Genomic DNA, 54,119 nt, shown 5'->3' with positions numbered 1-54,119 from the left:
GCGACGCGCTGGCCCATCATCACCATCACCGCCCAGTCGTCGAGTGCGTCGCCGCCGAACGGCTGCCCCGCCCCGCTCGCCTCGAGCGTGCGATAGGCGGCGAGCGCCGGCGCGGGCAGGCGCTTGTCCATCGCGAGCGGCGCCTCGCGCGGCGCGAGTCGCTGGAACTCGGCCCCCACCGCCGCCAGCTGGTCGGGCGACAGTTCGAGGATCAGTTCGTCTGCGGATGCGATCGCCTTGCCGACTTCGCCGCCGTCCCATTCGGTTCCGGCGGGCAGGGCGTGCATCGTGCCGAGCAGGAAGATGCGCGTGTCGTCATCCGCGACCAGCCACATCGCGGGTTTGGCCACCTCGGCTTCCGGCGCCGGGCTGCACGCTGCCAGCAGGCACGCGAACAGGGCGACCGCAAAGCGGCGACCCTGTTGGCGGAACAGACTATCCCGGCGGGTCAATATTTGACCCGCTTTGCCGACAGGCCGCGCTTCTTCAAATAATCCTGGACGCTGTTCTTCCCGGCAAGATGTCCTGCCCCGACCGCGACGAACACGGTTCCGGGCTGGGCCATACGTGCCTTGATCTGCTCGGCCCAGCGCGCGTTGCGGTCGTAGAGCAGGACCTTGGCCAGCTCAGGGGTTCCGGCCATGCTCTCGTTCATCAGCACGGCGAGCTTCTTGGGGTCGCCCTTGGCCCATAGCACGACCATCTTGTCGAGCATCGGGCCCAGCTTGTCGAGGTCACGGACGGTCGCGTTGAGGAAGGCGACTTGCTGCGTTTCGGGCAGCGCGTCGAAGAAGCCGAGCTGTTCCTCGAGCGTTTCGAAACCCGCGATCGGTTTGCCCGCAGCCTGCGCCGCCGCGGTGAGCTTCTTTTCGGCGCCCTGTTCGGGGTCATAGCCAAGCTTGGTCAGTGGCAGGACTGACAGCGTCATTGCAGGAAACCAGGGTTCGAAATTGTCGAAGGCATTGGCGGGCAGCCCGAGGCTTGTCATCGCCGCCTGATAGGCCTTGAGTTCCTCGGCGTTGAGGCGCGACGGGATGGTCTTGCCGGTCGTGTCCATCGCGAGCGGTTTCATCACCTTCGCCACCTCGCCCTGGTCCTCTGGCATCACCATTTCGAGGATCAGCTGGTCGGACTTGTCGAACGCGTCCTTCACCGCCTCGTCGAACCAGCCGAGGCCGGGCTTCAGCACATGCACCGACCCGAAGAGATAGATGGTGGTGTCATCGTCCTTGACCACCCACAGCGCGGGATCGGCATCGACCGTCGCGGCGGGAGAAGCGGGGGCGGGGGCGCTGACCGGCGCCGGTTCGGCGGCGCGGGCGACGCTGCCGCCCGGGATTATCGCGCATTGGGCGAAGGGAATGACCGCGCAGGTGGCGGCGAGCGTCTTGAACCATTTCTTCATGGGGAACGAACCTCTCATGGGGCCTTTTGGCCGTCGGATAGGAAAAAGGGGAGAGCGAAAAGCGTCAGCGGAACTTCAGCCACAGGTAAACGACCGCGTTGACGACCATCGACAGGAGGAAGAGCAGCATGGCGTCGGCGGGCGGTGCCAGCCCGGCGCGGTGCAGGACCCACCAGACCGGCGCGGGGAAGATGAAGGCGTACCAGCCCGCAAGCCCCGCCCACAGCCAGGCGCGCTCCTCATGATCGTCGATCGCGCGGTGATAGAGGATCATGCAGACCGCGAGGCCGAGCGTCCAGAACAGCGCGGCGCCGATCGCGAAGCTTTCGCTCAGCGAGCCGGTGCTCGCCATTTCGAGCGCGTTGCGCCCGGCCGGCTGGTCGGCGACGGTCCAGCCGCCGATAATGCCGCCGATCACGCCAGCGGCGCCGAGCGACAGCCAGTATTTCTTGCGCCGCGGCGACATCGGACGCCGGGTCTTGGTGGTCTTGCCGGTGTCAGTCATCGCCATTTCCTTCGGAACCATCGTCAAAAATTTCCTCGATCGGCAGGTCGAACAGCCGGGCGAGCTTGAAGGCGAGCGGCAGCGACGGGTCGTATTTTCCCGTTTCGATCGCATTCACCGCCTGCCGCGACACGTCGAGCCGGTCGGCCAGTTCGGCCTGGCTCCAGTTGCGCATCGCGCGCAGCACTTTGAGTTTGTTGTTCATAGGGGCCTCGCCAGCCTGTTCCTCGATCCGGTCGCGCCGCCATGAAGGACGGCAGGGTCCCGGCCAAGGACAATTTGCGAATTGCGGGCAATGGAGCGCGCGAGCGTTTCGGGCCAAGAGACTGGAGCGCCGGCGCCGTGGCGGGCGCTCCAGCTCAGGTCGCCGACCGACACCGGGGAGCATCGGTCGAAACGAAACCGCGAAACACCGGCCGCCGTCATCAGCGTGCGGCGCGAACCATCAGCAGCGCGAGCTGCGTGCCGCCTTCGGCGCGGGCGATGGCGCGGTCGGCCTGCGGCTTGGCGCTGGCCAAGACGTCAGCAATGCACTGCGACTGGCGGGTCATTTCGGCGACGCCGCGCGCGCCGTTGTTGCAAAGGCTACGTGCCGCGCTCTTCACGCGCGTTTCGAGGCGCTGCTGGCCCCGGCCGGTGGAAAGGTCGAGGTCGGCGATGCGGACTTCGGCGGTGGGCTGCTCGGCGGCGAGCGCGGGGGCGCCGGCGACGGTGAGCGAGAGGGCGAGGATCAGGGTGCGGGTCATCATGTCTATATCTCCTTGGCTTATTAGGTGTTGGTCATGGCCACCTGTCTTTGTGTCAGGTGTTATTGACTATATGTCGCGATTCGCTGACTATGTCAACAAGACCTGACAAAAAGTTTTGTGAGCCTGACAAGGGGCGCTGTTTCGCGAGGGTTCGAAGGGCGCGGAGCCTTGACCCTCGCGCCCCGCTGCGCCAAGGGCGGCGGCAATTGTTGCACCTGCGAAAGATGGCGAAAAATGGCCGACGCGGCGGAAAAGGCCCCCCTCAGCTTTCAGGACATGATCCTGACGCTGCATAATTATTGGGCGGCGCGCGGCTGCGCGATCCTGCAGCCCTATGATATGCGCGTGGGGGCGGGGACCTTTCACCCCGCGACGACGCTGCGCAGCCTTGGTCCAGAGCCGTGGAACGTCGCCTATGTCCAGCCGAGCCGCCGCCCGACCGACGGGCGCTATGGCGAGAACCCGAACCGGCTCCAGCATTATTATCAGTATCAGGTGATCCTGAAGCCGTCGCCCGCCGACCTGCAGGATCAATATCTGGGCAGCCTCGCCGCGATCGGCATCGACCCGCTGCTCCACGACATCCGCTTCGTCGAGGATGATTGGGAATCGCCGACGCTCGGCGCGTGGGGGCTGGGCTGGGAAGTCTGGTGCGACGGGATGGAAGTCACCCAGTTCACCTATTTCCAGCAGATGGGCGGCTTCGACTGCAAGCCCGTCGCGGGCGAGCTCACCTACGGGCTCGAACGCCTCGCCATGTATATCCAGAATGTCGACAATGTGTACGACCTGCGCTTTTCGGACGCGGTCGGCGACGTCGCGGCGGTCAGCTATGGCGACGTCTTCCTCGAGAACGAACGGCAATTCTCGAAATGGAATTTCGAGGTCGCCGATACCGACACGCTCTTCGCGGGATTCAAGGCCGCCGAGGAAGAGTGCAAACGCGCGATCGCGGCGAATGTCCCGCTCGCGGCCTATGACCAGGCGATCGAGGCGAGCCACCTCTTCAACCTCTTGCAGGCGCGCGGCGTGATCAGCGTCCAGGAACGCGCCAATTACATGGCGCGCGTCCGCGACCTTGCGAAGGGCAGCTGCAAGGCGTGGATCGACAGCCAGTCCGAAAACTGGACCGCAAAATATCCGGGGTGGACGCTGTGACCGACTTTCTTCTCGAACTGCGCAGCGAGGAAATCCCGGCGCGAATGCAGGCCGGCGCGCGCGCCGAACTCGAAAAACTGTTTCGCGCTCAGATGGCCGCCGCAGGTCTTGAAACGGGCGATCTCACCATCTGGTCGACCCCGCGCCGCCTCGCGCTGATCGCGCGCGACCTGCCGCAGGCAACTGCCGCCGTCAGCGAGGAACTCAAGGGGCCGCGCAGCAGCGCGCCGCCGCAGGCGCTCGAAGGCTTCCTGCGCAAGACCGGCCTGACGCAGGACCAGCTCGAAGACCGCGACGGCGTGTATTTCGCGGTGATCGACAAGCCCGGCCGCGCGACCGCCGACGTGCTCGCCGATGCGATCCCCGCCATCGTCCGTGCCTTCGCCTGGCCCAAGTCGATGCGCTGGGGCAAGGCGAGCGCGAGCAGCGAAAGCCTGCGCTGGGTGCGCCCGCTGTCGGGCATCGTCGCGATTTTCGGCGAAGCGCTGATTCCGTGTGAAGTTAGCGGGATTTCCGCGAGTTTCGCGACGCGCGGCCACCGTTTCCACTGCCCGGGCGAGATCACGATCGGTTCGGCGTCGGATTATGCCGAAAAGCTGCGCGCCTGCCATGTCATCGTCGACCATGAAGAGCGCCAGGCGATCGTCCGCACCGGTGCGGCGAAGGCTGCTGCCGACGCCGGGCTGACGCTGGTCGAGGACGAGGGGCTGGTGATCGAGAATGCCGGGCTCACCGAATGGCCGGTGCCCTTGCTCGGCCGCTTCGACGAAGCGTTCCTGGAGGTGCCGCCCGAAGTCATCCAGCTGACCGCGCGCGTGAACCAGAAATATTTCGTCGTGAACGATGCGGGCGGCAAGCTCGCGAACGGCTTCGTGTGCACCGCGAATATAGACGCGAAGGACGGTGGCGTGGAGATCGTCGCGGGCAATCGCAAGGTGCTCGCGGCGCGGCTTTCGGATGCGCGTTTCTTCTGGGAACAAGACCAGAAGAAGACGCTCGCGCAGCATGCCGAGAAGCTGGCGAACATCACTTTCCACGAAAAGCTGGGGACGGTCGCCGACAAGGTCGAGCGCGTCGCGAAGCTGGCCGAATGGCTGGCGAGCGAAGGCATTGTCCCGAACTGCGACCCCGCACTCGCGCGGCAGGCGGCCGAACTGGCGAAGGCCGACCTCGTCACCGAAATGGTCGGCGAGTTCCCCGAACTGCAAGGCCTGATGGGCGGCTATTACGCCCGCGCCGAGGGCTTGCCCGATGCCGTCGCCGACGCGATCCGCGACCATTACAAGCCGGTCGGGCAGGGCGATGACGTGCCGACCGCGCCGGTAACGGTGGCTGTGGCGCTGGCGGACAAGCTGGATACTCTGTTCGGGTTCTTTTGTGAGGATATGTTCCCGACCGGGTCGAAAGACCCGTTCGCTCTTAGGCGTGCGGGCATTTCTTCACTGCGTCTGATTTTGCAAAACGGATTGAAGCTGTCGACTGACGCCGCAGCGACGCAATGGCTTGGCCAAAGTGATCCGGTTGCTCCATTGAACGAAAAGCAAATTGCTGATCGCAAAATCCTGACAACGATTCCGGACTTTTTGACGGAGCGTCTGGCGGTTCAATTGCGCGAAACTGGTGTATCGGCAGATGTGGTGCAGGCGTCGCGTGAATGGAATAGTCGAGACGACACGCGGCTTGATCGGACGGAAGCACGTGCCCGGGACTTGCAAGCATTCTTGGCGACCGAGGACGGCACCAACCTGCTCGCGGGCTACAAGCGCGCGGCGAATATCCTGAAGCAGGCGAGCAAAGATACCGTCATCCCAGCGAAAGCTGGGATCGCTGGCGATGGCGAGCCGACGATGGCGGCCCCAGCTTTCGCTGGGGCGACGGAGATGGAAAAGGCGCTGCTCGCCGCGCTCGACGCCGCCGGGCCCACGGCCGCTGCCGCGGTCGCCGAGGAGCGCTTCACCGACGCGATGGCCGCGCTCGCATCACTCCGCGCGCCGATCGATGCCTTTTTCGAGGGCGTGATGGTCAACGACCCCGACGAAGCGGTCCGCGCCTATCGCCTCGGTCTGTTGTCGCGCTTTACCGGCGCGGTGCACGGCGTCGCCGATTTCTCGAAGATCGAGGGCTAGGGCCGGCATAGGAAATCCCGTTCGTGTCGAGCGAAGTCGAGACACCGCGAAGGCACGAACGACCGATGGGCATCTCGACTTCGCTCGATGCGAACGGATTTGAGAAGCCTTGAGAATGACAAAGCAAAACTGATTCGACCAACCGGGACTGCATAACTATCCAGCCGCAACCTCCTCCCCGGGGCAGCAGGAGCATATGATGACGAAGATGGTGCATTTGTTCGGCGGCGCGGCCACCACGGCCGAGCGCTCGAAGGAATTGCTGGGCGGCAAGGGGTCGAACCTCGCCGAAATGGCCTCGATCGGCCTGCCGGTCCCGCCGGGCTTTACGATCACCACCGACGTCTGCACCGCCTATTACGCCAATGGCGAACAATTTCCGGCCGGGCTGGTCGAGGATGTCGCCGCGGGCATCGCGCATATCGAGGGGATCACCGGCAAGAAATTCGGCGATCCAGCCGATCCTCTGCTCGTCTCGGTCCGCTCGGGCGCGCGTGTGTCGATGCCCGGGATGATGGACACGGTCCTCAACCTCGGTCTCAACGACCGCACCGTCGTCGGCCTGTCCGAAGCCTCGGGCGACCCGCGCTTCGCGTGGGACAGCTATCGCCGCTTCGTCCAGATGTACGCCGACGTCGTCATGGGCCTTGACCATGCCGAGTTCGAGGAGGCGCTGGAAATCGCTAAGGAAGACAAAGGCTTCTACCTCGACACCGAAATGTCGGCCGAGGATTGGCAGGCGCTGGTCAAGGAATATCAGGCGATCGTCGAACGCGAGACCGGCGCGCCGTTCCCGCAAGAACCGAACGACCAGCTGTGGGGCGCGGTCGGCGCCGTCTTCGCGAGCTGGGAAAGCGACCGCGCAAAAGTCTATCGCCGCCTGAACTCGATCCCCGCCGAATGGGGCACCGCGGTCAATGTGCAGGCGATGGTGTTCGGCAATATGGGCGACACCTCGGCAACGGGTGTGGCGTTCACGCGCGACCCCGCCACCGGCGAGCGCGCCTGGTACGGCGAATGGCTGATCAACGCGCAGGGCGAGGACGTTGTCGCGGGCATCCGCACGCCGCAATATCTGACGCTCGCCGCGCGCGAGCGGGCGGGCGCCAAGCCGCTGTCGATGGAAGAGGCGATGCCCGAGACCTTCGGCGAGCTCGGCCGCGTCTTCGACACGCTCGAAACCCATTACCGCGACATGCAGGACATCGAGTTCACCGTCGAACGCGGGACGCTTTGGATGCTCCAAACGCGCAGCGGCAAGCGCACCGCCAAGGCGGCGCTCAAAATCGCGGTCGACATGGCGGCCGAGGGGCTGATTTCTGAGGAAGAAGCCGTCGGTCGCGTCGATCCGGGCGCGCTCGACCAGCTCTTGCACCCGACGCTCGACCCGAAGGCCGTGCGCGACGTGCTGACCAAGGGGCTGCCCGCCAGCCCCGGCGCGGCATCGGGCAAGATCATGTTCGACGCCGACAGCGCGGAGAAAGCCGCGGGCATGGGTGAGGCGGTGATCCTCGTCCGCGTCGAAACCAGCCCCGAGGACATCCACGGCATGCACGCCGCCAAGGGCATCCTGACCGCGCGCGGCGGGATGACCAGCCACGCGGCGGTCGTCGCGCGCGGTATGGGCCGCCCCTGCGTCTCTGGCGCGGGCGGGCTGTCGATCGACGGCAACGCGCGGGTGCTGCGCGTCGGCGGGCGCGAACTGCGCGAGGGCGATATCCTGACCCTCGACGGCTCGACCGGCGAGGTGATGGCGGGCGAGGTTCCGACCCTGCTGCCCGAATTGGTCGGCGATTTCGGCACCCTGATGGTGTGGGCCGACAAGGTCCGCCGCATGAAGGTGCGCGCCAATGCCGAAACCCCGCAGGATGCCCAGGTCGCGCGCGATTTCGGCGCCGAGGGCATCGGGCTTTGCCGCACCGAGCATATGTTCTTCGACGCCGCGCGGATCACCGCGGTGCGCGAGATGATCCTTGCCGAGAACGAGGCGGGTCGCCGCACCGCACTCGCGAAACTGCTCCCCGAACAGCGCGCCGACTTCGCCGGGATTTTCCAGGTCATGGCGGGCCTGCCGGTGACCATCCGCCTGCTCGACCCGCCGCTGCACGAATTCCTGCCGACGCGCGAGGAGGATTTCGCCGATGTCGCCGCCGCCGCCGGCGTTGGGATCGAGGCGCTCAAGGCGCGCGCGAACGAGCTCCATGAATTCAACCCGATGCTCGGCCATCGCGGCTGCCGCCTCGGCGTCACCTATCCCGAAATCTACGAGATGCAGGCGCGCGCGATTTTCGAGGCGGCGTGCGACGTCGCCGCCGAAACCGGCGCGGCGCCGATTCCCGAGGTGATGATCCCCTTGGTGGCGACGCGCCGCGAATTCGACCTGATGAAGGCCGTCGTCGACGCGCAGGCGAAGGCTGTGTTCGCCGAAAAGGGGCGCGAGATCGCCTATCTGGTCGGCACGATGATCGAACTGCCGCGCGCCGCACTGATGGCAGGCGAGATCGCCGAGACGGCGGAGTTCTTCAGCTTCGGCACCAACGACCTCACCCAGACGACGATCGGCATCAGCCGCGACGATGCGGGCCGCTTCCTGACCCAATATGTCGACAAGGGCATCTTCCTGACCGACCCGTTCGTCAGCCTCGATGTCGAGGGGGTCGGCCAGCTGATCGAGATCGCGGCCGACCGCGGCCGCAAGACGCGCCCGAACGTCAAGCTCGGCATCTGCGGCGAGCATGGCGGCGACGCACCGAGCATCCATTTCTGCGAAGCGACCGGCCTCGACTATGTCAGCGCCTCGCCTTACCGTGTGCCCATTGCCCGTCTGGCGGCCGCGCAGGCGGCGTTGAAAAAGGGCAAATAGCCGGGAAGGGCGCGCATGAAGAGCTGGCACCGCTATGCGATCACTTTGGTGGGCGGATTGGCGGTGGGGCTTGGCGGCGCCTGGGCGCTCACTAATGGCGGGCTCGGCGACGGCGGGATCCGCAACGGCCCGTGGTCGACCTCGCTCGGTTACGGGACCAAGGCGACCGACCCGCTGACGCGCGCGATGGTCGCGCGCTCGGGGCTGCTCGCGCTGCCCGCGAAGGAAACCGTCTATTGGCTTGCCAAGACCGACGCGGCGGGCGCGCCGCTCGACGGCAATTGCCGCTACAGCCTGTCGGGCAAGCCGCTCGACGCGCGCTGGTGGAGCGTCACCGTCTATGATGCCGAGGGCTATCTGGTCGACAATCCGGGCCGGATCTGGTCGGTCAACGGCGCCAATGTCGCGCTCGATGCCAAGGGCGAATGGAGCGTCAGCATTTCGCCCGACAAGCCGCAGGACGTCGCCTGGCTGCCCGGTATCAAGGGGCAACCTTTCCAGCTGACCCTGCGCATGTACAACCCCGGCCCCGCCTTTCGCGCCGACCCCGTCAAGGCGATGCTTCCGCGCATCGTGAAGGAGGGCTGCTGAAATGCGGAACTGGCTCGGCCCCCTCCTTTTTGGCCTGCTCGTCGCGGCGGCGACGGCATGGGCCGCGATTCTCTACATCCCCTATGGCCTGATGAATGTCGCGATGGACCGGCTGGGGCAGGGCGGGGTGAACACCATGTCCTACAGCAATCTCGCGACGCCCGAACGCCAACCGGTCGTGCGGCCCAGTCCCGACCTTGCCTATTCGAGCTGTCCCTATGATCTGTCGGGCGGACCGGTGGCGATCGACGTCACTCCGGTGGCGGGCCGCTACAGTTCGCTCAGCCTGTTCGACGCGGCGACCGACGTCATCTTTGTCCGCAACGATCTGGAAGCCGGCGGCAAGCCCTATCGAATCATTGTCGCGCGCGAAGGGCAGGCGGTGCCTGTGGGCGCGGAGATCGTGCGCACCGCCCATGACCGGGGCATCGCACTGATCCGCCTGCTGCTCAGGGAGCCGGGCGAAATCGCCGGTCTCGACGCGGCGCGCCACCAGTCGTCCTGCTCCGTGGTCACAAAGCTGAAATAGGGGGTTGCGCCCCCGCACGCTCCCCCTTAAAGGCGCGTCTCCACGCACCCGTAGCTCAGCTGGATAGAGCATCAGACTACGAATCTGAGGGTCGGACGTTCGAATCGTTCCGGGTGCGCCATTTCGGTTCAAAAGACCGAACGCCTAGCACCGCCGCCTCTACGCCAGAGGCGGCGGTGAGGGTCCGCAGCAACTCGCTGCGCTTGCCGAGGATGCGAACCTCGGACTTGCTCACGACCTCGACCCGCTGCGCGACGGCTCTCAGATAGTCCCGAGCGAAAGAACCATCGTCCCGGCGCAGCTTGCGACGGGCGGCCATCGCGAACGCGCGCAGGCTTTCGACGGTGATGGCCGGGCCGATCTTCTCGATATGGGAGACAGCGCGCTCGGCATCGCCCCTGGCCTGGTCACGGATCGCGGTCAGCTCGGCGATGCGGACCTTGAGCGAGGAATCGCCCATATCGACCACGCCATTTTCGATCGCCTCGTAGAGCCGTTTGAGCTTGGCTTCGGCTTCAGTCGCCCGTCGCTCCAGATCGGCGACGTGCTGCCGGCGCTGCCCGACCCACTCGTCGCGCCGCTCAAGCAGCGCATCCATCATCTCCTCCAGCCGCGTCGCATCGAGCAGGCGCGATTCAAGATGTTCGGCGACGGCGGTGTCGAGCTTGTCCATCGGGACGGTGATGCCGGGGCAGCCGGTCTTGCCTTGCCGAGCCTTGGTCGAACAGGTGTAGTAACGATACTCGCGCCCCATGCTGCTCGTGCCCGAGCGCAGCGTCATCGCCCCGCCGCAGCAGGCGCAGAAGCAGATGCCGGTGAGGAGGATCGAACCGCCCACCGCGCGCGGCGGCATCATCTTTGGGCTGCGCGCCTTCAACGAGCGTTGGACCGCCTCCCATTCCGCCCTGGTGATGATCGGTGGCACCTCCATCACCGAATGCTCGGCCTCCGGCTTGGGGCTGCGCGTCTTGTGGTCGCGCGTGTTGAAGCGATGCTCACCGATATAGGTGGTGCGGGTCAGCAGCAGATGCACCGAGGCAATGCCCCAGCGACCGCCGTCGCGGGTGCGGACGCCGTTCTCGTTCAGCCAGGTGGCGATCGACTTGAGTCCCATCGGCCCGTTGTTGTCGATGCCGTTGAGCGCCATGCGGTAGATGCGCCGCACCGTTTCGGCATGGATCGGGTCGATCTCCAGCTTCTTCTTGATCTTCGCCCCCCGGCGCTCCGCTTCGACCACCCGGTAGCCGATCGGAGCGCGGGCGCCGTTCCAGAAGCCCTGCCGCGCGTTCTCGTTCATGGCACGCAGCGTATGCTTGCCGTTTTCCTTCGACTGATACTCGTCGAACAACGTCATGATCTGGCGCATCATCACGCTCATGGGATCGTCGCCCAAATCCTGCGTGATCGAAATCAGCCGCACGCCGTTCTTCGCCAGCTTGCGAATGTAGAACTCGAACTGGAACTGGTCGCGGAAGAAGCGCGAGAAGCTGTGGACGACGATCACGCTGAACGCCGGCGGCTTTTCCATCGCTGCATCTATCATCGCCTGAAAGGCAGGGCGGCGATCGTCGGTCGCGGTGTTGCCTGGCTCGACGAAAACCTCCGCGACATCCCAGCCGCGCGAGAGGCAATAGCTCTCGATCTGGCGGCGTTGGTCGGGAATCGACAGGTCGCTCTCAGCCTGCCGGCCGGTCGAGACGCGCAGATAGAGCGCGGCGCATTGCGCCGGCTGGATCGCGACGGCGTCAGAGAATGCGGCGGTGGCGTTCATCATGGTTCGACCAATCGTTGGATGACGTGCATCGGCAGCACGAGGCGTTGGGAATCGGGCAGGCGCACGAAGCCGTTGCCTTCGTAGAAGGCGGCTGCGCGTTCGTTGATCGCGTCCACGACAAGCATCGACGATCCGACCGAGGATGCGGTGAGCCACGCACGGCGAACGGCATCGGCGACCAGCACCGCGCCGAGCCTTTCACCTTGCCGCGTCTGGGAAACCGCAAGCTGGCCGATCAACGTCGCGGCGACGAGCGGGTAACGCGGAACGTGCCGCCGCGCCGCCGCCGGCACGTCGCCCTGCGCGAGCCCGGTCGAACTCAGCGTGTAATAGCCGAGGACCACCCCGGGATCTGTTCGTTCGGCGAGAACGAACACGCCGGCCGCCTTGCGACGAATATCCTGTCCGGCCTGCGTCCGGAGATAGCGATCGAGACTATCGACGCCGCACGAAAACCCTTTCCGGTCGTGGTGCGATCCCAACGGCTCGATCAGCAAGTCTCCCTGCGGCTGGGCCATATTACGATGCGACCCGGCGCTTGTGCTCGTCCAGCGCGCGGATCAGGCGCTCGCTCGGTTCGGGCGGATTGACGAGCGCATCGAAGAACGCCGTCCGATCGCGGTCCGACAGCACCAGCGTTTCATGGTCGGCGATCATCCGCCGGGCCGTATCCGCTAGCGCGGTCACGCAGAAATCGCTGACCTTGCGACGGCTGAGATGAGCGGCCCGTTCAATCAAATCCTTGGTTTCCTCATCAATGCGGAAACCGAGGCGCTCGACCCGGTTTCCTCGGGGGGATTCCGCTACGGGCAATTTGCGCGGCATGGGAGCAACTCCTGAACGATCCATCACCGCTTCAATGTGCGTCATTCTGACTAACAAATCAACCCCTGAGCAAACCACCACCGGATCAGGGGAGCGGCCCGAACAGCGCGTCCAATTCCTTGCGGAGATGGCCTTCGATCACACGCAGCTCCATGTCGCCGATGGGGACGCGCTCCGGCCAGTTGTCGGTAACGACGATCGGGCTGTCCTTCTCGGGCGGCCGGGAGCCCGATCGGCCGCCGGACGCGGGTTGATAATAGTCGTGCAGGTCATCGAGACCATCCGACCAGCGGCGGGGCGCGCGGAGGCGACGTTTGCGGGAGAGGGCCATGCACCCAAGCTGCCGCGCGTGCCGATGGAATCCAGAGAAATCGCCCTAGTGACAGCGCTCTTGGCAGCGTGGTGCCGGCGGTGCGCTTCGGCGTATGACGGCACAATGCGGAATTGGCGTAGCTGGGCGTAGTAGAGGCGGCGGCAGATAAGTGCAGACGGCGGGAGGCTCTCGTCCATTCTGATGTGGGGATGTCGCGAACCCATGCTGACCCATCGATAGGACAAGGATAGGTCACGTCCGTCAACGTGGTGTAATTTCGGGTGTGGTCCCGGGCCGCATCGATCAGGCGGCTTTGGGTGTAATCTGTAGCGGTGCGACCTCCTCGATCTGGGGTGTGGCGAGTGCGCTCATGCCTTCGAGCTGCATGTAGCGACACTGAAGCTGATATTCGTCGTTCTGCTCGAGAAGCACGGCGCCGATGAGGCGGGTGATACTGTCCTCGTTGGGGAAGATGCCGACGACGTCGGCGCGGCGCTTAACCTCTTTGTTGAGCCGTTCGAGTGGGTTGGTGCTGTGCAGCTTCACCCGGTGCTGCTCGGGGAAGGTCATGTATGCGAGCACGTCCTGCTCGGCGGCGTCCATGCAGGCACCGAGCTTGGGCCATCGGGCGCGGAGCTGGTCGGCGACGTGACGCCAGGTCTGAATAGCGGCGGCATGATCGGGCTGTAGGAAGACCTGCCGGATCGCGGCGGCAACGACAGTGTTCTGGCCTTTCGGCACGTGCGCCAGCGCGTTGCGCATGAAGTGGACGCGGCAGCGCTGCCAGGTGGCGCCGACTACGCGGGTAATGGCGGCCTTCAGGCCCTCGTGGGCGTCGGAGATCACCAGCTTCACGCCTTTGAGGCCGCGCCGGACGAGGTCGCGCAGGAAAGTCGACCAGAAAGGTTCGGCCTCGCTCGGGCCGATATGCAGGCCGATGATCTCTCGCTTGCCCTCAGTGTTGACGGCAACGGCTATTATGGCTGCGACGCTGACGATGCGACCGCCCTCGCGGACCTTGAGATAGGTGGCATCGAGCCAGAGATAGGGCCACTCGCCGATGAGCGGGCGCTTCAGGAAGGCGTTCACCCGCTCGTCGATGTCCTTGCACAGCTTCGACACGCTCGACTTGGAGATGCCCGACATCCCCATCGCCTGGACCAGTTCGTCGACGCGACGCGTGCTGACGCCGGCGATCCACGCCTCCTGGATCACCGACACCAGCGCCTTCTCGGCGGTCTTGCGCGGCTCGAGGAAGCCCGGGAAATAGGCCCCGGTCCGCAGCTTCGGGATCTTCAGGTTGAGCGTCCCGAGCCGGGTATCGAGGGCGCGGTCGCGATAGCCGTTTCGCCAGGTGCTGCGCTCGCCGGATCGTTCGTGCCGGCCGGCACCGATCAAGCCATCCACATCGGCCTCCATGATGATCTGCAACACGCTCTCGGCCACGGTGCGCAGAAAGTCGCCGTCTCCGCTCTTCGCCATCAGCTCGGCAAGGGGTAGTCTGTCATCGGTCATCGGGATCAACTCCTCGGTTGGGGGTGAAGTCGGACAACTCCACCTTACCGATGAGCCCGGTGACCACCACAACGCCGTCGCCGGGGTGGGGCCTCGGCCCCACCCCGGCAACACCGTCAGCTACACCGGGAAATTACACCACGAGCGCGGACGCTAGCACAAGGATAGGCTGTCGCCGAAACGGGCGTAAAGCAAAGAGGAGAACAGATCGAGCAGGTAGGTTGGCGCCTCCCTTCGGGACCGCTGCTCTATCTCCGCTTCGCTCCGACCGAACCCCTGACGGGTTTCGTCCGATGCCGGTGACGATCAGCATGGCGGGGCGGCGTTGCACGCCGATCCGTAAATCCGCCGAGGCGGATTTGCGCTTCCTCGTTTCAACGGAGATCAGGCCAGGGCGTGCGCCGGCCCGATCGCTTTGGCTGGCTGGTCGCTACGCTCCCCTCCCGCGGTGTGGGCGTCGCTTCCCTCTAGGCCCGCCGCGCCGGGCCGCAACGCGCGTGCCGCGCTTACCTCCTCTTCGTTCCGGCCCTGCGGGTGCTGCCCGGCTCCGCCGGCGGGCCTTCCGGTCGCTCTTTCGCCGCCCACCCCGCTCCGGGTGCGTGTGCTTTGAAGGAGTAAGGACAATGAACGCTGTTACCGAAACCGTTGCCGCCGAGCCCGTGTCCGGCGTCGAAATCTTCGTTCCGCTGAACAAGCTGAAGAAGTCCCCGCGCAACGCCCGCAAGGTGCCGCATGGGGAAGCCGCCATCGAGGCGCTGGCCGCGTCGATCCAACACAAGGGAATGATCCAGAACCTTGTCGTGGAACCCGAGGTGAAGGCGGACGGGATGCCGACCGGCTGCTATTTCGTCACCGCTGGCGAAGGCCGCAGGCTGGCGATGCTGCTGCGCGCCAAGCGCAAGCAGATCAAGAAGTCCGAGCCTGTGCGCTGCTGGCTCGATACGGCGAACGATCCGGCCGAGGTGTCGCTGGACGAAAATGTTACGCGCACGGCGATGCACCCCGCCGACCAGTTCGAGCGGTTCCATGAGCTTTCCCGCGACAAGGGATGGGGCGCGGAGGAAATCGGCGCGCGGTTCGGCGTGTCGCCAGAGATCGTCAAGCGGCGGCTCCGGCTGGGCTCGGTCAGCCCGAAACTGATGGACGTCTATCGGGAGGATGGGTTGACGCTCGACCAGTTGGCGGCGTTCGCCATCACCGACGACCATGCCCGGCAGGAGCAGGTTTTCGAGAACCTGTCTTGGAACAAGGAGCCGTGGATCATCCGGCGCGACCTCACGGCGAGCAACGTGCCCGCGAGCGATCGGCGGGCCGTGTTCATCGGCGCGGATGCCTATGTCGAGGCGGGCGGCAACGTCATCCGCGACCTGTTCACCGAGGATGACGGCGGGTTCTTCGAGGATGCGGGCTTGCTCGATACGCTTGTCGTGGAGCGGTTGCGCGAGATCGCCGGGGACGTTCTGGCCGAAGGCTGGAAGTGGGCCGAGGCGAGCATCGACTATCCGCATGGTCATGGGATGCGGCGCACCTATCCGCAGCATGTCGCCCTGTCCGACGAGGACGAGGCACGGCTGGCGCAAGCGGCGGAGGCGCATGACGCCCTGATCGAAGGCTACGACTCCTATGAGGACATGCCCGAGGACGTGGCGGCGAAGGCGGAGGCGTTGAGCGACGAGATCGACGCGATCAGCGCCAAGCGTTCGGGCTACGATCCCGCCGTGGTCGAGCGTGGCGGCGTGTTCGTTTCGCTCGGCTCCAATGGCGAGGTAAAGATCGAGCGCGGCCACGTCCGGGCCGAGGACGAGCCGCAGCCCGAGGCGGAGCCGGAGGACGAAGGCGACGGCACCGACGCGGAGGGCGGCGAAGCCGTGGAGGACGACGAGGACGCGGACGAAGAGGTGGACGAGGCCGACGCGGGCAAGCCCATTTCCGACAGCCTCATTCGTGACCTCACGGCCCACCGGACGCTTGGGCTTCGGCTGGCCTTGGGCGAGCAGCACGACATGGCGATGGTCGCTCTGACCCATGCGCTGGTGCTGGACCTGTTCTATCATGGGTTCGGCAAGTCCTGCCTCACGATTACCGCCAAGAGCGAAGACCTCGCCACCCACGCCGAGGGCATCGGTGACACCAAGGCGGGCGAGGCGCTGGCGGCGCGGCATGACCAATGGGGCGCGCAGCTTCCCGACGAGACGGCGGACCTATGGCCGTTCCTCGTCGCGCTGGACGGCGACAGCCGGACCGCGTTGCTGGCGCATTGCGTGTCGCTCACCGTCAATGCGGTGAAGGTGCCGTGGGAGCGTTTCGCCAGCCGCATCGAGGCGGCGGAAGGACTGGCCGAGGCGGTGGACCTCGACATGACCGCGAAGTGGACCGCGACCGCCCGCAGCTATTTCGGGCGCGTGACCAAGGCTCATATCGCGCAGGCGGTGAGCGAGGCTGTCTCTCCCGAAGCCGCCGAGCGCATCGTTCCGATGAAGAAGGCGGACATGGCCGACGCGGCGGAGCGGCTTGTCGCCGGGACCGGCTGGCTTCCGGCCCTGTTGCGCACCACCGAGGCCGAATCCGAGACGGTGGAGACGGAGAACGTCGCAGCGGACGAGCAGCCGGCGGAAGCGGAGGCCCCCCATACCGAAGCGCAGGACGGCGAGGACGCGATGGCGCAGCCGACCGAGGCCGAGGCGGACCCGAGCGAACCGGAGCCGGAGGACGAGGATCAGCCGCACTATGCGGTCGCCGCCGAATAGGGGGCGGGCCGGGGCCGCGTAAGCGGTCCCGGCCTTTCGTTTTGCTGACTCGATCCGTCGCGGCCGCGCCCCTGCAGGGGCGCGGCCGATTTGTCGTGGAGGGAAAAATCGCGCTCGCCGGGCCACGGCCCGGCTCGCCGTCCTTGTTGGCGTGCGATCGTGCCAACAGTATTGCCCGCGCATGGCGACAGCACCGGATAACCTACGAATCGACACGGCTTCCCGCACCATCCTGGCCGCGCAGCGCGCCATCTTCCGGGCCATGACCGACGCCGAATCGGTGGCCTCCTGGCGGCCCCCCAAGGGAATGCACGCGCGCATCGAGTCGTTCGACCCGCGCACCGGCGGCGGCTATCGCATGGCCTTCATCTACGAAGATCCCGCGCCGGATGTGGTCGGCAAGTCCTCGGCGCGCGAGGATTGGTTCACCGGCCGTTTCGTCGAGCTGCTCCCCTATGATCGGATCGTGGAGGATGTCATGTTCGTCTCGGACGATCCGGCGTTCGCAGGGACAATGCGCGTGACGACGACGCTGACGCCCGTTGCCGACGGCACCCGCGTCACCATCGCCTGCGAGAATGTGCCGCCGGGCATCGGCGCCGAGGATCATCAGGCGGGGATGGCGTCCACGTTGCGCAATCTCGCGGCCTTCATCGAATAGCCTCAGCCGAACAGACCGGGCAGCACCGGCATGGGTTCACCACGCCCGGCGCGCACGGCATTGCCGGCCGCCGCGACCGTCACCCATTCCACCCGCCAGTCGAGGCGCAAAACATCGGCTGCGCCGTCGCGCTGAATCCGTGCGATCCCAGCGCCTTCCTCGCTCACCGCGAAGCGGCAATCGTCATCCTTGCCATAGGCCGCCTCGACCAGCGTGCCATCGGAGAAGCTGAGCCAGCATCGGCCGGTGCCGCCTGTCGGCACCGCCAGGTCCGCTTCGATGTCGCCCGTCACCTTCAGTCTCGCGCGGTCATCGCTGCGGATCATCACGCTCATACGCCGTCCTTCACACTGCCAAATCGGAACGCGGTGATGTGGAACATAATGTGAACATGACGCAAGGGCATTGCGTCCGGCCGTTGACGGGAACGGGCGCACCCGCTGGCTTCCGCAGGGCCTGGCGGGGGAAGAACCGGACGCGGTAAGCCGGAGTCCGCCCGATCGAGACGGATTGAGATCGGCGGGCGAATAGTCGGGAACCCCGAGCGAGACTCCAGACGCATCTTTGGTCTTTCTCGGCGCCGCCGCCGCCCGTCGCCGTCAGGCAGAGGCAAGCGCAGGGCCGAGCTTCATGTCATCCCCTGCACCCCGCTTCGCTCGCCACGTTCACCCGGCAAGGCAGGATCACCGGGACCATAGCAATCGGTAGCGGCGCGCGATTACCATCGACCTTCTGCCAGTCCCGAGATCTTGCCGGGCGGCGCTGCCACACGGCCTCTCCAAAGGCTTGTCTGGCCGAAGGCCGCCTGCCTTCCCGCAACGGCGTCGAACGGCTTTTTTCCGCCGCCGGCGATGCCGGCTTTGCAGCGCGAAGCAAAAAAGCCGTCCGCCGCCGCCTGCCACTTCGTTTCGCCCTTCGGGTGCAGGTCAGTCGTCCCCCGGCCGGTCGACAGCCATCGAGGCCGCGGTGGGCGCGGTCCGAGGCAAGAAAGGACTGACGACATGATCCGCGGCATCTTCACCGCCACCGATCGCGGCTACACCGGCGAAATCCGTGCCTTCGGCACGCGCGAGCAGGTCGAGCTTCGCCAGGTCGAGGGCAAGGACAACGACAAGGCCCCCGACTTCCGCATCCATCCGGCCGACGACGACCGGATCGACTACGGCGCCGCCTGGGCGAAGACCAGCAAGGAGAAGCGTCCTTACGTCTCGTTCAAGCTGACCCTCCTCGGCGGCACGCCCGTCTATCTTCGGATGTTCGAGTCCGAGAAGACCCCCGGCACCTACGAGTTGGTCTCCGACTGACCTTGCCGCGCCCCGCCGTTCGGCGGGGCGCTCCCTCTCCAGCCTTCCGCAGAAGGGACCGACGCCATGCGCAAGCCGCTCGGCCACAATGGCGGGCCGCCGCTCGACACCGATCCGCCGCGCCTTCCCGATGCCGCTTGCTGCGCACGATGCCGCCACTGGCGGGCGCCGAGCGAGCGCGAGGAAAGCGATTATCGCGCCTACCAAATGGGTGTCATCCGTCGTCGTGTCGCTGAGCCGTCCGGCGCCTGCGACCGGGTGATGCTCCGGCCCGGCGGCCCGATCGCGTTCGCTGGCACGAAGGGCCGGAGCCGCTGCTACAATTTCGAGGCGAAGCCAGAACCGGTCTACGAGTCCCGCTACGGCCAGGCGTTCGTCACGATCTACGAGAACGGCCGCGTCGTCTGGCAGGGTCGCAAGGGCGAGGAACCTACCGAATACCGGCAAGGCGAGCTGTTCTGACCCTTCCAGCCGGCGGTGCTGATCGTCGGATGAAACGTGTCGTGCTGTCTTGCCGCCGTCATCTAGTGCGGCTAATTTGAGAACGACTCGCAATAAGCGAAAAGGGGATAGCGCAGAATGGATCGACGATGACCCGCCATTTCACGCCGCCGACCCGGCAAGAGACCGCGCCCACCGCGATCCTGATCGACGCGACCCGCTGCTGGCGGCAGGCGCGCGATGCCGGTCATCCGATCCAGCCCTGTCTCGCCGATGTGCTCGCCGCGCATGACTGCACGATGCTCGCCCCGGTGCTCGACAGCCTCTGCCTGTTCTACGAAGCGGCGCTCGGTCGGCCGCTTGCCGTGGGCAAGGCGTCGACGCTCTCCGAGGACGAGCACCTGTTGCTCGGCCTGCTCGACGGCTCGCCCCCGCGTGCCTGCCTCGACTGCACAGACAGCGCGGCGAGCGCCCTCGATTGCGCGCTCTGCTCGACGCGCATCATGCTCGCGCTGACGCTCGGCGGTCCGGCGCCGACGTTGCAATGAACGGCCCCATCGCCAGCATCGATGCGCTGGAAGGCGTAATCGGCAAGACGCCCGGTGCAATGCACCTCAAGGTCATCGACCATCTCGACGCGGGCGCGCTACGCTGGATCGCGGCGGCCCCGCTGATGTTCGCCGGCTTCGGCAGCGGCGCGGGCATGAGCGTGACGCTCGGCGGCGGCGCCCCCGGCTTTACGGAAGCCGGGACGCGCGAGCTATGTTTGCCGCCCGCCGCGCTCGACGATCCCGCGCTTGCGCGGCCCGGCGAGGCGTTCGGCTCGCTGCTCCTGGTCCCCGGCATTGGCGAAACTCTGCGCGTCAACGGTCGTGTGACCGAGGCCGGCCCGGACGGCATCCGCATCGCCGTCGAGGAATGTTACGGCCATTGCGCAAAGGCGCTGATCCGCTCCGACCTGTGGGCGGCAGCGCCCGTCGCGGACGCACCGGACGATCCGGCGGCCTTCGTCGCCGTCAGCCGTTTCCTCGCGCTGGCGACGTTCGGCGAGGAACGGCGGGCCGACCTCAGCCCCAAGGGCGATCCGGCCGGCTGCATGGCGCGGCTGGACGGCGATACCCTGTGGTTCGCCGACCGGCCCGGCAACAGGCGCGTGGACAGCTTCCGCAACATCCTCACCCAGCCGCGCGTCGCGCTAGTGTTGCTGATCCCCGGCGCGAACCGCGTGGCGATCGTGCGCGGGACCGCGCACCTCACCACCGACGAGGATGCCCGCGCCCGGTTCGAGGTGCAGGGCAAGACCCCGCTGCTGGCGATCGGGATCAAGGTGGAGGCGATCGACCTGCGCGCCAGCCCGGCGCTTGAGCGGGCCGCGCTGTGGCCGGTCAAGCCGGACGCGCACGGCATCGAGCCCGCCAAGCTGTTCGTCGAGCATATCAAGCTCAACCGCAACGCCGGCCTGGCCGGGAAGCTCGCCAGCGCCGCGTTGGCGGTGCCGGGGATGCAGGGCTTGCTCAAGAAGGGCTTGGATAAGGACTATCGCGACAATCTCTATTGATCGGCGCTGGACGCCGCCCGATCAATTCAGCGCGCCGCGTTCGCTGGCCTGTTCGGACCAATGGGCGAGAACATCCTGCGTCAGCGCGCTGGCACACCGATTATGCCGGGCAATGAGTGCATCCAAAGCTGCTCGCTGATCCTCCGTCAGCTTCGCCTTGTAGAGCACGGCCATCATCTTGATGAGGACGAGAGCGGCTTTGGCATATTGCTCGCGGAATCCAGCATCATCCGCAAGATCGTCAAAATCGACTTCTTCCATGCCGGCAAGTGTCTGCCGGGCGTGGTCCAGTCCTTCCTCGATTTGCCTCTGTGTGAGCTTCATCCTGCCGAGTCGCCCGCCAGTTCACCAAATATATCCATACTATAGAGGATCGCGCGTCTCACGAAGAGAAGCGGCCATCCTGGCCGCATCTTGGAATTGCTTTGTTCGTGCGCGCCGGCAGGCCGGCGCGGGGCGCTAAGGGCCAGCCCTCGCGCCGGACAAGGGAAGCTGTCGCCGTCCGGGCCGGTATCCCCAGCCTTCCGCGCCTTCGGCTTGTGCAGGCCGGGTGATTCCCCTCCGGCCCGGCCGCCCTTGTCCGTTGCTACCCCGGTCTCGCCGACGGGCAGGGTTTCAGCGCGGCGCTTCCGCTGCGCGGAAACCCAAGCCCACGGAAGGACAAGACCCATGAGCATCCATCATCTCGCCACCCGCTTCGGCCGCAATGCCCACCAGATCAGTGGGCGCGAGGCGCTCGACAACGAGGCGCTCTATCGCCACGTCCCCTCCATCTTCGCCCGCGAGGCGCACGACAGCCGTTCGGAGCGCTATGTCTATGTCCCCACCATCGACATCGTGGAGGGGCTGCGCCGGGAAGGATGGTTCCCGTTCTTCGCCGTCCAGTCAGTCCCGCGCGACGGGAGCCGCCACGGCCACGCCAAGCACATGCTGCGCCTGCGCCGGGATGACGGCATCGGCAAGCCGGAGGCGGCCGAAGTCATCATCGTGAATAGTCACGACGGAACGAGCGCCTATCAAATGTTCGCCGGGATGCTCCGTTTCGTTTGCACCAATTCCATGATCGCGGGCGAGCGGTTCGAGGAAGTCCGCGTGCCGCACAAGGGCAACATTCAGGACGACATCATCGAAGGCGTTTACACCGTGGCGGAGGACTTCCCCCGGCTGATCGACGCCAGCGAGAGCATGAAGGCGGTTCGGCTTTCCGATGACGAGCAGCGCTTGCTTGGCGAGGTGAGCCTTGTCGCCCGCTACGGTGAGGAGGAAAGCCCGCTTCGCCCTGACCAGATCATCGAGCCGCGCCGCCGCGAGGACTTGGACCGCAGCTTGTGGACCACGTTCAACGTCATTCAGGAGAATGTCATTCGTGGCGGACTGCATGGCCGCAGGCAGAACGCCGAAGGCCGTATCCGCCGTAGCAGGTCGCGACCGATCAACGGCATCGACCAGAATGTCACCCTCAACCGCGCGCTCTGGACGCTGGCCGAGGGGATGCAGCGTCTCAAGGCGGGCTGATTATCATGCCGTAGGGCCGGGCCGTCCGGCTCTACGGCATCCCCTTCTCCGCAAGATTGCCGCCGCCGATCCGGCTTCCCCGGATCGGCGGCGGTCGCGCGTCCCAAAGGTCCGCGCGACCGCGATGGGCGGGGAGCCTGTGACGTATACAACAGGTTCTCCGAACTAAAGGTCACAGGAACTGACTAAACGCGGTTTACCACTCCCCGATCAGGGTCAGGAACGATGTTTGCGGGGGCGCACCGCAGACGCAGCCTTCGGGCTGCACCGTGATGCCGAATCCGCGTCCAGTGAGGCGGATTTGCGGGCACGGACAGAGGCCCTGGGTGACGCGGTTTGAAAGGCAACTATCGGAGATCATCCGTGACGGCCGGCAGGAAATTCGAGGATCGCCCTCCCGACAAGCCGCATCTCACCGGCTATGACGAGGCGCATTTGTCCGATTATCTCCGTCTGCTCGATGCCGATGCCGAAGGTGCGGACTGGCGAGAAGCGGTCGCGGTCATCTTCGGAATCGATCCCACTTGCGAGCCGGAGCGGGCGCAGGTCGTGCATGACACCCATCTGGCCCGCGCCCGCTGGATGACCGAAGTCGGCTACGCTTGGTTACTGGGACCGCGCCTCCAATAATGGTCCAAAATGAACCATAAATAGACGTGCAGTCGTTCGCCAATTAATTCTTGGATCATTCTAAACCATATCTTTGTCTCTACGGTGGTGCTTCCTTCGCACTATCCGACAAGTAGGTCTTTCCTGAATCCTGCCCGGCCCGAGCCTGACCGCAGGCCGGAAGGGAGGATGCCGATGCCACCACGTCCAGGGTGGCGTTCGCGCGCGGCCGGCGATGAGCCGGAAGCCCCCGGACGCCCGGAGTTCGCCGCCGAGTTCCTACGCCGCAACCGCCGGTATCGGACCGAGCATGATGCCATGATGCGCCGGATCGAATCCGGCACGGTGAGCGAGGAGGCCGGCTTGGCGGCACTCGCCCGCCGATGGGGGTTATCCTTTCGCCTATGCGCCCTCCCAGCTTGCCGGACCGCTGTGTTGGCGGCCCGAGCTTGTCGCCACCACGATTGTCCTCGCCGCCGCGCCAGACGGATTCCTGCGCGCCAAGCCGGTTGACCCGGCCGCGCTCGGTCCGCTGCTGGCCGATCTTTCCGGCCCCGATGGACGGCACGTCATTCTAGCGGACGCCGAAGGCGAGCACCGCCTCTGGATACGCGACGCAGCGCCCGGCCAGCCGCTTGGGGCGTTCGTGCCGCTGGACCCGGATTTCGAGACGCGGATCACCAGCCTGCTGCGCTTCTACCGGAGGCTGCTAGGCCGGCGATCCGGGGCGCAACCCCGAGGCTGGCCGTTGACCGCGCAGCGCCGCGACCGGCTCGAACGGATGCTGCGCGCCCTCGACATGCGGCTGGCCGGCGCGAGCCACCGCGAAATCGCCGCCGCCTTCGGCCATGACAAGGCTGCGCGGTTGCCGGCCACGCAATGGAAAGTCTGCTCCGCGCGATCCGCAGTGGTGCGACTCGTGCGTGATGCCGAGCGCACGATGAAGCGGGATTACCTCAAGCTGCTGCGCATCCGCTGACCACAAGCCACGGGATCAACCGGCGGCGACCCGCTCCCGCAGCGCCTGATGATAAGGCCGATGGCGGCGCTCCTCGGCGTTGACGGCGGTCTACCGTTCCGTCTCCTGCACCTGACGGCCCATCTCATCCCAGCGCTCCGCCGACACTTCGTGCAGGCGGCGGCGCTGGGGAAGCTGTTCGCGGCTCGCTTCCGCGCGCATCGCGGCGGATCTCTCGAAATAGTAGCTGGCACTCATCGCGCGCTTATCCGGCGTTCCCGGCCGCAAGACAAGGCAGGCCGGCGGCCGCCCATCCGATCCGCGGGGGTGGTCACATCCGTGCCCCGCATATCTTCGAACTCCACCCCGCCGTCGTTCCTTCGCCATTTTCGCCTCCTGCCGCCGTGACACCCGCAGGAGCTGCCGGATGCCGAAGCCGAACGGAAATCCCCACAATTTGCCGCCGCGCCTGCTGCGCACGCCGGAGGCCGCGCGATTCCTCGGCCTGTCCGGCCGGACGCTGGAGAAGCATCGCTATTTCGGCACCGGCCCGGCCTATCGCCGGCTCGGCGGCCGCGTCGTCTATACCGTCGACGATCTCCAGGCATGGGCCGATCGCGGCACCAAATATTCGACCTCCGATCCGGGGCAGGACGACCTCATGCCCCGGCGCCTGCCCGAACCACCTCCGGCGCGGCCATGAGCAGGTCAGCTTCCCCCAAGGGCAGAGCCGATGACGGCGAACGCGCCGAGCTCACGCTGTTCCCGTCGATGGGACAGGGCATCGCCCCGCGTGACGCACAGGATCTGATGGCGTGGCCCTTCTTCAGCCTGGCTAAGTCGAAGCGGGTCGAGCCGATCGACTTCCGCATGGGCGCCACATGGATTTCGGTCGAGGCGGTGCTCGATCATGGCATGGCGACGATTTGGGATGCCGATGTGCTGATATGGGCAGCAAGCCAGATCGTCGCCGCACGCGACGCCGGTAAGCCCACGTCGCGGCTGATGGCGGCGACACCCCATGAAATCCTGACCTTCACCCGTCGCGGCACCGGCAAGGCGAGCTACGAGCGGCTCAAGGCCGCGCTCGATCGCCTGCAATCGACCACTATCGCCACCTCGATCCGCCAGCAGCATCAGCGCCGCCGTCATCGCTTCTCGTGGATCAACGAATGGCAGGAGCGGCTCGACGGCAACGGTCGCCCCCTCGGCCTCGAACTGATCCTGCCCGACTGGTTCTATGCGGGCGTCCTCGATCAGAGCCTCGTGCTCACCATCGACCGGGCCTATTTCGATCTCACGGGCGGTCTTGAGCGGTGGCTTTACCGCATCGTGCGCAAGCATGGCGGGCGGCAGGCGAATGGCTGGTCGTTCGATGTCGCCCACCTCCACCTCAAATCGGGGGTTCTGTCCCCGCTACCCAAATTCGCGTTCGACCTGCGCGCAATCGTCGGTCGCCAGCCTTTGCCCGGCTACCGGCTCGGCCTGGAGCGCACCTTCGGACGCGCGCGCCTGACCTTCGTCGCCATTCCCGAAGACCCGCTCGATCGCGCCATGCGCCGCCTGCGTCTCCAGCCTGTGGATAAGTCATGACCGGACTCGGACTATCGGTAATGGCGAGGTTCGGACGATCGGTAATGCCGGAGTCGGACTATCGGGAATTTCATTCCCCCGCAAACCCGTGGAATCGCTCGCGGAATCGCGTCTCTTCTAACTATGCTAATAGAGAAGAATACTTCGTATTCTTGCTAACGGCGTTGCGGGGTGTGAAAAATCCGTCGCGATCCGCCTCGCGGACGGCGCCACTTCTGCCGTTTCTACTACGCTATACTACTACGCCTTCGCTGGCGGCCTTGCAATCGCGGCAGGTTCGCGCGGGTATGATGCCTGGTGATGGCGAGCCGGCGTGTGCGGCCAGCCTGATCGTCGAGGCGTTCGGCGACGCCGTTCGTTGCGCCAACCCCAAAGCCATCGGCGGCGCGATCCCGCGCCCCGACGCCGCGCTCGATCCCGTGTTCGGGCGAACCTCCATCGATGCCCGCGGAGACGAACGATGAACGATAACCGACCGGCCGGCGCGCGCGCCGGCCGCACGCTCAGCGTGCTTGCCGGCGACGGTCTCACCCATGTCGAGCTGACATGGATCGAGAAGAAGCTGGAGCACTGGATACGCTTCGGGCGCATCGTCCAGGACCGCATCCTGACGCGCCGCACCCGCGTCGTCAGCTTCCGGCCTGGCGCGGTGTTCGCGTTCGTGCGCTGGGCGTCCAACGACTTCGGCACGATCGTTTCGCGCATCGACGTGGTGCGGGCCGTCGCGCCCCGCGAGCCCTACACGACGCTGCCGTTCGTGCGGCCGGGCGGCGACATCCTGCTCAAGATCGAGGGCTGGCCCAAGGTCGCCCAGGTGCTCGCCGCGATCGACGCGGTGGAGGCGGAGGGCGTCGATCCCTGCGACGCCGCGCCCGATCATTGGCGCCACGTCCATAACCGCATCGCCGCCGGCCATCAGCCGCGCCCCTACACGCTGGAGCGCCATCGCGCCTGGCTCAAGCGCCGGGAGATCGAGGGATGACACGCTTCGGCTATGTCCTCGCGACCGTCACCACGGCGGAATTGTTCGCGGCGCTGTTCGTCACGGTCGCGATCGTCCAGCCGCGCCCGCGCCTGATCTGGAACGCCAGCGCGAGCGCGCCGATCGGCCTCTACCGTCTCGAACGGGACGCCCATCCGTCCGTCGATACGCTGGTCGCCGTCCTGCCGCCCGCGCCGATCGCTCGCTGGCTCGCAACGCGCCGCTATCTCGCCGAGGGCGTGCCGCTGCTCAAGCATGTCGCGGCACGGCCGGGGCAACGGATTTGCCGCACCGGCGCCGTGGTCAGCGTCGATGCGCGACCCGTCGCCGTCGCGCTCTCCCGCGACAGCCGGGGCCGGCCGCTGCCGGTTTGGCGGGGATGCCGCACGGTTCAGTCCGGCGAGCTGCTGCTGCTCAACGCATCCGTCCGCGACAGCATGGACGGCCGCTATCTCGGCCCGCTGCCCGCATCCGGGCTGCTTGGCCGCGCGATCCCGCTGCTCACCCGCGATGCGCCCGGTGCGCCGCTGCGCTGGCGCGGCCTGCGCGCTCGACCCGCTTTCCACCCTGCCAACGAAAAGGAGTCTGGCGATGTCGCCCATGATCTTTGAATCCACCGCCGATGGCTATGCCGGCCGCGTCCGGCTGTTCGGCATCGACGAAGCGATCGTGCTGGTCGCCGCCGATCCGAGCGACGCCGAGGGCGCGCCGGATTACCGCGTCCACCTCGACGACGAAGACGGCCCCGACATCGGCGGCGGCTGGAAACGTGTCGGTGAGCGGGCCGGCGACTATATCGCGCTGGAGATCGACAGCCCGCTTTTCGGCGCGCCGTTCCGGCCTGTGCTGTTCCGCGCCGACGATAACGGACGCGCGCTGCGGCTGTCGTGGAAGCGTCCGCGCCCGCGCGATGATCGGGTCTGAGCGGCGACCGTCCTCAGCCTCTTTCACTCCCACACAAACGCGAGACTGACCCATGAACACGATCACGATCGGCATTTTCCGCCACGTTCGCGGCGCCTACCAGGGGCGACTCCAGACGCTTGGCATCGACACGCCGCTATGCCTTTTGGCCGTCGATCCACGCGAGGGCGAGGATGCACCCGATTGGCGTGTCCATATCGGCGACAGCGCCGAAGGTTCGCCGACAGGCGAAGCATGGAACCGGCTCGGGGGACCGGGCGGGTTCCACGTCGCGGTGTCGATCGACGGCCCGCTTTGTCCCCGGCCGATCGACGCGATGCTGCTCACCGCCGGCCGTGGCGACGTTCACCATCTGGTCTGGAGCCGGCCGACCGAGCGCGGCGAGGAAGGCTGAGGCGATGCGCCGGCTCGCCTGCCATCTGACCGCCGCGGCGTTCGCCATCACGTCGCCGCCCGTCATGGCGGCCGCGCAGGAGGTGCCGCCAGCGCGCACGACCGTCGCACCCGTCGCGTCGTCCGTTGTCGAGGCGGCGCGGCGGTTCGGGCTCCCCGAAGCGTGGATATGGGCGGTGATCCGCGTCGAGAGCCGGGGCAACGCCGGCGCCGTCTCGCCGGCCGGTGCGATGGGGCTGATGCAGGTCATGCCCGCGACATGGGCGGCGATGCGGACGCGCTATGGCCTGGGAGCCGATCCGTTCGACGTGCATGACAACATCGTCGCGGGCGCGGCCTTTCTGCGCCTGATGCTCGACCGCTACGGCAATCCGGCGGCGATGCTGGCGGCCTATAATGCAGGACCGGGACGCTATGACGACTGGGTTGCGCGGCGTCGTCCGTTGCCGGCCGAGACCGTGGCGTATGTGGCGCAGCTCGGCGACGTGACTGGCGGATCGGGAGTGGCTGGTGCCGTGCCCGATCCGCTCGCATGGACGCACGCGCCGCTGTTCATCCGTGTTGGCGCGGATGGCCCGGCCGCTGCTCCAGCGCGCGCTGACGACACATCGGGAACGCTGCCGCTGCGCATCGCCGCCGCAGAAGATGCGCGACCTGACACGCTCTTTGCCGTCCGGTCCGCTGCTGCGTCGCCGCAGCCGGATCGCACGCCGACCCCCGACTGGAGGGAGGCCGACGCACCATGACCGCCCGCTTTTTCATAGTGTCCGGTCCGAAGGTGAAAGGGGTCCGGAAGGCAGAAAAGTGCCAAAATCTAAGAGGGCAAGATACAAGCCGCACCCCAAAATCGCTGAAAGCCCTTGTCTTTCAGCGATTTGGTGCGGGTGCGTCGGTCGGCGAGCGTGCCGCTCGGAAGAAAAAGCCTAAGGATTTCAAAGGAAGTCGCAGTGCCACCGGCCATTCCGGCCGGGAAACGGTGCTGCCGTGAGCGAGGACGGCGAGTTCCGCATCCGGCCGGGCAAGGTCCGGCGCAGCGTATCGGCCTCGCGCAACGCGCGCGGCCTGGTGGCCGAGGTGCTGCGCGCCGCCGCCAAGTCGGGCATGGGCCGTCGCCACGGCTGGTCCGCCACCGCCCGGCGGGGGCAATCGAATTTCGGCCGGGGCCGGACCGCGTTCGCGCGCAGCCGTCTGTTCGCCCCGAGCCGGCGGGTCGCCGTCAAGGTGCTGCCGGTTGTCCAGCGCGGGCGGATGGCGCCGCTCTCCGCGCATCTGGCTTACCTCAAGCGTGAGGGTGTCACCCGCGACGGATCGCCGGCCCATATGTTCGGTGCCGACACCGATCGCGCCGATGATCGCGCCTTCGCCGAGCGATGCAAGGATGACCGGCATCATTTCAGGATCATCGCCTCGCCCGAAGACGCGACCGAGCTTTCGGACCTGCGCGAATATACCCGCGATCTCGTCCGCCAGATGGAAGTCGATCTCGGCACCCGGCTTGAATGGGTGGCGGTCGATCACTGGAACACCGACAACCCGCATGTCCATCTGCTGGTGCGCGGCGTGGACGATCAGGGCGCGGACCTGCGCATGTCCCGCGAATATATCAGCCACAACCTGCGTTCGCGCGCCGAAGAATTGGCGTTCGCGGAGTTGGGGCCGAAGCCCGAGCACGAGATCGAGCGCGGGCTGGAACGCGAGGTGACGGCCGAGCGCTGGACCCGGCTCGATACCGAGATCGGGCGTTCCGCCGACGAGCTGGGCATCATCGACTTACGGCCCGACCGGGCCGGCCCTGACGATCCGCGCATCCGTCGCCTGATGGTCGGCCGCCTCCAGCATCTCGAAACGATGGGCCTCGCGGCCGAGGCCGAACCTGGCCAGTGGGCGATGGCGCCGGACGCGCAAGCCAGGCTGCGTGAGCTGGGCACGCGCGGCGACATCATCCGCACGATGGGCAAGGCCCTTCAGGACTACGGCCAGCAGCGCCCGCTCGACAGCTACGAAATCGTGAGCGCCACGCCCGCCCGCCCGATCGTCGGCCGGCTAATCGACAAGGGACTGCACGACGAGGTTGCCGGAACCGCCTATGCCGTGATCGACGGCACGGACGGGCGCACTCACCATGTCCGCTTCCCCGGCCTTGAAGCGCTGGAGCACAGCACGCCGATCGGCGGCATCGTCGAGCTGCGCGCCGTAAGCCGGCCGAACGCTCCGGCGCCGACGCTGGTCCTCGCCGCCCGTTCCGATCTCGATCTCGCCGCCCAGGCGGGGGCGCGGGGCGCGACGTGGCTCGATCATCGGCTGATCGAGCGCGGTGCCGGCATTGCCGACGCGGGCTTCGGCGCGGAGGTGAAACGGGCGATGGACAGTCGTGCCGACCATCTGGTCCGCGAGGGGCTGGCCCGTCGCTACGGCGAGCGCATCGTGTTCGAGCGTGGTCTGCTCGATACGCTCCGCCGCCGCGAACTGGATGCGGCGGGCGCCGAGATCGCCGGCAGGACCGGGCGCACATACCGGCCGGTCGCGACAGGCGCGAAGGTGGCGGGCGAATACCGCCAGCGCCTGCCGCTCGCTTCCGGCCGCTTCGCCATGATCGATGACGGGCTCGGGTTCAGCCTCGTGCCCTGGTCGCCGGGCCTCGAACGACAGCTGGGGCGTCAGGTCGCGGGCGTCGTGCGCGACGGGGGCGGCATCGACTGGTCGCTCGGCCGCAAGCGCGGCCTCGGTCTCTAGCTTTGAAAGGAGTCGTTATGCCTGCCACCAAAATCCTTTGGGGCCAGATCGCCGCGGTGTTCCTGATCGTGCTGGTCTCGATCTGGAGCGCGACGCAATGGACGGCGGCCGCGCTCGCCTATCAGCCCGAACTCGGCCGGCCATGGTTCATGGTGTTGGGGTATCCGGTCTATCTGCCACCGGCTTTCTTCTGGTGGTGGTTCGCCTTCGATGCTTATGCGCCGACGATCTTCGAGAAGGGCGCGCTGATCGCCGCCTCCGGCAGTTTCGTCGCGATCATTGTCGCCATCACCATGTCAGTCTGGCGCGCGCGCGAGGCGAAGAATGCCGAGACCTACGGCTCGGCCCGCTGGGCGACGCTGCGCGAGATCAGGACCGCCGGACTGCTGGGTGAGGATGGCGTGATGCTGGGCAAGCTCGGCATCCATTATCTGCGCCATGACGGCCCCGAGCATGTGCTGTGCTTCGCGCCGACCCGCAGCGGCAAGGGCGTCGGCCTTGTCGTGCCCTCGTTGCTGACCTGGCCGGGCTCGGCGATCGTCCACGACATCAAGGGGGAGAACTGGACGCTCACCGCCGGGTTTCGGTCGCAGCACGGTCGGGTGCTGCTGTTCGATCCCACCAATCCAGGTTCCGCCGCCTACAATCCGCTGCTGGAGGTGCGGCGCGGCGAGTGGGAGGTGCGCGACGTGCAGAACGTCGCCGACGTGCTGGTCGACCCGGAAGGGTCGTTGGAGAAGCGAAATCACTGGGAGAAGACCAGCCATGCGCTGCTGGTCGGCGCGATCCTCCACGTCCTCTACGCCGAGCCCGACAAGACGCTGGCGGGCGTCGCCGCCTTCCTCTCCGATCCGGGCCGCACGATCGAGCAGACGCTGGCCGCGATGATGGCGACGCCACATCTCGGCGAGGCGGGCGTTCATCCCGTGATCGCCAGCGCCGCGCGCGAACTGCTCAACAAGAGCGACAACGAACGCTCAGGCGTGCTGTCCACCGCCATGTCGTTCCTCGGCCTCTATCGCGATCCGGTGGTGGCCGCCGTCACCCGCACTTGCCAGTGGCGCATAGCGGATCTTGTCAAAGGCGACCGGCCGGTGACGCTCTACCTCGTCGTGCCGCCGAGCGACATCAGCCGGACTAAGCCGCTTATCCGTCTGATCCTCAACCAGATCGGCCGCAGGCTCACCGAGGAACTGAACCCGAAGGGCAACCGCCACCGCGTGCTGCTGATGCTCGACGAGTTTCCGGCACTCGGCAGGCTCGACTTCTTCGAAAGCGCGCTGGCGTTCATGGCGGGCTATGGGCTCAAGGCGTTCCTGATCGCGCAGTCGCTCAACCAGATCGAGAAAGCCTACGGCCCGAACAACGCGATCCTCGACAACTGCCATGTCCGCGTCAGCTTCGCCACCAATGACGAGCGGACAGCCAAGCGGGTTTCGGATGCGCTCGGCACCGCGACCGAAATGCGGGCGATGAAGAACTATGCAGGGCATCGCCTCTCGCCGTGGCTCGGACATCTCATGGTATCGCGCTCCGAGACGGCCCGCCAGCTTCTCACCCCCGGAGAGGTCATGCAGCTTCCGCCGGACGACGAGATCGTCATGGTCGCAGGTGTCCATCCGGTGCGGGCCAAGAAGGCGCGCTATTATCAGGATGCGCGGTTCATGGCGCGGATCACGCCGCCGCCGGAGCCGGAACCTTCGGCGCCGCGCGCAGACGACTGGACCGGCCGCGTCGCGCAGGCCGACGAACAGGCGCTCGCCCGCATCGCCCGCGAACAGGAGGATGCCGCCAATGGCGGGCTGCGGCGTGAACCCGAGCTGCCCGATCATGTCGCCATCGTGAAGGAGACGACCGACACGCGGTCGCCCGCGCAGGAGTTCTCGGTCGTCGATGACGAGCCGGAGGACGCGGCGCGGCAAGCGGCCGCCCGACGCCAGCAGATGCGGGGGATTGCGCGCCAGGCATCGCTCGATCCCGGTGATGGCCTCGATCTTTAGGAGCGAACGATGCGCGTGAGGCTCAACGTCTATTTCCCGCCGGAGCTGGCCCGTCAGGTGGACGAACTGGCGATCCGGCGACGTATCTCGCGCTCGGCGATCGTCGAAGCGGCGGTGGCGTCTTATCTGTCGCCCGATGGATCCGATCGGTTGGAGGCCGCCTTCGCGCGCCGGCTCGACCGGCTGACCCGTCAGGTGCAGCGGCTCGAACGCAATACCGGCCTCGCCACCGAGGCATTGGCGCTATTTGTGCGCTTCTGGCTTTCGGTCACACCGCCGCTTCCCGACGAGGATCAGGCGGCCGCCCAGGTGAAGGGGCGCAAACGCTATGAGGGGTTCGTCGAGACGCTCGGGCGACGCTACGCCAGCGGCAAGAGTCTGCTCGACGAGATCGGCGAGGATATCGGCGCCTCCACCGAAAACGCGATGGAACAGGATAGCCGATAGTCTCTTGATCTTGAACCGTGATCCTTCGTCCAACGCGCGGCGGAGGATTCAAAAGGCATGGCGGGGAGTCTTTCGTAACGCTATCGTCCCGGCATGTCAGATATCGCCCTGCTCACCGCCAGTATTATCGCGCCAGTGATCTTCGGTTTTGTCTTCGCGAAACTCCTGCCAGGGGCAATCACAAAGTTTGTAGACAAGGAAATTGAGCGTCGCAGCGATATCAAGCTGGAAAAGGTGAAGGGAGAGATTCTGGGCTCCTACTCCACCCTGAAATCATCCGTGGATATGTTGACGGCGAGCAACTCCGGCTTGCACCCGCACATCATTGAAACTGTGACTGCCTTGTGGGGCTTGGTCGTGACCATGAAGCACAATTTCAGTGGCATGGTGGTGTTCGATACCCTGTTTCTCGCCGATGAGGCGGCTCAGGCGTTTCAAGATGAGGCTGCACACGCCAACCTGATCGCCTATGTCGAGGCGCACCGAAATGAATTTGACAATCTTGCGATCAATGGCGCGGTATTGGAGCCAAATCTGGACAAGCACCGTTTGTTTTGCGGAGATCGCCTGTGGCTGATATTTTTTATTATACGGGCGGTTTACATGCGATCTTCACTGCTGATCGCTCGATCCTTCCAGAAGGGAGATTATAACGATTGGCGGCAGGACGACGGCATCCGCCAGTTGTTGAGCGCAATTTTGCCCGAACAACTCGTTGCAGATGTAAGGTCACGCCCGACGGGTGGCCTGACAATGGCAATCGATCAACTGGAGGCACGATTTCTCCATGAAGCAACGCGTGTCATGTCAGGATCAAAAGCGATGGCCGATAGTCTCGCGGACATGCAATCCGTGTTGCTGCTTGAGAATGCAAAGGTCGCCGGGAAGTAAGGCAATGTGAGTGTCTTGATTCCGCCGCCTGCACTTATCTGCCGCCGCCTCTACTACGCCTCGACATAGGTGTTGCGACCGCCAGTTTTCGAGTTCTTTTAATGCACCCCTGACGCCGAGCGGCTGTTCGCCCGGCTCAAATCAGGGGCCGTTGCTTGACCGTCCAGCCGATCCGTTCCGAAGCCAGGGCACGCGGCGCGCGAATGCTGCGCACGGCGCTGGGGCCGTCCATCGCGGCGTGGCTGGACGATGCGACCGTCATCGAGGTGATGCTGAACCCGGACGGCCGCCTGTGGGTCGATCGGCTGGGTCAGGGCATCTCCGACACCGGCATGATGCTTGCCGCCGCCGATGGCGAGCGGATCGTCCGCCTGGTCGCCCATCATGTCGGCGTCGAGGTTCACGCGCGAAGTCCGCGCGTATCCGCCGAGCTGCCCGAGGGCGGCGAACGGTTCGAGGGATTGCTGCCGCCCGTCGTCGCGGCTCCGGCCTTTGCGATCCGCAAGCCCGCCGTCGCCGTGTTCACGCTCGACGATTATGCGGCGGCCGGGATCATGTCAGCGGCGCAGACCGAGGCGCTGCGTGAAGGCGTGGCGGGCCGCGCCAACATCCTCGTGGCGGGCGGCACCGGCACCGGCAAGACCACACTGGTCAACGCGCTGCTCGCGGAAGTCGCCACGACGGGCGACCGCATCGTGCTGATCGAGGACACGCGCGAGCTGCAATGCGCCGCGCCCAACCTCGTCGCCATGCGGACGAAGGATGGCGTGGTCTCGTTGTCCGATCTCGTCCGCTCATCGCTCCGCTTGCGCCCCGACCGCATCCCGATCGGGGAGGTGCGGGGCGCCGAGGCGCTCGATCTTCTCAAAGCCTGGGGCACCGGCCATCCCGGCGGTGTCGGCACCATCCACGCCGGCACCGCGCTCGGTGCGCTGCGCCGGATGGAGCAGCTCATTCAGGAGGCCGTCGTCACGGTCCCGCGCGCGCTGCTCGCTGAGACCATCGACATGATCGCGGTGCTGGTGCGCGACGGCCACGGCCGCCGGCTCGCCGAGCTAGCGCGCGTCGAAGGGCTCGACCCCGCCACCGGCGACTACTGCCTCACGCCACTTTCCACCGCCCAATCGGGAGACCTGCCATGATCCATGCCGTTCGGCATGGCGCACGCCGCGCCATGCTCATTCCCGCCACCATCGCCGCCTTGCTGGCGACGACACCGGCCTATGCGTCGGGCTCGTCGATGCCCTGGGAAACACCGCTCAATTCGATCCTCGAATCGATCCAGGGGCCAGTCGCCAAGATCGTCGCGGTTATCATTATCATCGTCACCGGCTTGAGCCTTGCGTTCGGCGACACCAGCGGCGGCTTCCGCCGGCTGATCCAGATCGTGTTCGGCCTGTCGATCGCGTTCGCCGCGTCGAGCTTCTTCCTCAGCTTCTTCTCGTTCAGCGGCGGGGCGCTGGTCTGATGGCGCTGGCAGGCGACATCGGTGAACCCGCCGCCGGCTTCACCGCGCCGGTGCATCGCGCGCTGACCGAGCCGATTCTGCTGGGCGCCGCGCCGCGCAGCCTCGCGATCCTCAACGGCACGCTGGCCGGCGCGCTCGCGCTCGGCCTGCGCCTCTGGATCGCCGGCCTGGTCCTGTGGGCGGTCGGCCATGCGATCGGTGTGTGGGCGGCGCGGCGCGATCCGCAGTTCGTCGATGTCGCCCGCCGGCACCTTCGTTATCCAGTCTGGATGCGGCCATGATGTCATTACGTGAATATCGCGACCGTGCCGCGCAGCTCGCCGACTTCCTGCCCTGGGCGGCGCTGGTCGGCGAAGGGGCCGTGCTCAACAAGGATGGCAGCTTCCAGCGCACGGCGCGCTTTCGCGGCCCCGATCTCGACAGCGCCACGCCGGCCGAGCTGGTCGCGACCACGGCGCGACTCAACAATGCGCTGCGCCGGCTCGGTTCGGGCTGGGCGATCTTCGTCGAAGCGCAGCGCATCCCCGCGCACGCTTATCCTGAATCCGAGTTTCCCGATCCGGCCTCGGCGCTGGTGGATATGGAGCGGCGCGAACAGTTCCGCGAGGAAGGCGCGCATTTCGAGAGCCTTTATTATCTGACGCTGGCCTGGATGCCGCCGGCCGAGGACGCCGCGCGTGCCGAAGGCTGGCTTTACGAGGGGCGCTCCGGCAGCGGCGTCGATCCGTGGGAGCTGCTCAAGGGCTTCATCGACCGCAGCGACCGCGTGCTCAATCTGGTCGAAGGCTTCGTGCCCGAAGTCCGCTGGCTCGATGACGCCGAGACGCTGACCTACCTGCACAGCACCATCTCGACCCAGCGCCAGCGCGTCCGCGTGCCGGAAACGCCGATCCATCTCGACGCGCTGCTCGCCGACGAGCCGCTGACCGGCGGGCTGGAGCCGAAGCTGGGCGATCATCACCTCCGCACGCTCACCATCATTGGATTTCCAAGCGTCACCTTTCCCGGCCTGCTCGACGAGCTGAACCGGCTCGCCTTCGAGTATCGCTGGGCAACCCGCGCGATCATGCTCGACAAGACCGACGCGACCAAGCTGCTCACGAAAATCAGGCGGCAATGGTTCGCCAAGCGCAAGTCGGTCGCGGCGATCCTCAAGGAAGTCATGACCAACGAGGCGTCGGTCCTGATGGACAGCGACGCTTCGAACAAGGCCGCCGACGCCGACACCGCCTTGCAGGAGCTGGGCGCCGACTATGCGGGCCTCGCCCTCGTCACCGCCAGCGTGACGGTGTGGGACCGCGACCCGGCCGTCGCCGCCGAGAAGCTGCGCCTTGTCGAGAAGGTCATTCAGGGCCGCGACTTCACCGTGATCCCCGAAGGCATGAACGCGATCGAGGCATGGCTGGGGAGTCTTCCGGGCCACGTCTATGCCAACGTCCGGCAACCCCCGGTCTCGACGCTCAATCTCGCCCACCTGATCCCCCTGTCAGCGGTATGGGCGGGGCCGGAACGGGACGAGCATTTCGGACAGCCCCCGTTGCTCTATGCAAGGACCGAAGGCTCGACCCCGTTCCGATTTTCCCTTCACGTCGGCGATGTCGGCCATGAGATCATCGTCGGGCCGACGGGCGCGGGCAAATCGGTGCTGCTGGCACTGATGGCGATGCAGTTCCGCCGCTATGCCGGGGCGCAGATTTTCGCCTTCGACTTCGGGGGCAGCATCCGCGCCGCCGCCTTGGCGATGGGCGGGGATTGGCAAGACCTTGGCGGCGGCCTCTCGGATGACGAAGCCGGCGTGCAGTTGCAGCCGCTCGCCCGGATCGACGATCCCGCAGAGCGGACCTGGGCCGCCGAATGGCTCGCGGCGATCCTGACCTCCGAAGGCGTGGCGATCGATCCGCAGGCCAAGGAGCATATCTGGTCGGCGCTCGGCTCGCTCGCCAGCGCGCCCGTGGCCGAGCGGACGCTGACGGGCCTTGCCGTTCTGCTCCAGAGCCAGCAGCTCAAGCAGGCGCTCGGCCCGTATTGCGTGGGCGGGCCGTGGGGCCGGCTGCTCGACGCCGAGGCGGAGCGACTCGGCGAGGCATCGGTCCAGGCGTTCGAGACCGAAGGGCTGGTTGGCGCCGGCTCGGCCGCGGCGGTGCTCTCCTACCTGTTCCACCGCATCGAGGGCCGGCTGGACGGCTCGCCCACGCTCATCATCATCGACGAAGGCTGGCTGGTGCTCGACAGCCCGGAGTTCGCGGCGCAGCTCCGCGAATGGCTCAAGACGCTCAGGAAGAAGAACGCCAGCGTCATCTTCGCCACGCAGAGCCTCGCCGACATCGAGTCCTCGGCCATCGCCCCTGCCGTCATCGAGTCCTGCCTGACGCGCATCTTCTTGCCCAACGAGCGCGCCGCCGAGCCGCAGATCGCGGCGATCTATGAGCGGTTCGGGTTGAACGCCCGCCAGATCGAAATCCTCAGCCGGGCGACGCCGAAGCGCGATTATTATTGCCAGTCGCGGCGCGGCAACCGGCTGTTCGATCTGGGCTTGGGCGAGGTCGCGCTGGCCTTCACCGCCGCCTCCTCGAAGACCGACCAACTGCGCATCGCCGAACTGATGGCCCTGCATGGCCGCGACGGCTTCGCCGCCGCCTGGCTGCGCGAAAGTGGCGTGGGCTGGGCGGCGGACCTGCTGCCCGTCTTCGCGCCCGACGATCCGCACGATGCGCGGCAGCGCCAGAGCGAACTTCCTCTCACGCCTGACATGGAGATCGAACCATGAAATCCGAGCCGATCCGCCGCGCCCTCATGGCCGGCGTTCTCGTCGCAACGGCCATCGCCCCGGTCGTCATGCCGATGCCCGCCTACGCGCAATTCGGCAGCGGCATCGTGTTCGATCCGACCAACTACGCGCAGAATGTGCTTACCGCCGCGCGCGAGTTGCAACAGATCAACAACCAGATCCAGCAGATCGAGAACCAGGCCACCTCGCTGATCAATCAGGCGAAGAACCTCGCTTCGTTGCCGTTCAGCACACTGGCGACGTTGCAGGCGCAAATCCAGCGCACCCAGCAGTTGCTCAACAACGCCCAGCGCATCGCCTACAGCGTCCAGTCGATCGATCAGGCGTTCACCACCCGCTACAATGGCGCCACCGCCTCGACCTCCGACGCGCAGATGGTCGCCAACGCGCAGGAGAGCTGGAAAACCAGCGTCGCCGCGTTTCAGGACACGATGAGGGTTCAGGCGGGCGTCGTCGGCAATATCGATGGCGCCCGCACCAGCATGAACGGCCTGGTCTCCGCCAGCCAGTCGGCGACCGGCGCCTTGCAGGCGGCGCAGGCGGGCAACCAGCTTCTCGCGCTCCAGTCGCAGCAGATCGCCGACCTGACCGCGCTGGCCGCCGCGCAGTCGCGCGCGCAAGCACTGGAAATGGCCCGCCAGACGCAGATCGAGGCGGACGGCCGCGAGCGGTTCAGCCGCTTCTTCGACAACGGCAACTGACGACCGATGCCCTCGCGCAACCTCAAGATCGCGGGCGTCGCGGCGCTCGCCGGCATGATGATGGCGGTGGTGATCGTCGGCACGACGAAGCGGGACCAGCCTGCTCCGGCGGACATGAACGCTTCGCCTGTCACCGCGGCGTCCGATCCGCTCGCGCGCGAGCTGGACCGCTGCGCCACGCTCACCATGCCCGACGCGGGATGCGAAGCGGCATGGGCGGCGAACCGCCGCCGCTTCTTCGGCCAGAACGACCCGTCCGCCGAGACGATCGGCACAGCGGATCAGGTCGCAGCTCAGGGACAGGGCGAGCCGCAGGGCGCGGCGCCGCTTCCCGGCGCGACAGGAGCACGGCCATGAACACCGGCGTCATCGACACCTTCCTCGACACCTTCACGCGCTACATCGACAGCGGCTTCGGGTTGCTCGGGAGCGAGGTCGGCTTCCTCTCTTCGACGCTGATCGTGATCGACGTGACCATCGCGGGTCTGTTCTGGGCCTGGGGCGCGGACGAGGACGTCTTGCAGCGCCTCATCAAGAAAACCCTCTACATCGGCGTGTTCGCCTTCATCATCGGCAATTTCTCGAACCTCGCCACAATTGTCTTTCAGAGCTTTGCCGGACTGGGGCTCAAGGCCAGTGGCGGCGGCATGGCGCTCGCCGACTTCATGAAGCCCGGCAGCATCGCCGCGGCCGGCTTGACCGCCGCACAGCCGTTGGTCGACGCGACCAAGGAATACGGCAGCATCTGGGCGGTCTTCGCTAATCTTGCGGCCATCATCGTCCTGATGCTCGCCTGGGTGATCGTCGTGCTCGCCTTCTTCGTGATGACGGTGCAGGTCTTCATCACGATCATCGAGTTCAAGCTGGTGACGCTCGCCGGCTTCGTGCTGCTGCCGTTCGCCTTCTGGCATCGCACCGCCTTCATGGCCGAGAAGGTGCTGGGCCACATCGTGTCGACCGGCATCAAGGTGCTGGTGCTGGCCGTCATCACTGGCATCGGCACCACCTTGTTCAGCCAGTTCACCACCACGGGTCTCGGGGCGACGCCGAACGCCCAAACCGTGATGGCGATCGCACTCGCGGCGCTGGCACTGCTTGGCCTCTCCATCTTCGGTCCCGGCATCGCCAACGGCATCGTTTCGGGCGGTCCGGCGCTCGGAGCCGGTGCGGCCGCCGGAACGGCGCTCGCGGCCGGCGGCGCGATCATGGGCGGCGTCGCCGGTGCGCGCCTCGCGGCCGGGGCTGCGGCAGGCGCGATCGGTGGCATGGCGACGGGCGGAGCCCGCGCCGCAGGCGCCGCCTCCGGCGCTTATTCGGCCGGATCGGCGGGCAAGTCGGGCGCGGCTTCGGTAGCCGGCGGCCTTGGCGGCGTCGGCAAGGCGGCGGGAAGCGCCGCCATGTCGCCGCTGCGCCGCGCCGCCGCTTCGATGAAGCAGAACTACCAATCCGGCCGCGCCGCGACCTCCGCCCCAGCGGCCGCGCCGGAAGCATCCGGCGCGTCCGGCCCCCCGGCCTGGGCGAAGTCGATGAAGCAACGCCAGACCATGAGCCACGGCGCGAGCGTCGCCGCCCACACGCTGCGCGGCGGCGACAGCCACGGCGGCGGCGCCTCGGTCGATACCAGCGAGAAGGACTAGCCGCTTATGTTCCGACGCCCCTCCATCCGCTATGGGCAGACGCCCGAGCCCGAGACGCCCTACCAGCGTGCCGCGCAAATCTGGGACGACCGCATCGGCTCGGCGCGCGTGCAGGCGAAGAACTGGCGGCTCGCTTGCCTGGCATCGCTGGCGCTGTCGGGCGGCCTTGCTGGCGGCCTCGTCTGGGAATCCGCACGCGGCTCGATCGTGCCGTGGGTGGTTCAGGTCGATCGGCTCGGCCAGGCGCAGGCCGTCGCACCCGCCGATTATGGCTATCAGCCCACCGACCCGCAAATCGCCTTCCATCTGGCGCGCTTCATCGAGGAGGTGCGCGGGATCGCCGCCGATCCGATCGTGGTCCGCCAGAACTGGCTTCGCGCCTACGACTTCACCACCGACAAGGGCGCGGTCGCGCTCAACGACTACGCGCGGTCGAACGACCCGTTCGCCAACATCGGCAAGGTGCAGGTCGCGGTGGACATCTCCAGCGTGATCCGGGCCTCGCCCGACAGCTTCCGCATCGCCTGGACCGAGCGGCGATATCAGGACGGCAGCCTCGCTTCCACCACGCGCTGGTCGGCGATCCTGACGATCGTGATCCAGACCCCCGCCACCCCCGACGCGCTCCGCAAGAATCCGCTCGGGATCTACGTCAACGCCATCAACTGGTCGAAGGAGCTGTCCGATGACGCATCCTGATGCACGCCGGGCTTCGCTCCCGGTCCTGCTGCTCTCCACCGCCGCGCTTGCGGGCTGCGCCACCGCTGGCGCGAAGCCGCCCGCCATCGCCTATGACGACGCCACGCCCGCCATTCAGGCCGTGCCCGCGCCCGAACCGTCGAAGCCCGTCGAGGTGATAGCGATCCCGCAGCCGCTGCCGTTGCCGGGTCAGTTGAAGCCGGTGACGGCCGCGCCGCGCGTTCCCGAGCCCGCGGACCCGAAAGAGCGTGTCGGCATCGCCAACGCCGCCGCCCGTGTGCAGCCGGTCAAGGACGGCTTCCTCAACGCCATCCAGCAATACCCCTATGCCGATGGCGCACTTTACCAGGTCTATACCGCGCCCGGCGAGGTGACGGACATCGCGCTGGAGGAGGGCGAGCAGCTTGCCGGCTCCGGTCCCGTCGCGGCTGGCGACACGGTGCGCTGGATCATCGGCGACACCGAAAGCGGATCGGGCGCGACGAAGCGCGTGCATATCCTCGTGAAGCCCACGCGCTCCGACCTCATCACGAACCTCGTCATCAACACCACGCAGCGCACCTATCACCTCGAACTGCGCGCGACGGCCGCGACCTATATGGCGTCGGTCTCGTGGACCTATCCGCAGGACAGGTTGATCGCGCTCCGGCGCGACAATGCGGCGGCCGCCAGCGCCGCGCCGGTGGCGTCGGGCGTGGATGTCGCCGCGCTGAACTTCCGCTATGCGATCGACGGCGATAACGCGCCGTGGAAGCCGCTGCGCGCCTTAGATGACGGCCGACAGGTGTTCATCGAGTTCCCGGCCGGGATCGCGCAGGGCGAGATGCCGCCGCTGTTCGTGGTCGGCCCGGCCGGTGCCGGCGAGTTGGTCAACTACCGGGTCCAGGGCCGCTACATGGTGGTGGACCGGCTGTTCGGCGCTGCCGAGCTGCGCATGGGCGACAAGAAGTCCCAGCAGAAGGTGCGGATCACCCGCACCGACGGCACGCACCGGGGGCGGTCATGAGCGGGGCCGAGCAAGGCCCGGCCGCGCCGGAGACCCCGGCGGGCGCCCCGGCGCCGGCCGCCGCGGCCGCGCCATCCGAAGCCTTCCGGCTGCGCGGGAGCCCGCCGCGCGTCATGCGGCTGTCCCGCAAGGCGCTGGCGGCGGTCGGCGTTGTCGCCGGCCTCGGCATCGGCGGCTCGCTGATCTACGCGCTGCGCCCCGCCGGACAGCATCAGGCCAAGGAGCTTTACAGCACCGAAAACCGGCCGACCGCCGATGTCATCGCCACCGCGCCGAAGGATTACGGGCATGTCCCGAAGCTCGGCCCCGCGCTGCCCGGCGATCTCGGGCCTCCGATCCTCTCGGCCGAGCAGCGCCGCGAGGCCGCGCTGGGAGCGCCGGGCACGGCCCCGGCCGGTCCGAGCGCGCAGGCGAACGCCGCCGTGGAGGCGCGGCAGCGCGTCCTTCAGGAGCGCGACGCCGCGCGCACCAGCAAGCTGTTCCTCGGCGGTGCAACCGCGTCCGCCGCGGCTCCCGCGCTTGCCCTCGCGGACCAGCCCGCCGCGACATTGCCGGCCGCGACGCCGACGACGCAGCCGGAGGACGCCAGCCCCAACAGCCAGGCGGAGAAACGCGCCTTTCTCAAGGATGATGGCGACCGCCGCGCCGTCAGCGCCGAACGGCTGGCGGCGCCGCCGTCGCCCTATGTGGTGCAGGCCGGCAGCGTGATCGCGGCCGCGCTCATCACCGGCCTCCGTTCCGATCTTCCCGGCCAGATCACCGCCCAGGTGACGCAGAACGTCTATGACAGCCCTACGGGCCGCATCCTGCTCATCCCGCAAGGCTCGAAACTGATCGGCGCCTATGATTCCTCTGTCTCGTTCGGGCAGAGCCGCGTGCTGCTCGCCTGGACCCGGCTGATCCTGCCCGATGGGCGCTCGATCGCGCTCGAGCGCCAGCCGGGAGCCGATGCGGCTGGCTATGCGGGCCTCGAAGACGGGGTGAACAATCATTGGGGCAAGCTGTTCAAGGCCGCGCTGCTCTCGACCATGCTCAGCGTCGGCAGCGAGGCCGGCACCAGCCAGAGCGAGAACAATCTGGCGCAGGCGCTCCGGGCCGGGGCCGCCAACGGATTCAGCCAGGCCGGTCAGCAGGTCGTCGAGCGCGAGCTGAACATCCAGCCCACGCTCACCATCCGGCCCGGTTTCCCGGTCCGGGTGATTGTTACGCGCGATCTTGTATTGGCTCCGGCGGGAGGTGGACAATGACCGCCAAACTCAGGCTGGGACCGATCGTCGATGAAAAGCCGGTGAAGCTGACCGTGGAATTGCCGGCGTCGCTCCACGCGGATCTCGCGCTCTACGCGCGCCTGCTTGCCGACGCCGGCGACGCGCCGATCGAACCGGGCCGGCTGATCGTGCCCATGCTCCAGCGGTTCATCGGGGCCGATCGTGCCTTCCTCAAAGCGCGGCGACAGCAAGGCTGACGGCGCGGCGGTGCGATCAGTTGCCCATGAACTTCCTGAATCGCGCCCTGCCTTCAGCTTCTGTGACGGCTTGCCCGGCATTGTCGCACTCGGCGCCGCGTACCGATCCTGACTGGCATCCCGCGACCACATGGCGCGCTTCATCTAGGTGCGCCGCAAAATACTGCGTTGCGCGCGGCGCCGTCTCGACGGGAATTGCGACGACCGGCTCTGCGGTTGCCACCGTCTGACGGGCGGGCGCGATGACCGGCCGCAGGATGAACCCCGCTCCGAACCCGACGATCAGCGCAATGGCGATAGAAATAACGGTGACGTTTGACTTCATCCTTCCTCTCCTTCGCCAAAGAAATTGTGGCAAGTGCAAGCATGTTTCCATCAGTCTATTTCGAAGGCCAGTGAATACCGGCTGCGCACGAAGGTGAGGAAACGCCTCAGTGCAGGATTGTCGCTCGCCTTGCGCCAATAGCCTGAATATCCGATCAGAGTCCGACCATGCGCGTCGTGGAGTTCGCGCAGCACCACGTCAGGATAGCGGGCGCCGGATGCACCTTCATAGGTGACGGTGACACCGAGCCCGCCGCCCAGCACGCTCATGATCCATTCGCGGCTGACGCAGCGCATCCTGATCTTCGGACGCATCCCGAAGGCGGCGAGGCGCCCGAGAACCATGTCGCGCAGCTCCGGGCCGGGGTCCTCGACGGTGAGCAGGAAGGTCTCATCGCGCAAATCGGTCCATTCCACGCTCTCCTTTTCGGCGAGAGGGTGCGAGGCGGGCAGCGCCACCAGGAGGCGTTCGCTCCAAAACGGCACGCGGCGCAATCCCTGATAACCGGCCTCGCCCGGCATGACGGCCAGATCGAGGACGCCGGCATCGAGCCCGGCGAGAAGCGATAGCCGCTCGCCCTCGACCCCTTCGAGATCGACCTCTGGATTGCTCGCGCGCCAGGCGAACAACGTCGCGCGCAGATTGCCGGCGGAAATCGGGCCGTTGAAGCCGACCGCGAGGCCGCCGGCACGGCCCTGACCGGCCTTCCGCATCGTTTCCACCAAGCGGTCGGAGTTGGCGACGAGATGGCGTGCCTGCGGCATGAACTGGCGGCCTGCGATCGTGGGCACCACGCCGCTGCGCGAGCGGATGAACAGCTTGGCCCCGATCACGCGCTCCAGCCGCAGGATGTTACGGCTCAGCGTTGACTCCTCCACCGCGAGTGCCCGAGCGGCGCGATGGAAGCTGCCGTGATCGGCTGCGGCGAGTGCATAGCGAAGCTGTTGGATGCCGAACGGCACGCGGTACTCCTCACTGGATTCTGCCACGCCCCTTACAGCGATTGGCCAAATCAAATTCCGTCATGCGGGTGAACACACTGTTTGCGTGAGCTACGTACTCGGCAAAAGCCGCGATAAGCTCGTCGAGAATCTGCCCGCTGAGCGCATTGAGTGCATCGGGCCTGATCACCGTCGCCGCTCCGCGCTTTTCCACTGCTCGGTGTGATAATCCCAAACATTCTCGGTCATGTTGCCTCCCCGCACCGGCAAATCTCGTCTGCGGCGCGAATGGTGCGATTTTCCTCCAGACGCCCCCGATCACGCGGCCGAGTGCATCAGTACCAGCTCCTCCGCCATCGACGGATGGAGCGCCATGGTGGCGTCAAAATCGGCCTTGGTGAGCCCCGCCTTCACCGCAATCGCGACCGCCTGGAGGATCTCGGGCGTGTCTGGACCGATCATATGCACGCCCAGCACACGCTCACTATCCGCATCCACGACCAGCTTATAGAAGCCGCGCTCGACGCGAGTGGAGAACATATTCTTCATCGGCCGGAAATCGCTGGTGAAGATGGCGATCTTCAATCCCTGAGCGCGTGCCTGCGCCTCGGTCAGACCGACACCGGCGAGTGGCGGCTGCGAAAAGACGACATTGGGGACATGGTCGTAGGATACGACACGCGGTGCTCTGCCGAACACGGTGTCTGCGAAGGCTTGACCTTCGCGGATCGCCACCGGCGTGAGCTGGATGCGGTTGGTGACGTCGCCGACCGCGTAGATGCTCGGACAGCACGTCGCGTTATGCCTGTCGACGGGCACCTCGCCCGCGTCGCCGAGCGTGATGCCGGCATTTTCCAGTCCCAGCCCTTTGGTCTTGGGCCGTCTCCCCGCTGCGACCAGCATGATATCCGCCGCGATGCGTTCACCGCCCTCAAGGCCGACCAGCAAGGAGCCATCATCCTGCCTGTCGGCGCGGACAATCGGGTCGTGGAAATGAAAATCGATGCCCCGCGCCCGGGTGATCTTGAGCAGCCTTTCGGTAAGACTCTCGTCATAGCCGCGCAGGATCCGGTCGGACCGGCTCACCATCGTCACCTTCGCACCGAGCGCATTGAAGATCGACGCGAACTCCATCGCGATATAGCCCGCACCCTGGATCACCACCCGCTCGGGCAAGGTCTCGAGATGGAAAACCTCGTTGCTGGTGATCGCCCACTGGTTGCCAGGAAATTCCGGAACCACCGGCCACGCGCCGACCGCGATCAGGATATAACGCGCCGAGATCTCGCGTCCGCTCGCAAGCCGGACCTTATTAGGGCCGGCCACCGTCGCGCGCTCCTGAAAACGCGCGATGCCGTGGGCATCGAGCGTGTCGATATAAGCCTTTTCGAGCCGAGCCACGTCGCTCGACACGAAATCGCGCAGGGCGGTCCAGTCGAAGCGCATGCCCCCGAAAGTCCACCCGAGCCTGGCCGTATCTTGTAGTTCCTCGGCGAACGCCGAGGCATAGACGAGCAGCTTCTTGGGCACGCAGCCCCGGATGACACAGGTTCCGCCGATGCGATGTTCTTCGGCCACGGCAACCCGGGCGCCGTGGCCCTCGGCGATCCTGCTGGCGCGCACTCCGCCCGACCCGGCGCCGATCACGAACAGATCATAATCATAGTCGGTCATCGATCAGCCCGGCATCGCGTCGGACGTCGGAAGAGCGGTGTTGACCGCCGCCCACACGGGCATGTCCTTGCCGAAGATGTTCATGGTCGGCGCGAGCCCATGGCCATCTTCGAGCGAGCCCAGCGCGATCATCACCATGCCGGGGAAGGATTCGATCTGGTCGGTGAAGAGCCGGGACCCGCAGGTCGAACAGAAATTGCGGGTGAGCGATTTGCCGCTGGCGGCGTCGCTCGTATAGCCGATGGCGCTGCCGCGATCGAGCGCAAAGCCGTCCGCAGGGAACACCGCCACGGTACTTCCGGCGCCTCCCGATGCGCTCCGGCAATCCCGGCAGAAGCAGTTGGCGACCATGACGGGTTCGCCTTCGACCTGATAGCGAACTCCCCCGCACTGGCAGCCGCCCGAAAATGTCTTGCTCATGTCTGTCTCCGATCGCTTTTGGGGCGCGCCCGCGCGCCATGCGGTTTCGATTGTTCAATCATTTCCCGGCCGCCGCTAGGAAATCGGCGGCGGCGTCGATGTTCGTGCGATGGCTGTCGAGCATATCCTGGAGATCGCTGCGGAGATCCTCGTCCTCTCTCTGCGCTAGCAGCGCTTCCAGCTTGCGCACGACCCAGGATTGACCCCGGTTCAGGAAGGCGAGCCGATCGAGCGGCTCGGATATGGCGATGGCCTTTGTGAAAAAGGCGCCGCACGCCGGAGAGGGCTCACCCCCCAGCCGCGAGATTTGCCGGCTGAGCATCTCGCACCAGCGCGATTCGTCAACATGAACCTGCCGCATGAGGTCGGCGTAACCGGTCCTGGCTTGCTTGCGGCTGACGAGTGCGACACGCGCTCCGGCGCGCTCGGCCTCGAGCAATTCGTTCAGGGCTGCCAGCACGGCGCTCTTGTCGATGGCTTCGGTCATGGAGGCGTCCTCATTTGGGCGCCATGCGCAGCGCGCCATCCAGACGGATGGTCTCGCCGTTGAGCATCGGATTATCGATGATCGCCCCTACGAGGTGGGCATATTCGCGGGGGGCGCCGAGCCGCGACGGAAACGGCACCTGCTGCCCCAGCGACTGGCGCGCGGCTTCCGGCAGACCTTCGAGCAGCGGCGTCATGAACAGACCCGGTGCGATCGTCACGACGCGGATGCCGAGCGGGGCGAGATCGCGCGCGGCGGGCAGCGTCATCCCAGCGACGCCTGCCTTGGTTGCTGCATAGGCAATCTGGCCCATCTGGCCGTCATAGGCCGCGATGCTCGCCGTGTTGACGATGAGCCCGCGTTGTCCCTGGTCGTCGGGCTCGTTGCCGCTCATCGCCGCGGCCGCGATCGACAGAGTATGGAAGGTGCCGATCAGGTTGACGCCGACCGCGTGGGCGAAGACGGCAGCATCATGGGGCTTACCGTCGCGGCTCACCGTTTTCACTGCCGGGCAGATGCCGGCGCAATTGACGAGGATGCGCCACGGCGCGGCAGTCCAGCCGGCCTGTACGGCATGCGTGACGCTCGCGGCGTCGGCGACATTGACCTTGAGGAACCGGCCGCCAATCTCGCTTGCGACCCGCTCGCCCTTCTCCTCGTCGAGGTCCAGGATGACGACATGCAGCCCCCGTGCAGCCAGCATCCGCGCGGTCGCCGCACCCAGTCCCGACGCACCGCCGGTTACGGCCGCGCCCATCATCATCGAAGCCATATTCTATCTTTCCTTATCGTCGCGCAGGCTGCGCGGGGCTAGCGGGCTGCTTTCGTGTCGGAGCTGCCGCGGCAACCCGATCTCAGCCGCGGCCATGGATCAGCGCCGACACCACCGCCGGGTCCGCAAGTGTCGAGACATCGCCCAGCTCGCCGAACTGTCCCTCGGCGATCTTGCGCAGGATGCGTCGCATGATCTTGCCCGAGCGTGTCTTGGGAAGCGCGGGGGCGAACTGGATGGTATCGGGCGCCGCGATCGGGCCGATCTCCCCGCGCACCCACTTGATGAGGTCGCCCCTGAGGCCGTCATCGGGGTGTTCGCCTTCGTTGAGCGTGGCGAACACGTAGATCCCTTGTCCCTTGAGGTCGTGCGGAACGCCGACCACTGCGGCCTCGGCCACCCTGGGATGTAGCACGAGCGCGCTTTCGATCTCTGCCGTTCCGAGCCGATGTCCCGAAACATTGATGACGTCATCTACGCGACCGGTCAGCCACCATTCGCCGTCCTCGTCGCGCCGCGCGCCGTCGCCCGTGAAATAATAGCCGGGAAAGGTGCGGAAATAGGTCTCGAAGAAGCGTTCGGGCTCTCCCCACACGCCGCGCATCTGCCCTGGCCAACTTCGAGCGATGGCGAGGTTGCCGCTGCCCGGTCCCTTGATCGGCTTTCCTTCCCCATCGAGAAGGCATGGCTCGACGCCATAGAAGGGCAGTTGCGCCGCCCCCGGCTTGAGCGGGCGGGTATCGGCGAACGCCGTGATCATCTGCCCGCCCGTCTCGGTCTGCCACCAGGTGTCGACGATGGGGCAGCGGCCTTCGCCGACGACATCGTGATACCAGCGCCAGGCTTCGGGATTGATCGGCTCGCCGACGCTGCCCAGCAAGCGCAGGCTCGAGCGGTCGGTCCGCGTCACCCAATGATCCCCCTCGCGCATCAGCGAGCGGAGCGCAGTCGGGGCCGTGTAGAGCATGCCGACCTTGTGACGTGCGACGATGTCCCAGAGCCGGGCGGGGGTCGGCCAGTTGGGAATGCCCTCGAACATCACGGTGGTCGCACCGTTCGCAAGCGCGCCATAGACGATATAGCTGTGCCCGGTAATCCAGCCGATGTCGGCCGAGCAGAAGAAGACTTCGTCTGGCTCGGGACGGAATGTTTCAGCGAAGGTCGCCGTCACCCAGAGGAGATAACCGGCCGTGCTGTGGACGACGCCCTTGGGCTTGCCGGTTGAACCGCTGGTGTAGAGGATGAACAGGGGATCCTCGGCCGCCATCGGCTCGGGCACGCACTGCGCGGCCACCGACCCCAGCGCGTCGTCCAAATAGACGTCGCGTTGATCCTCCATGAAAATCCGAGCCTCGGTCGCGCGCACGACGATCACCGTTTCGACGATCGGCGCCAGCGCCAAAGCGGCATCGACATTGGCTTTGAGAGGAACGCGCTTGCCGCCGCGACGCCCCTCATCGGCGGTGACGACCACGCGGCTGCCACAGTCCGAAATGCGCGCGGCAAGCGCCTCCGGCGAGAAGCCACCGAACACCACGGAATGGATCGCGCCGATCCGCGCGCACGCGAGCAACGCGATCGCCGCTTCCGGTATCATCGGAAGATAGATCGTGACCCGGTCGCCCTTGCCTACGCCAGAGTTCCTGAGGACGTTGGCAAATCTGCAAACCTGCTCGCGCAGTTCGCCATAGGTGAGGATACAGGCCGGTGCATCCGGATCGTCGGGCTCCCAGATGATCGCCGTCTTGTCAGGGTGAACGGCACAATGGCGGTCGAGGCAATTGGCACTGGCGTTGAGCATGCCGTCCTCGAACCAGCGGACATGAAAATCGGCCTCGTCGAACGACCAATCGCCGGCGCGCGTCGGCTTTCTGATCCAGTCGAGCCGATCCGCTTCCGCAAGCCAGTAGTCGTCGGGCTCGTCGAGCGAACGACGCCAGCGCGCTTCTCGCGGGGAAAGGGCGAGACTGTCGTTCATGCCAGTTCCACCGCCATCGCCGTGGCCTCGCCGCCACCGATGCAGAGTGAGGCGACACCACGCTTCAACCCGCGACGGCGCAGGGCATGAAGCAATGTCACCAGCACCCGCGCGCCCGAGGCGCCGATCGGGTGGCCGAGCGCACAGGCCCCGCCGTTCACGTTGATCCGGTCATGGGTGATGCCGAGATCCTTCATCGCCGCCATCGCCACGATGGCGAAGGCCTCGTTGACCTCGAAGAGATCGACGTCGGCCGCGCGCCATCCGATCCGGTCGAGCAGCTTCGATATCGCCGGACCTGGCGCCGTCGCGAAATCGGCCGGCGCCTGGGCGTGGACGGCATGGCCGACGATCCGCGCGATCGGCGTGCCAAGACCCGCGTCGGGCGCGGCGACGACCAATGCAGCGGCCCCGTCGGAGATGGACGAGCTGTTGGCCGCCGTCACCGTCCCGCCAGGCACGAAGGCCGGCTTGAGCGACCGGATCCGATCTGGTTTCGCCTTGCCGGGCTGCTCATCGATCGCAACGACGGTTTCGCCGCTGCGTCCCGTCACCGTGACCGGCGTGATCTCGTCAGCGAAATCACCCTCCACGATAGCGCGTTGCGCCCGTTCGAGTGATGCGATCGCAAAATCGTCCTGCGCCTCGCGGGTGACCTGCAGCCGTGCTGCCGATGCATCCGCGAAGCTCCCCATCAGCCGGCCGCGCTCGTAGGCGTCCTCAAGTCCGTCGAGGAACATGGCGTCCTTGAACTCGCCATGCCCGAGGCGAAGGCCGCCACGCGCCTTGGCGACGAGATAAGGAGCGTTCGACATGCTCTCCATGCCGCCACCAAGATGCGCGCCGATCCGGCCGCGATCCGGTCGGCGGCATCCATGACGGCCTGCATACCCGAGCCGCACATCTTGTTGAGCGTCGTCGCACCGACGGCGTGGGCAAGTCCTGCGCCCAATGCGGCCTGACGCGCCGGTGCCTGGCCCTGGCCGGCACCGATGACATTGCCCATGATCACGCCCTCGACGGCGTCGAGAACCGTCTCGCCGGCGCGCATCATGGCGGCACGGATCGCTACCGCGCCTAGTGCGCCGGCCGACAGAGCGGAAAGGTCGCCCATGAGCCCGCCCATGGGGGTACGAGCCGCGGAAAGAATATGGATCGAACGATCAGCCACGACGGCGAGCCTCGCATTGGCATTGAGGAGGGCAGCGGCACGCTGCCGGCAGAAGCTGGTCCATCAGGTGCAGCATCGACAGCGGTACGGTGCGAGGGTCCACCTCGCACGCGCACTGTACGCCCCGGCCGCCTTTCGGGGACCGTCTGAAGATTCCCGTCAGCCTAGAAAACATATTGTATGGCCATGGACAGCGACCTGATGCTGCCCCCGAAGGTGAACGGGCTGCGGTTGCTGGTGAAGGACAGCGTGTCGGCGGCGGTCAGGTTCGGCAGCGACACACCGCCGAGATTGGCGCTTTCGCCCGTCGCGATGGTGCGCTTCTCATACTGAACCCACTGGAAGGATCCCGTCAGGATCAGCCCGGATCTGGTCTGGTCCTTGCGCATGTCGTAACGTAGGCCGGTCGAGAAGATATGCCGGTTGGAATCATAGGTCAGGATATCGACCGCATCGCTCGGGAAGATGCTCTGGTTGAAGGCGTAGCCGCCCATGAGCGTCGCTCTGGGTGTCAGCGCATATTGCACGCCCATGTGGATGTTGGACGTGTCGTGCGCCTTATAGCTGACCTCGAGCTTATTGATGAAGCCGAGCAGCGGCGTGCTGAACTTGATGTCCGCCGGCGATCCGAAGCCGACCGCGTCGGACCAGAAGGTCCGCTGATAGTCGATCGACACCGTCGTTCTGGGCGTGATCTTTGCGGCGATACCGAACTGGATATGCCCCGGCATGTCGAGCCGCAGGGCGAAGGGGCTGGTTTGCGACGTGCCGCCGACGATGAGAGCAGCCGTGCCGTGGAACGTGTTCTTGGTGCGTGTACGTGCCGCGAAGCCCAACGTCACCGTATCACTGAGCTTATACTGGAGCCCGAATACGCCGGCAACGGAATCGAACGCCGTTTCCATATCGTTCGGTGGAAGCCCGATGTGGAAGTTCTTGTTCGTGTTGAGGGAAATCGAGCCGATGATCGCGCTGGTCGGTGTGGTCGGAATGATCGTGCCAGCTCCGCCCAAAGAGGGCGGCAGCGCCGCGCCGAAACTATCCGGGATCAGCGTCTGTGTGGTCAGGTGCCGGAAGGCGGTGATGCTGGCGGACGCACCGATCGACAGCCGGTTGGTAAGCTTGATCCCGATGGTCGGCGAAACATCGAGAATGAACAGCGACTGATCGGACATGTCGTAGCGGTGGATACCACTGGCGTTCGTCCAGTCCGCCGTAATGGCGAAGGGTGCGCCGACACCGATTCCGACCGTCACATTCTTCATGATCGGCGTGTAGAAGGCGAGGGTCGGCGCGACCGCATATTTGCCCTTGGTATTGGTGCGCGGGATGTTGTGGTTGCCGTCATCATCCTCGAGGTCGAGATGGGTAGTGTCGATCGCGCGGGCGTTGAACCCGATCAGGGGGCGTGCCAGGTCGGCGATCGCGGAGGGGTTTTCGTAATAGCTGCCGAGACTTGGCGGGAGTGCGGTACATGCGCCGCCGACGGCGGTGCAGTTCTCGTCCACTCCCATTGTTTGGATATATTGCGCATGGGCGGGCACGGCCATGAACAGGGCCGTGCTTCCCAGAAGTCCTGCGATCCTAACCCGCATTTTCTCTCTCCCCTATATTTTCTCTCGTCAGCAAAATCGGTCGAAGAAGACCCGGTCGCTGTCGATTCTACTCTCAGTCACCAAGCGACCCAGGATGGCGTCGATCATCGGAGGGGGACCGGCCATGTAGACGTCGGCCCCCGTCAGATCGGACAAGTCTTCGATCACCGCATCTCCGACCAGGCCCGGCCGGGTCCGGGCTGGCGCGTCGTCGCGAACGATGAGGTGCGTCTTCACCCGGCTGTTGCCCGTGCTGAGCCGCTGCATCTCGTCGAGGAAGCAGACATCGCGAGGGCCGTTGACGCCGAAGTAGAGATGGACATCCCGGCGGTAGCCGGCAGCGGCCGCCTGCGCGATCGACCAGATCGGCGCCAGCCCCGATCCGCCGGCGATGCCGACCACAGGCCGTTCGCAATCGCGCCGATAATAAGCGCCCCCATAAGGGCCTTCGACAGAGACGCGATCACCGACCAGATGCCGATGCGCAAAAGCGCCGGAAACGGCGCCGCCGGGCTTCACCTTGACGATGAGTTCGAGTTGCCTGCCGCCCTGGTCGACATTGGCCATCGAATAGGCGCGCTGGCCGACACCATCGAGCTTCACGATGACGAATTGCCCCGGCAGAAACGCCATGCGATCCGCCGGCGCCAAGGTGATGTGCATCATGTCGGGGGTCAGCGGTCGCGTGGAGACGACGGTGGCGACCGTCGAGAGCGGGCGAGGAATGCCTATGGGCTCGCGGACCCTGACGTCGATCCGGACATCGGTCATCGGACGCGACTGGCACATCAGGATCGTGCCGCCACGGCGACGGTCGCGGTCGGACAATCCGGGCGCATCGGCCCAGAGGGTTTCGACCTCGCCGTCGATGAGTTTGCAGCGG

The 54,119-nt window shown here is 66.4% G+C and carries 62 protein-coding genes, 1 tRNA gene and 1 pseudogene (2 of these 64 cut by a window edge); 40 read left to right on the top strand and 24 right to left on the bottom strand.

The genetic code is table 11. From position 1 onward, the window contains the following. The 5 genes from EEB18_RS21680 to EEB18_RS21660 all read right to left on the bottom strand — a co-directional run. Positions 1-452, bottom strand: the 5' end (the start) of a protein-coding gene (locus EEB18_RS21680; RefSeq protein WP_262408035.1) for a TraB/GumN family protein. The gene continues 454 nt to the left of window position 1, outside the view; the window shows 452 of its 906 coding nt (coding positions 1-452); it begins with the start codon at positions 450-452; the stop codon falls past the left edge of the window. Continuing rightward, the gene (locus tag EEB18_RS21675) at positions 449-1,405 is read right to left on the bottom strand and encodes a TraB/GumN family protein (RefSeq protein ID WP_187140758.1); all 957 of its coding nucleotides are present in this window, start codon (positions 1,403-1,405) and stop codon (positions 449-451) included. The genes EEB18_RS21680 and EEB18_RS21675 overlap by 4 nt, the downstream gene beginning before the upstream one ends. 64 nt (positions 1,406-1,469) lie before the next feature. Beyond that, positions 1,470-1,910, bottom strand: coding sequence for a hypothetical protein (locus tag EEB18_RS21670; protein ID WP_156377710.1), 441 nt, complete (start codon positions 1,908-1,910; stop codon positions 1,470-1,472). After that, positions 1,903-2,115, bottom strand: coding sequence for a helix-turn-helix transcriptional regulator (locus EEB18_RS21665; protein ID WP_056347971.1), 213 nt, complete (start codon positions 2,113-2,115; stop codon positions 1,903-1,905). The genes EEB18_RS21670 and EEB18_RS21665 overlap by 8 nt, the downstream gene beginning before the upstream one ends. A gap of 220 nt (positions 2,116-2,335) precedes the next feature. Beyond that, positions 2,336-2,659, bottom strand: coding sequence for a UrcA family protein (locus EEB18_RS21660; protein WP_187140757.1), 324 nt, complete (start codon positions 2,657-2,659; stop codon positions 2,336-2,338). A 234-nt stretch (positions 2,660-2,893) separates the two neighbouring features. Here EEB18_RS21660 and EEB18_RS21655 point away from each other — a divergent pair, with 234 nt between their 5' ends. The 6 genes from EEB18_RS21655 (at position 2,894) to EEB18_RS21630 (ending at position 10,047) form a co-directional block, all read left to right on the top strand. Next, positions 2,894-3,817: a glycine--tRNA ligase subunit alpha gene (locus EEB18_RS21655; protein WP_187140756.1), complete on the top strand. Its 924-nt coding sequence runs from the start codon at positions 2,894-2,896 to the stop codon at positions 3,815-3,817. Continuing rightward, positions 3,814-5,943: a glycine--tRNA ligase subunit beta gene (gene glyS, locus EEB18_RS21650; RefSeq protein ID WP_187140755.1), complete on the top strand. Its 2,130-nt coding sequence runs from the start codon at positions 3,814-3,816 to the stop codon at positions 5,941-5,943. Before EEB18_RS21655 ends, glyS begins: the two co-directional genes overlap by 4 nt. A 199-nt stretch (positions 5,944-6,142) precedes the next feature. Beyond that, on the top strand, positions 6,143-8,806 hold the full coding sequence (gene ppdK, locus EEB18_RS21645; RefSeq protein ID WP_187140754.1) for a pyruvate, phosphate dikinase: 2,664 nt from the start codon (positions 6,143-6,145) through the stop codon (positions 8,804-8,806). A gap of 15 nt (positions 8,807-8,821) precedes the next feature. Beyond that, positions 8,822-9,397 (top strand): DUF1214 domain-containing protein, encoded by a 576-nt coding sequence (locus EEB18_RS21640; protein WP_187140753.1) that lies wholly within the window; start codon positions 8,822-8,824, stop codon positions 9,395-9,397. A 1-nt stretch (position 9,398) separates the two neighbouring features. Then, entirely contained in the window at positions 9,399-9,926 is a 528-nt protein-coding gene (locus tag EEB18_RS21635) for a DUF1254 domain-containing protein (protein WP_187140752.1), read from the top strand. 44 nt (positions 9,927-9,970) lie between these two features. After that, positions 9,971-10,047 (top strand) — tRNA-Arg (locus EEB18_RS21630). Here the strand turns inward: EEB18_RS21630 and EEB18_RS21625 are convergent. From EEB18_RS21625 to EEB18_RS21605, 5 genes are all read right to left on the bottom strand, one after another. Next, positions 10,003-11,697: a recombinase family protein gene (locus tag EEB18_RS21625; RefSeq protein ID WP_187140770.1), complete on the bottom strand. Its 1,695-nt coding sequence runs from the start codon at positions 11,695-11,697 to the stop codon at positions 10,003-10,005. The two genes, EEB18_RS21630 and EEB18_RS21625, sit on opposite strands and share 45 nt — an antisense overlap. Beyond that, entirely contained in the window at positions 11,697-12,218 is a 522-nt protein-coding gene (locus EEB18_RS21620; protein WP_187140751.1) for a GNAT family N-acetyltransferase, read from the bottom strand. Before EEB18_RS21620 ends, EEB18_RS21625 begins: the two co-directional genes overlap by 1 nt. Before the next feature lies 1 nt (position 12,219). After that, positions 12,220-12,570 (bottom strand): DUF1778 domain-containing protein, encoded by a 351-nt coding sequence (locus EEB18_RS21615; protein WP_262408034.1) that lies wholly within the window; start codon positions 12,568-12,570, stop codon positions 12,220-12,222. Between the two features lie 40 nt (positions 12,571-12,610). Next, the gene (locus EEB18_RS21610) at positions 12,611-12,856 is read right to left on the bottom strand and encodes a hypothetical protein (RefSeq protein WP_222943128.1); all 246 of its coding nucleotides are present in this window, start codon (positions 12,854-12,856) and stop codon (positions 12,611-12,613) included. A 285-nt stretch (positions 12,857-13,141) separates the two neighbouring features. Continuing rightward, the gene (locus tag EEB18_RS21605) at positions 13,142-14,353 is read right to left on the bottom strand and encodes an IS256 family transposase (protein ID WP_187140750.1); all 1,212 of its coding nucleotides are present in this window, start codon (positions 14,351-14,353) and stop codon (positions 13,142-13,144) included. Between the two features lie 623 nt (positions 14,354-14,976). On the opposite strand from EEB18_RS21605, the gene EEB18_RS21600 reads away from it, so the two are divergent. Both EEB18_RS21600 and EEB18_RS21595 read left to right on the top strand, forming a co-directional pair. Further along, positions 14,977-17,100, top strand: coding sequence for a ParB/RepB/Spo0J family partition protein (locus EEB18_RS21600; protein ID WP_187140749.1), 2,124 nt, complete (start codon positions 14,977-14,979; stop codon positions 17,098-17,100). Positions 17,101-17,281: 181 nt separating this feature from the next. Further along, complete coding sequence (locus EEB18_RS21595; protein WP_187140748.1) at positions 17,282-17,761, top strand: SRPBCC domain-containing protein; 480 nt, start codon at positions 17,282-17,284, stop codon at positions 17,759-17,761. Positions 17,762-17,763: 2 nt separating this feature from the next. On the opposite strand, the gene EEB18_RS21590 is transcribed toward EEB18_RS21595, so the two are convergent. Continuing rightward, positions 17,764-18,096, bottom strand: a complete 333-nt coding sequence (locus EEB18_RS21590; protein WP_187140747.1) for a hypothetical protein — start codon at positions 18,094-18,096, stop codon at positions 17,764-17,766. A gap of 666 nt (positions 18,097-18,762) precedes the next feature. Here EEB18_RS21590 and EEB18_RS21585 point away from each other — a divergent pair. The 4 genes from EEB18_RS21585 (at position 18,763) to EEB18_RS21570 (ending at position 21,064) form a co-directional block, all read left to right on the top strand. Next, on the top strand, positions 18,763-19,065 hold the full coding sequence (locus EEB18_RS21585) for a DUF736 domain-containing protein (RefSeq protein ID WP_187140746.1): 303 nt from the start codon (positions 18,763-18,765) through the stop codon (positions 19,063-19,065). Between the two features lie 66 nt (positions 19,066-19,131). Then, positions 19,132-19,527 (top strand): hypothetical protein, encoded by a 396-nt coding sequence (locus EEB18_RS21580; RefSeq protein ID WP_187140745.1) that lies wholly within the window; start codon positions 19,132-19,134, stop codon positions 19,525-19,527. A gap of 128 nt (positions 19,528-19,655) precedes the next feature. Further along, positions 19,656-20,054, top strand: a complete 399-nt coding sequence (locus tag EEB18_RS21575) for a hypothetical protein (RefSeq protein ID WP_187140744.1) — start codon at positions 19,656-19,658, stop codon at positions 20,052-20,054. Next, a complete protein-coding gene (locus tag EEB18_RS21570) occupies positions 19,985-21,064 on the top strand; it encodes a pyridoxamine 5'-phosphate oxidase family protein (protein ID WP_222943127.1) in 1,080 nt (359 codons plus the stop codon). The genes EEB18_RS21575 and EEB18_RS21570 overlap by 70 nt, the downstream gene beginning before the upstream one ends. 21 nt (positions 21,065-21,085) lie before the next feature. Here EEB18_RS21570 and EEB18_RS21565 read toward each other — a convergent pair whose 3' ends face one another. Then, entirely contained in the window at positions 21,086-21,388 is a 303-nt protein-coding gene (locus tag EEB18_RS21565; RefSeq protein ID WP_187140743.1) for a hypothetical protein, read from the bottom strand. A 345-nt stretch (positions 21,389-21,733) separates the two neighbouring features. On the opposite strand from EEB18_RS21565, the gene EEB18_RS21560 reads away from it, so the two are divergent. From EEB18_RS21560 to EEB18_RS22860, 4 genes are all read left to right on the top strand, one after another. After that, positions 21,734-22,579, top strand: a complete 846-nt coding sequence (locus tag EEB18_RS21560; protein ID WP_187140742.1) for a DUF932 domain-containing protein — start codon at positions 21,734-21,736, stop codon at positions 22,577-22,579. A 363-nt stretch (positions 22,580-22,942) separates the two neighbouring features. After that, complete coding sequence (locus EEB18_RS21555; RefSeq protein ID WP_187140741.1) at positions 22,943-23,209, top strand: DNA -binding domain-containing protein; 267 nt, start codon at positions 22,943-22,945, stop codon at positions 23,207-23,209. A 168-nt stretch (positions 23,210-23,377) separates the two neighbouring features. Continuing rightward, positions 23,378-23,701: a transcriptional regulator domain-containing protein gene (locus EEB18_RS22610; protein WP_316248979.1), complete on the top strand. Its 324-nt coding sequence runs from the start codon at positions 23,378-23,380 to the stop codon at positions 23,699-23,701. Beyond that, positions 23,619-24,167, top strand: coding sequence for a DUF2285 domain-containing protein (locus EEB18_RS22860; protein ID WP_410468141.1), 549 nt, complete (start codon positions 23,619-23,621; stop codon positions 24,165-24,167). The genes EEB18_RS22610 and EEB18_RS22860 overlap by 83 nt, the downstream gene beginning before the upstream one ends. 90 nt (positions 24,168-24,257) lie before the next feature. Here the strand turns inward: EEB18_RS22860 and EEB18_RS21545 are convergent, their stop codons facing one another. Further along, complete coding sequence (locus EEB18_RS21545) at positions 24,258-24,404, bottom strand: hypothetical protein (RefSeq protein ID WP_187140740.1); 147 nt, start codon at positions 24,402-24,404, stop codon at positions 24,258-24,260. A 169-nt stretch (positions 24,405-24,573) separates the two neighbouring features. Here EEB18_RS21545 and EEB18_RS21540 point away from each other — a divergent pair, with 169 nt between their 5' ends. The 24 genes from EEB18_RS21540 (at position 24,574) to EEB18_RS21425 (ending at position 43,873) form a co-directional block, all read left to right on the top strand. Continuing rightward, positions 24,574-24,849, top strand: a complete 276-nt coding sequence (locus EEB18_RS21540; protein ID WP_187140739.1) for a helix-turn-helix transcriptional regulator — start codon at positions 24,574-24,576, stop codon at positions 24,847-24,849. Then, on the top strand, positions 24,846-25,739 hold the full coding sequence (locus EEB18_RS21535) for a replication initiator protein A (protein ID WP_187140738.1): 894 nt from the start codon (positions 24,846-24,848) through the stop codon (positions 25,737-25,739). Before EEB18_RS21540 ends, EEB18_RS21535 begins: the two co-directional genes overlap by 4 nt. 287 nt (positions 25,740-26,026) lie before the next feature. Then, positions 26,027-26,203, top strand: a complete 177-nt coding sequence (locus EEB18_RS21530; protein WP_187669047.1) for a hypothetical protein — start codon at positions 26,027-26,029, stop codon at positions 26,201-26,203. After that, a complete protein-coding gene (locus EEB18_RS21525; protein WP_187140736.1) occupies positions 26,200-26,721 on the top strand; it encodes a DUF2840 domain-containing protein in 522 nt (173 codons plus the stop codon). The genes EEB18_RS21530 and EEB18_RS21525 overlap by 4 nt, the downstream gene beginning before the upstream one ends. Beyond that, positions 26,718-27,332 (top strand): S26 family signal peptidase, encoded by a 615-nt coding sequence (locus EEB18_RS21520; protein WP_187140735.1) that lies wholly within the window; start codon positions 26,718-26,720, stop codon positions 27,330-27,332. The genes EEB18_RS21525 and EEB18_RS21520 overlap by 4 nt, the downstream gene beginning before the upstream one ends. Next, on the top strand, positions 27,313-27,645 hold the full coding sequence (locus EEB18_RS21515; protein WP_187140734.1) for a DUF736 domain-containing protein: 333 nt from the start codon (positions 27,313-27,315) through the stop codon (positions 27,643-27,645). Before EEB18_RS21520 ends, EEB18_RS21515 begins: the two co-directional genes overlap by 20 nt. A gap of 52 nt (positions 27,646-27,697) precedes the next feature. Then, on the top strand, positions 27,698-28,039 hold the full coding sequence (locus EEB18_RS21510; protein ID WP_187140733.1) for a DUF736 domain-containing protein: 342 nt from the start codon (positions 27,698-27,700) through the stop codon (positions 28,037-28,039). 4 nt (positions 28,040-28,043) lie between these two features. Next, positions 28,044-28,784 (top strand): lytic transglycosylase domain-containing protein, encoded by a 741-nt coding sequence (locus EEB18_RS21505; RefSeq protein WP_187140732.1) that lies wholly within the window; start codon positions 28,044-28,046, stop codon positions 28,782-28,784. After that, positions 28,781-29,026, top strand: coding sequence for a hypothetical protein (locus EEB18_RS21500; RefSeq protein WP_187140731.1), 246 nt, complete (start codon positions 28,781-28,783; stop codon positions 29,024-29,026). Before EEB18_RS21505 ends, EEB18_RS21500 begins: the two co-directional genes overlap by 4 nt. Continuing rightward, positions 29,023-30,771, top strand: coding sequence for a relaxase/mobilization nuclease domain-containing protein (locus EEB18_RS21495; protein ID WP_187140730.1), 1,749 nt, complete (start codon positions 29,023-29,025; stop codon positions 30,769-30,771). The genes EEB18_RS21500 and EEB18_RS21495 overlap by 4 nt, the downstream gene beginning before the upstream one ends. Before the next feature lie 17 nt (positions 30,772-30,788). Further along, a complete protein-coding gene (locus EEB18_RS21490) occupies positions 30,789-32,771 on the top strand; it encodes a conjugal transfer protein TraG (RefSeq protein WP_187140729.1) in 1,983 nt (660 codons plus the stop codon). Positions 32,772-32,780: 9 nt separating this feature from the next. Continuing rightward, positions 32,781-33,218: a CopG family transcriptional regulator gene (locus tag EEB18_RS21485; RefSeq protein WP_187140728.1), complete on the top strand. Its 438-nt coding sequence runs from the start codon at positions 32,781-32,783 to the stop codon at positions 33,216-33,218. A gap of 93 nt (positions 33,219-33,311) precedes the next feature. After that, a complete protein-coding gene (locus tag EEB18_RS21480; RefSeq protein ID WP_187140727.1) occupies positions 33,312-34,109 on the top strand; it encodes a hypothetical protein in 798 nt (265 codons plus the stop codon). 155 nt (positions 34,110-34,264) lie between these two features. Next, positions 34,265-35,251: a P-type conjugative transfer ATPase TrbB gene (gene trbB, locus EEB18_RS21475; protein ID WP_187140726.1), complete on the top strand. Its 987-nt coding sequence runs from the start codon at positions 34,265-34,267 to the stop codon at positions 35,249-35,251. Positions 35,252-35,283: 32 nt separating this feature from the next. Continuing rightward, positions 35,284-35,577, top strand: a complete 294-nt coding sequence (locus EEB18_RS21470; protein ID WP_410468140.1) for a TrbC/VirB2 family protein — start codon at positions 35,284-35,286, stop codon at positions 35,575-35,577. After that, positions 35,577-35,858: a VirB3 family type IV secretion system protein gene (locus EEB18_RS21465; RefSeq protein WP_187140724.1), complete on the top strand. Its 282-nt coding sequence runs from the start codon at positions 35,577-35,579 to the stop codon at positions 35,856-35,858. Before EEB18_RS21470 ends, EEB18_RS21465 begins: the two co-directional genes overlap by 1 nt. After that, positions 35,855-38,344, top strand: coding sequence for a conjugal transfer protein TrbE (gene trbE, locus EEB18_RS21460; protein WP_187140723.1), 2,490 nt, complete (start codon positions 35,855-35,857; stop codon positions 38,342-38,344). The genes EEB18_RS21465 and trbE overlap by 4 nt, the downstream gene beginning before the upstream one ends. Next, positions 38,341-39,066, top strand: a complete 726-nt coding sequence (gene trbJ / locus EEB18_RS21455) for a P-type conjugative transfer protein TrbJ (RefSeq protein WP_187140722.1) — start codon at positions 38,341-38,343, stop codon at positions 39,064-39,066. The genes trbE and trbJ overlap by 4 nt, the downstream gene beginning before the upstream one ends. Before the next feature lie 6 nt (positions 39,067-39,072). Next, on the top strand, positions 39,073-39,423 hold the full coding sequence (gene trbK-alt, locus EEB18_RS21450; RefSeq protein ID WP_187140721.1) for a putative entry exclusion protein TrbK-alt: 351 nt from the start codon (positions 39,073-39,075) through the stop codon (positions 39,421-39,423). Then, on the top strand, positions 39,420-40,703 hold the full coding sequence (trbL, locus tag EEB18_RS21445) for a P-type conjugative transfer protein TrbL (RefSeq protein ID WP_187140720.1): 1,284 nt from the start codon (positions 39,420-39,422) through the stop codon (positions 40,701-40,703). The genes trbK-alt and trbL overlap by 4 nt, the downstream gene beginning before the upstream one ends. Before the next feature lie 6 nt (positions 40,704-40,709). Further along, positions 40,710-41,402, top strand: a complete 693-nt coding sequence (trbF, locus tag EEB18_RS21440; RefSeq protein ID WP_187140719.1) for a conjugal transfer protein TrbF — start codon at positions 40,710-40,712, stop codon at positions 41,400-41,402. Continuing rightward, a complete protein-coding gene (trbG, locus tag EEB18_RS21435; RefSeq protein WP_187140718.1) occupies positions 41,389-42,408 on the top strand; it encodes a P-type conjugative transfer protein TrbG in 1,020 nt (339 codons plus the stop codon). The genes trbF and trbG overlap by 14 nt, the downstream gene beginning before the upstream one ends. Further along, positions 42,405-43,655: a TrbI/VirB10 family protein gene (locus EEB18_RS21430; protein WP_187140717.1), complete on the top strand. Its 1,251-nt coding sequence runs from the start codon at positions 42,405-42,407 to the stop codon at positions 43,653-43,655. The genes trbG and EEB18_RS21430 overlap by 4 nt, the downstream gene beginning before the upstream one ends. Continuing rightward, a complete protein-coding gene (locus tag EEB18_RS21425) occupies positions 43,652-43,873 on the top strand; it encodes a DUF2274 domain-containing protein (RefSeq protein WP_187140716.1) in 222 nt (73 codons plus the stop codon). Before EEB18_RS21430 ends, EEB18_RS21425 begins: the two co-directional genes overlap by 4 nt. 16 nt (positions 43,874-43,889) lie before the next feature. On the opposite strand, the gene EEB18_RS21420 is transcribed toward EEB18_RS21425, so the two are convergent. The 11 genes and pseudogenes from EEB18_RS21420 to EEB18_RS21370 all read right to left on the bottom strand — a co-directional run. Beyond that, positions 43,890-44,198, bottom strand: a complete 309-nt coding sequence (locus tag EEB18_RS21420) for a hypothetical protein (protein ID WP_187140715.1) — start codon at positions 44,196-44,198, stop codon at positions 43,890-43,892. A gap of 50 nt (positions 44,199-44,248) precedes the next feature. Next, the gene (locus tag EEB18_RS21415; RefSeq protein WP_187140714.1) at positions 44,249-45,160 is read right to left on the bottom strand and encodes a LysR family transcriptional regulator; all 912 of its coding nucleotides are present in this window, start codon (positions 45,158-45,160) and stop codon (positions 44,249-44,251) included. Between the two features lie 10 nt (positions 45,161-45,170). Further along, positions 45,171-45,353 (bottom strand): hypothetical protein, encoded by a 183-nt coding sequence (locus EEB18_RS21410; RefSeq protein ID WP_187669046.1) that lies wholly within the window; start codon positions 45,351-45,353, stop codon positions 45,171-45,173. A 104-nt stretch (positions 45,354-45,457) separates the two neighbouring features. Next, a complete protein-coding gene (gene gorA, locus EEB18_RS21405) occupies positions 45,458-46,813 on the bottom strand; it encodes a glutathione-disulfide reductase (protein ID WP_187140713.1) in 1,356 nt (451 codons plus the stop codon). Positions 46,814-46,816: 3 nt separating this feature from the next. After that, on the bottom strand, positions 46,817-47,233 hold the full coding sequence (locus EEB18_RS21400; protein WP_187140712.1) for a GFA family protein: 417 nt from the start codon (positions 47,231-47,233) through the stop codon (positions 46,817-46,819). A gap of 58 nt (positions 47,234-47,291) precedes the next feature. Continuing rightward, positions 47,292-47,720, bottom strand: a complete 429-nt coding sequence (locus tag EEB18_RS21395) for a DUF6306 domain-containing protein (RefSeq protein ID WP_187140711.1) — start codon at positions 47,718-47,720, stop codon at positions 47,292-47,294. 10 nt (positions 47,721-47,730) lie between these two features. Beyond that, positions 47,731-48,492 carry an SDR family NAD(P)-dependent oxidoreductase gene (locus tag EEB18_RS21390; protein WP_222943124.1) on the bottom strand — a complete coding sequence of 254 codons (762 nt, stop codon included), beginning with the start codon at positions 48,490-48,492 and terminating at the stop codon, positions 47,731-47,733. An 82-nt stretch (positions 48,493-48,574) separates the two neighbouring features. After that, positions 48,575-50,470 carry an acetate--CoA ligase gene (gene acs, locus EEB18_RS21385; protein WP_187140710.1) on the bottom strand — a complete coding sequence of 632 codons (1,896 nt, stop codon included), beginning with the start codon at positions 50,468-50,470 and terminating at the stop codon, positions 48,575-48,577. Then, a pseudogene (locus EEB18_RS21380) lies at positions 50,467-51,641 on the bottom strand (acetyl-CoA C-acyltransferase). The gene acs and the pseudogene EEB18_RS21380 overlap by 4 nt, the downstream one beginning before the upstream one ends. Before the next feature lie 164 nt (positions 51,642-51,805). Continuing rightward, positions 51,806-53,191 (bottom strand): OmpP1/FadL family transporter, encoded by a 1,386-nt coding sequence (locus EEB18_RS21375; RefSeq protein WP_187140709.1) that lies wholly within the window; start codon positions 53,189-53,191, stop codon positions 51,806-51,808. 72 nt (positions 53,192-53,263) lie between these two features. Further along, positions 53,264-54,119, bottom strand: the 3' portion of a protein-coding gene (locus tag EEB18_RS21370; RefSeq protein WP_187669045.1) for a 2Fe-2S iron-sulfur cluster-binding protein. 134 nt of this gene lie beyond the right edge of the window; the window shows 856 of its 990 coding nt (coding positions 135-990); the start codon falls outside the window, past its right edge; its stop codon occupies positions 53,264-53,266.

Source organism: Sphingopyxis sp. OPL5 (assembly GCF_003797775.2).
Taxonomy (GTDB): Bacteria; Pseudomonadota; Alphaproteobacteria; order Sphingomonadales; family Sphingomonadaceae; genus Sphingopyxis.
The sequence above is the reverse complement of the archived record's forward strand: the minus strand, read 5'-3'. Positions and strand labels throughout refer to the sequence as shown.

Excerpts from the sequence above, each read along its gene's own strand:
- trbG (WP_187140718.1), top strand. The coding sequence starts at position 41,389 with ATGACGCATCCTGATGCACGCCGGGCTTCGCTCCCGGTCCTGCTGCTC.
- trbJ (WP_187140722.1), top strand. The coding sequence starts at position 38,341 with ATGAAATCCGAGCCGATCCGCCGCGCCCTCATGGCCGGCGTTCTCGTC.
- EEB18_RS22610 (WP_316248979.1), top strand. The coding sequence starts at position 23,378 with ATGCCGATGCCACCACGTCCAGGGTGGCGTTCGCGCGCGGCCGGCGAT.
- EEB18_RS21470 (WP_410468140.1), top strand. The coding sequence starts at position 35,284 with ATGCTCATTCCCGCCACCATCGCCGCCTTGCTGGCGACGACACCGGCC.
- EEB18_RS21515 (WP_187140734.1), top strand. The coding sequence starts at position 27,313 with ATGTCGCCCATGATCTTTGAATCCACCGCCGATGGCTATGCCGGCCGC.
- EEB18_RS21395 (WP_187140711.1), bottom strand. The coding sequence starts at position 47,720 with ATGACCGAAGCCATCGACAAGAGCGCCGTGCTGGCAGCCCTGAACGAA.
- EEB18_RS21670 (WP_156377710.1), bottom strand. The coding sequence starts at position 1,910 with ATGACTGACACCGGCAAGACCACCAAGACCCGGCGTCCGATGTCGCCG.
- EEB18_RS21525 (WP_187140736.1), top strand. The coding sequence starts at position 26,200 with ATGAACGATAACCGACCGGCCGGCGCGCGCGCCGGCCGCACGCTCAGC.
- EEB18_RS21575 (WP_187140744.1), top strand. The coding sequence starts at position 19,656 with ATGACCCGCCATTTCACGCCGCCGACCCGGCAAGAGACCGCGCCCACC.
- EEB18_RS21425 (WP_187140716.1), top strand. The coding sequence starts at position 43,652 with ATGACCGCCAAACTCAGGCTGGGACCGATCGTCGATGAAAAGCCGGTG.
- trbL (WP_187140720.1), top strand. The coding sequence starts at position 39,420 with ATGAACACCGGCGTCATCGACACCTTCCTCGACACCTTCACGCGCTAC.
- EEB18_RS21595 (WP_187140748.1), top strand. The coding sequence starts at position 17,282 with ATGGCGACAGCACCGGATAACCTACGAATCGACACGGCTTCCCGCACC.
- EEB18_RS21500 (WP_187140731.1), top strand. The coding sequence starts at position 28,781 with ATGACCGCCCGCTTTTTCATAGTGTCCGGTCCGAAGGTGAAAGGGGTC.
- EEB18_RS21640 (WP_187140753.1), top strand. The coding sequence starts at position 8,822 with ATGAAGAGCTGGCACCGCTATGCGATCACTTTGGTGGGCGGATTGGCG.
- EEB18_RS21465 (WP_187140724.1), top strand. The coding sequence starts at position 35,577 with ATGGCGCTGGCAGGCGACATCGGTGAACCCGCCGCCGGCTTCACCGCG.
- EEB18_RS21390 (WP_222943124.1), bottom strand. The coding sequence starts at position 48,492 with ATGGCTTCGATGATGATGGGCGCGGCCGTAACCGGCGGTGCGTCGGGA.
- EEB18_RS21560 (WP_187140742.1), top strand. The coding sequence starts at position 21,734 with ATGAGCATCCATCATCTCGCCACCCGCTTCGGCCGCAATGCCCACCAG.
- EEB18_RS21625 (WP_187140770.1), bottom strand. The coding sequence starts at position 11,697 with ATGAACGCCACCGCCGCATTCTCTGACGCCGTCGCGATCCAGCCGGCG.
- EEB18_RS21590 (WP_187140747.1), bottom strand. The coding sequence starts at position 18,096 with ATGAGCGTGATGATCCGCAGCGATGACCGCGCGAGACTGAAGGTGACG.
- EEB18_RS21665 (WP_056347971.1), bottom strand. The coding sequence starts at position 2,115 with ATGAACAACAAACTCAAAGTGCTGCGCGCGATGCGCAACTGGAGCCAG.
- EEB18_RS21430 (WP_187140717.1), top strand. The coding sequence starts at position 42,405 with ATGAGCGGGGCCGAGCAAGGCCCGGCCGCGCCGGAGACCCCGGCGGGC.
- EEB18_RS21545 (WP_187140740.1), bottom strand. The coding sequence starts at position 24,404 with ATGAGTGCCAGCTACTATTTCGAGAGATCCGCCGCGATGCGCGCGGAA.
- EEB18_RS21605 (WP_187140750.1), bottom strand. The coding sequence starts at position 14,353 with ATGACCGATGACAGACTACCCCTTGCCGAGCTGATGGCGAAGAGCGGA.
- EEB18_RS21375 (WP_187140709.1), bottom strand. The coding sequence starts at position 53,191 with ATGGCCGTGCCCGCCCATGCGCAATATATCCAAACAATGGGAGTGGAC.
- EEB18_RS21580 (WP_187140745.1), top strand. The coding sequence starts at position 19,132 with ATGCGCAAGCCGCTCGGCCACAATGGCGGGCCGCCGCTCGACACCGAT.
- EEB18_RS21530 (WP_187669047.1), top strand. The coding sequence starts at position 26,027 with ATGATGCCTGGTGATGGCGAGCCGGCGTGTGCGGCCAGCCTGATCGTC.
- EEB18_RS21655 (WP_187140756.1), top strand. The coding sequence starts at position 2,894 with ATGGCCGACGCGGCGGAAAAGGCCCCCCTCAGCTTTCAGGACATGATC.
- EEB18_RS21660 (WP_187140757.1), bottom strand. The coding sequence starts at position 2,659 with ATGATGACCCGCACCCTGATCCTCGCCCTCTCGCTCACCGTCGCCGGC.
- EEB18_RS21610 (WP_222943128.1), bottom strand. The coding sequence starts at position 12,856 with ATGGCCCTCTCCCGCAAACGTCGCCTCCGCGCGCCCCGCCGCTGGTCG.
- EEB18_RS21540 (WP_187140739.1), top strand. The coding sequence starts at position 24,574 with ATGCCGAAGCCGAACGGAAATCCCCACAATTTGCCGCCGCGCCTGCTG.
- EEB18_RS21635 (WP_187140752.1), top strand. The coding sequence starts at position 9,399 with ATGCGGAACTGGCTCGGCCCCCTCCTTTTTGGCCTGCTCGTCGCGGCG.
- EEB18_RS21510 (WP_187140733.1), top strand. The coding sequence starts at position 27,698 with ATGAACACGATCACGATCGGCATTTTCCGCCACGTTCGCGGCGCCTAC.
- EEB18_RS21400 (WP_187140712.1), bottom strand. The coding sequence starts at position 47,233 with ATGAGCAAGACATTTTCGGGCGGCTGCCAGTGCGGGGGAGTTCGCTAT.
- acs (WP_187140710.1), bottom strand. The coding sequence starts at position 50,470 with ATGAACGACAGTCTCGCCCTTTCCCCGCGAGAAGCGCGCTGGCGTCGT.
- trbE (WP_187140723.1), top strand. The coding sequence starts at position 35,855 with ATGATGTCATTACGTGAATATCGCGACCGTGCCGCGCAGCTCGCCGAC.
- ppdK (WP_187140754.1), top strand. The coding sequence starts at position 6,143 with ATGACGAAGATGGTGCATTTGTTCGGCGGCGCGGCCACCACGGCCGAG.
- EEB18_RS21675 (WP_187140758.1), bottom strand. The coding sequence starts at position 1,405 with ATGAAGAAATGGTTCAAGACGCTCGCCGCCACCTGCGCGGTCATTCCC.
- gorA (WP_187140713.1), bottom strand. The coding sequence starts at position 46,813 with ATGACCGACTATGATTATGATCTGTTCGTGATCGGCGCCGGGTCGGGC.
- EEB18_RS21485 (WP_187140728.1), top strand. The coding sequence starts at position 32,781 with ATGCGCGTGAGGCTCAACGTCTATTTCCCGCCGGAGCTGGCCCGTCAG.
- EEB18_RS21480 (WP_187140727.1), top strand. The coding sequence starts at position 33,312 with ATGTCAGATATCGCCCTGCTCACCGCCAGTATTATCGCGCCAGTGATC.
- EEB18_RS21520 (WP_187140735.1), top strand. The coding sequence starts at position 26,718 with ATGACACGCTTCGGCTATGTCCTCGCGACCGTCACCACGGCGGAATTG.
- EEB18_RS21565 (WP_187140743.1), bottom strand. The coding sequence starts at position 21,388 with ATGAAGCTCACACAGAGGCAAATCGAGGAAGGACTGGACCACGCCCGG.
- EEB18_RS21420 (WP_187140715.1), bottom strand. The coding sequence starts at position 44,198 with ATGAAGTCAAACGTCACCGTTATTTCTATCGCCATTGCGCTGATCGTC.
- EEB18_RS21490 (WP_187140729.1), top strand. The coding sequence starts at position 30,789 with ATGCCTGCCACCAAAATCCTTTGGGGCCAGATCGCCGCGGTGTTCCTG.
- EEB18_RS21615 (WP_262408034.1), bottom strand. The coding sequence starts at position 12,570 with ATGACGCACATTGAAGCGGTGATGGATCGTTCAGGAGTTGCTCCCATG.
- trbK-alt (WP_187140721.1), top strand. The coding sequence starts at position 39,073 with ATGCCCTCGCGCAACCTCAAGATCGCGGGCGTCGCGGCGCTCGCCGGC.
- EEB18_RS21600 (WP_187140749.1), top strand. The coding sequence starts at position 14,977 with ATGAACGCTGTTACCGAAACCGTTGCCGCCGAGCCCGTGTCCGGCGTC.
- EEB18_RS21620 (WP_187140751.1), bottom strand. The coding sequence starts at position 12,218 with ATGGCCCAGCCGCAGGGAGACTTGCTGATCGAGCCGTTGGGATCGCAC.
- EEB18_RS21505 (WP_187140732.1), top strand. The coding sequence starts at position 28,044 with ATGCGCCGGCTCGCCTGCCATCTGACCGCCGCGGCGTTCGCCATCACG.
- trbF (WP_187140719.1), top strand. The coding sequence starts at position 40,710 with ATGTTCCGACGCCCCTCCATCCGCTATGGGCAGACGCCCGAGCCCGAG.
- EEB18_RS21535 (WP_187140738.1), top strand. The coding sequence starts at position 24,846 with ATGAGCAGGTCAGCTTCCCCCAAGGGCAGAGCCGATGACGGCGAACGC.
- EEB18_RS21585 (WP_187140746.1), top strand. The coding sequence starts at position 18,763 with ATGATCCGCGGCATCTTCACCGCCACCGATCGCGGCTACACCGGCGAA.